The following is a 57,671-nucleotide window of genomic DNA, read 5'->3' as shown; positions in this document are numbered from 1 at the left end:
TAGTGACGGTGCTGCTCTGCTTAATCGCTTACGTATCGAAGGCAATACTACCAAGGCTGACATTGTACTCGGTATGGATACTAACTTGATGAAAGAAGCTGAGCGTAGCGGCATTGTCGCCGAGCACGCGGTGAATACGGAGCGCCTGCAGGTACCCGGCGGTTGGAATAATCCCTACTTTATCCCCTACGATTACGGCTACTTTGCCTTTGTGTATGACACCACGCGTTTGCTCGACCCACCCAAAAGCTTGAAGGCTTTGATTGAGGAGCGTGACGATATCAGTGTGATTTACCAAGATCCACGCGTGTCAACCGTTGGCCAAGGCTTGATGCTGTGGATCCAAAAAGTATACGGCGATCAAAGCCAGCAGGCATGGCGCGATCTTGCCGACAACACTATTACCGTGACCAAAGGCTGGACCGAAGCGTACAACATGTTCCTCAACAAAGAGGCAGATATGGTGCTTTCATACACCTCTTCGCCCGCCTATCACCTGGTCGCTGACGATGATGACCGCTTTGCCGCCGCCATGTTTGAAGAAGGCCACTATATGCAAATTGAAGTGGCGGCGAAGTCTGCTTATACCGACCAACCAGAACGCGCCGATGCGTTTCTACAATTTATGCTCAGTGACGCAGCACAGTCTGTGATCCCAACCACGCAGTGGATGTACCCGGTCACCGATGTTAGCTTGCCTGACGCCTTCTATACGCTGAGCAAACCAGAAGAGAGCCTGTTTTACCAGCCCGATGACGTGATGGGTAACCGTCAGCAATGGGTGCGCGATTGGCAAACCGCTTTGGTTGAATAACGTCGATGCTTAACCCTTCTCGAACCTGGCCGGGCAGTCTCGCGGCCAGCTTGGTCGTATTATTAATTGGCAGCGCACTCTGGGCGCTGTTCTTACACAGTCAAGACTTGAAGCTGGCCGCCCTGTGGCAAGATGCCTATCTGCGCCATGTCACGCTGTTTAGCTTTAAGCAGGCTACCTTATCTGTGGTGCTCAGCGTTGGGCTCGCCATTCCTGTGGCCCATGCGCTGGCTCGGCGACAATTTCCAGGGAAAGCTTGGCTACTCAAACTGTTTGCCATGACCCTGGTGCTGCCGGTATTGGTGGGCGTGTTTGGATTGGTTGCCATCTACGGCCGTAGCGGTTGGATTGCACAAGCCTTCGCGTACTTTGATGCGGCGCTGCCATTTTCTCTCTATGGCTTAAGCGGCATTTTGCTTGCGCATGTTTTCTTTAACCTGCCTTTTTCGGCCCAATTGATGGTGCAGGCCTTGGAAGGGATCCCGGCGGATCAAAGGCGCCTGGCAACCCAGCTTGGTCTAAGAGGCTGGCAACGTTTTCGCCACCTTGAATGGCCTTATCTGCGGCAAAGTCTACCCCATGTCGTCGGACTGGTATTCATGCTGTGTTTCACCAGCTTCGCCACCGTGATGGCATTAGGCGGTGGCCCCAAAGCGACCACCATTGAATTGGCTATCTATCAAGCCATTCATTTTGATTTTGACTTACAAACCGGTGCCGCTCTGGCGCTGTGGCAAATGCTCTTGTGCGGCACCTTTGCTTTTATTGTGCAAACACTGACTCGGCCGATTGCCAACACCCCCAGCGAAGTGCAACCGCTTCCATCGGCACTCGATAGTCGCACGGCGAAGTGTTGGGACAGTCTCTGGATTGCGCTGACTTTATTGTTGGTTCTACCACCTCTCGGGGTTGTGATCGCGCGTGGCCTTAACCCTAGCGCGTTAATTGTGCTGAGCGACACGGCATTATGGCAAGCCACCATGCATTCACTGCTTATCGCTACCGGCGCAACCGTCTTGGCCTTCGTGTTGGCCACCTCTGTCATCTTAGCCAGTCGTCATTGGCGCTTGAACGGGCGAAAGAAACAAGCGAATGGCATTGAAACGTTAGGGGCGATGATTTTGGTGGTACCCAGTATTGTCCTCAGTACCGGGCTTTTTTTACTGTTTCGCCAGTTTAGCGATGTATTCAGCTTGGCGCTGTGGTTGGTGATGGCCGTGAACGCCCTGATGGCGTTGCCCTATTTAATAAAAGTACTGAGCGCGCCCGCCTATCAACTTGCCCAGTCCTATCACAATCTTTGCGCTACCTTGGGGCTAAAAGGTGTCAACCGTCTACGTCTTATCGAATGGCAGTGTTTACGCGCCCCGATCGCGCGCGGCGTGGCGGTAAGTTTTGTGTTATCGATGGGCGATCTTAGTGCGATCGCACTTTTTGGTAGCCAAAATTTTCAAACCCTGCCGCTCTATTTGTTTCGCTTGATGGGGAGCTACCAAATGGACGCAGGCGCTGCCGCTGCCATGCTATTACTGCTTACCAGTTTGGGTTGCTATGCCCTAATCACTCGTCTGATCCAATGGAGACACGCATGCTGACGCTTTCCAATGTCCACTATCGTTACCAGCAAGATTGGATGATCTTTGATGCACAAATAGCCCCTGGAGAGATTGTGGCTGTGCTCGGGCCCAGCGGAGCAGGCAAAAGCACCTTATTATCACTGATTGCTGGGCTGATCGCGCCAGATAGTGGCGAGATCACCATTGATGGCAAGCCTGTCACCACGACGCCCGCCCACCAGCGGCCACTGTCTATCTTGTTTCAAGAGCACAACGTATTTACCCATTTGTCAGTATTCGACAACATGGCAATTGGCTTGTCTCCCTCGCTTAAACTCACGGCCACACAGCAAGAGGCCGTGCGCCATGCTGCTCACGCGGTAGGGTTGACCGATTATTTATCTCGTCTACCCAGCCAACTATCGGGCGGCCAACGCCAACGCATCGCCTTGGGGAGAAGCATCGCACGCAACCAGCCTTTATTACTGCTCGATGAACCCTTTTCGGCACTTGATCCGGCGCTAAAACAAGACATGTTAGCCTTGGTCAAACGTACCGCTCAAGAACAAGGTACGACGGTGGTGATGGTCACTCACCACCCAGACGATGCACAAGCGATCGCCAATCAATTTATCTATCTCGATAATGGCCGAATCCAGCTTCACGATCCGGTTGATACGCTCAAGACACCGCCAGCCATCATGCGTGATTATATCGGTGTCACGGCGTAACCCTATCAGTGGCGGCATAGAGGCCGCCACCTTGATGGTTAAAGATTCTCTTCGGCAAACTCAGCTAGCCGGCTTCGCACCACACCATTGAGGTACACGCACGCACTGCCTTCAAAGTTTTTAAACCGCTCAACAATGTAAGTCAGTCCGGATGTTACAGGTGTCAAATAGGAAGAGTCGATTTGCGCTAAGTTCCCCGAGCACACTAACTTAGTCCCCTCCCCACAACGGGTGATAATGGTTTTAAGCTGAGAGGCGGTCAGGTTTTGGCACTCATCCAAAATCACAAACGCGTTTTGAATCGAGCGTCCGCGCATAAAGTTAATCGATTTAAACTGCAGATTCGCTTTTTCCATAATGTAGCGCATCGAACCGTCAGTGCATTCATCATTCATGTGTAACGCTTCGAGGGTATCGGTCACTGCGCCGAGCCATGGCAGCATTTTCTCTTCTTCTGTCCCGGGGAGAAAACCAATCGACTCGCCAATATCTGGCGTGTTACGGGTAACGATAATCTTATCGTACATGCCCTTTTCTACCACTAACTCTAATGCCGCAGCCATGGCTAAAATCGTTTTCCCACAGCCTGCAGGCCCTGTCAGAATGGTTAAATCAATCGTGGGATCAAGCAACGCATCCATTGCCATGCCTTGATAGATATTTTTCGGTTTAACATCCCAAGCAGCACGGTGCATTAATCGCTCTCGACTGAGATCTTTGATGATCGCTTTATCACCATCAATGGCTTGCACTCGTGCGGCGAAGTCGTCACTTTCATCCAATAAGTACTGGTTCACAAAAGGCGTTTCTAATAGCTCAGCCGGTAATGTGTGGCGTGTTTCGGAGCCATAGGCCTGGCTGTCGCATTGCCCCACTTTATCCCAAAAACTGCCCGCACATTGATGGAAGCCTTTGGTGAGCAACCGAACATCATCAATCAGTTGGTCGGTACGGTAATCCTCGACATACATCACCCCCGCCCCTTTGGCGCGCAGGCGCATATTGATATCTTTGGTCACCAGCACGACTTTGCGCGGTGAGCGTTTGGTTTGAAGGTATAACACCGCATTTAAAATGCGATTATCGCCCGCTTTATCGGCAAAGGCATGGACCGTTTCTTTAATCTCAAAATCAGCCAGAATGGAGACGGTACCCGTCGCATAGCCTTTACCAACCACAATACCCTCGCCAATTTCATCGGGTGTGGCTTCTTTAAAGATATCTTCCAAGGCACGAATCGCCACACGGGCATCCCGAGAGACATCACGCTTGCTATCTTTAATACGGTCAAGCTCTTCGAGGACGGTCATAGGAATCACGACATCGTGTTCTTGGAAGGAATAGATGGCGAAAGGTTCGTGGAGGAGAATGTTAGTGTCTAATACAAACAGCTTCCGGTCGGCGTCGCCCATAGGCACCTCCTGTGTCGGCAATTCACTGTCGATGACAGCGCTTAAAGTAAGCATAGACCTGGCCGTTGCGCATCGCCCAACTTGTTTGATTGTGCCAGTTCACGTTTTCATCTTTGCCGCGCGTTGATGACGTTTGTATGTCAAGACGATCTTTGCCGCGATTGATGGAGTTTCATCGTGACCCTCCTCACAAGTTCGAGTACTATTGGCGACCAATTTTTTCAGTGCCACACTGAATAACACACTATTTAATCGGGTTGCGTTTGCGCGGCACCGAGTCTTTCGACAATCGAGTTAATTCAGAGGTTTTCCCTTATGTCATTTGCGCTTGGACAACGTTGGATCAGTGATACGGAGCATGATCTTGGACTGGGCACTGTGGTGTCCGTTGATGGCCGTACCGTGACCCTAATGTTTCCTGCTAGTGATGAAACACGGCTGTACGCCAGCCATGATGCGCCCGTGACTCGGGTGATGTTCAACCCCGGCGATGAGGTAGAAAGTCACGAGGGCTGGACCATGACCGTCTCGCGCGTTGAAGAAAACGACGGGGTGTTGACCTATTACGGCTATCGCGAAGACACCGAGGAAGACGAAGTCTCGCTGCGTGAAATCTTACTCAGCCATCAGATCCGCTTTAACAAGCCGCAAGACAAACTCTTTGCCGGTCAACTTGACCGCATGGATCGTTTTGCGTTGCGTTATCGGGCGTTAACCAATCAGCATCAGCAGTTGCGTAGCCCTCTACGGGGGTTGACGGGGATGCGTGCTGGATTAATTCCTCATCAACTTTACATTGCCCATGAGGTGGGTCGTCGTCACGCACCGCGGGTTTTGCTCGCGGATGAAGTCGGCTTAGGGAAAACCATTGAAGCGGGCATGATCATTCACCAGCAAGTGCTTGCAGGCCAAGCCGAGCGGGTACTGATCGTGGTTCCAGAAACCTTGCAGCATCAGTGGTTGGTCGAGATGATGCGCCGCTTTAATCTGCACTTCTCTATTTTTGACGAAGAGCGCTGTGTCGAGGCCTTTGCTGACTCACCCAACCCATTTGATACCCAGCAACTGGTGTTATGTTCACTGGAGTTTTTACGCAAAAACCGGCGTCGCGTCGAGCAAGTCTGTGACACCCATTGGGACTTATTGGTGGTGGACGAAGCACACCATTTAACCTGGACACCAACGGCACCGAGCCGTGAATATCAGATTATCGAAAGCATTGCTGAGCATACCCCTGGGGTGTTGTTACTCACCGCGACCCCTGAGCAGTTAGGTCAGCAAAGTCATTTTGCGCGTTTACGCCTGCTCGACCCTGATCGTTTTTATGATTATGACGCCTTTGTTGAAGAAGCCGAACAATATGCCCCTGTCGCCGAGGCGGTTGAAGCGCTACTTGCCGATGCCCCGTTAAGTGATAATGCCCAACGTAGCATTCGGGCGCTATTGCAAAGTGACGAGCTTGATGAACGCTTCAGCGCCATTGATAGCGATGATGATGCAACCAAGCACACCGCTCGCCAACAGCTGATTGATGATTTAATGGATCGCCACGGTACCGGGCGCGTTTTGTTCCGTAACACGCGGGCTGCCATCAGTGGCTTCCCGAGCCGGCATCTGCACATGCACCCTATGGCGTTACCGAGCCAGTATCAAACTGCCATGCGGGTGGCGGGCATGATGGGACGCACAAGCTCGAGCGAACAAAAAGCGGTACAAAATCTTTATCCTGAAGATATTTATCAGCAGTTTGAGGGCGATAGTGCCAGCTGGTGGGGCTTTGACCCACGTATCGATTGGTTGCTGGATTATTTAAAAACCCACCGTCGCGACAAAGTACTGATCATTTGCTCACGCGCGCAAACCGCACTGACGCTTGAGCAGGCCTTGCGCGAGCGTGAGGGGATCCGTGGCACCGTGTTCCATGAAGGCATGTCGATTGTTGAGCGTGATAAAGCGGCAGCGTACTTTGCCCAAGAGGAAGGCGGGGCTCAAGTCTTGATTTGCTCTGAAATTGGCTCAGAGGGCCGGAACTTCCAGTTTGCCCATCAGCTGGTGATGTTCGACTTACCGATGAACCCCGACTTGCTCGAGCAGCGCATTGGTCGCCTTGATCGTATTGGTCAGCGTCAAGATATTGCCATTCACGTTCCTTACCTTGAAGGCACAGCGCAAACCATTTTAGCGCGTTGGTATCACGAAGGGCTTGATGCCTTTGAGGATACCTGCCCAACCGGCCGTGCGGTGTTTGAGCAGTATGGCGAGACATTGTTAACCCTGTTAGCCAATAATCAACATGATGATGCGCTAAATACGCTCATTCACGATAGCGCCGCCATGAATCAACGCCTTAAAGCAGAAATGGAGCAAGGCCGCGATAAACTGCTCGAGATGCACTCACACGGCGGGGAGGCTGCCAAGCAGCTGGCGCAAACCATCGCCGATCAAGATGGCGATACGAGCCTTGTCACCTTCACGCTCGGTCTGTTTGATACCATCGGCGTCAATCAAGATGACAAAGGTGAAAACGCCATCGTGGTCAAGCCGTCGGAGCAGATGATGGTGCCCAGTTACCCTGGCCTACCAACGGATGGGTGCACACTGACCTTCGACCGCGATACGGCACTCAGTCGCGAAGATGTGCAGTTTGTCTCTTGGGAGCACCCGATCGTGCGTGGCGGTATCGACTTATTGCTGAGCGAGAACATCGGCACCACCGCGGTCTCTTTGCTCAAAAACAAAGCGCTGCCTGTGGGAACCCTGTTTGTTGAACTGATTTACACCATTGATGCACAAGCCCCTAAATCGTCGGGTATTCATCGCTTTTTACCGCAAACGCCGGTGCGGTTGCTTTTGGATGCGAACGGCAATGATCTCTCAGCCAACGTTGAGTTCGAATCGTTTCATCGCCAGCTCAGCCCGGTGAATCGTCATTTAGGCAGCAAAATGGTCAACTCGGTTCAAGCCCAAGTCCACCAGCTGATTGAGAAAAGCGAACCGCTGGCCCAAAAAGCCTTGTCTGAGATTCAAACGGCCGCCCACCAAGAGATGGACAGCGAGCTGAATCAGGCCTTAGCACGGCTCGATGCACTGAAAACGGTTAACCCCAATATTCGTGATGATGAGCTCGACGCACTACGCGATCAGATCAGTACCTTGTCGCATCATATTCAACACGCACAAGTCGATTTAGACGCCCTGCGTTTGATTGTGGTCAGCCACCAATAATCACCCTTTGAACGAAGGCGGGGCCAACCGGCCCCGAACCCTTATATGGCAATCATTGAGTATCATCCTCCCACTACACCTTGGCTCGATATCTTGTATCAAGATGCCGATTTGGTGGTAATTAATAAACCCAGTGGATTATTGGCTAACCCTGGCCGTGATCCTGCGCATTACGACAGTGCGTGGTCACGGGTTAAAGCCGAATTCCCGGACGCAGAGCTGGTCCATCGTTTAGATATGTCGACCTCTGGCGTCATGGCGTTTGCCGCACACAAAGCTGCTGAACGACACCTTAAAGCGCAATTTCGCGAGCGCGTGCCTACCAAACTGTATTACGCCGAAGTGTGGGGGCACCCTATACACGACGAGGGAAATGTCGATCTGCCCTTGATTTGCGACTGGCCCAATCGCCCCAGACAGAAGGTCTGTTTTGAACACGGCAAGCCCTCGCAAACGCACTACCGCTGTTTGCATCAGCATGCACAGACAAGCTTAATGGCATTGTATCCTCTCACCGGCCGCTCTCATCAGCTCCGTGTGCATATGCAGGCCCTTGGGCATGGGATTGTCGGCGATGAGTTTTATGCGCTGCCAGAAGCCTTTGAGTATGCCTCTCGCCTTCATTTGCATGCCGCAGAATTAAGCATTTTGCATCCTGTCACTGAAACGCCGATGCACTTTCAAGCGCCCTGCGCATTTTATCCGCAGATGCCGGATAATCGACTAGCAAGTGAGTATCAGCTTGCGCCTGCTAACCTCACAGGCTGACCATTAAGGTTTGCAGAAAAACTACTAATCTCACATTCTAGGGCCATGCATTGAGACACGGAGATCAACATGGCTCATCACCCCCCCATCAAGGTGGTTTTTCTCGATAGAGACACCATTCCTGCACACATTACACTGCCAACGCTTCGTCACCCCCATCAATGGCAGTCCTACCCTGCCACCGCTCCCGGTGACGTGATCGATCGCCTGCAACATGCCGATGTGGCAATCACCAATAAAGTCGTGATCAATGAAGCAATACTGACTGCACTTCCCAAGCTAAAACTGATCGCGGTCGCGGCAACCGGGGTCAACAATGTCGATTTAGCGGCTTGTCAGGCACACGGCGTACAAGTCTGCAACGTACAAGGGTATGCCACCCAATCCGTGCCCGAGCATGTCATGGCTCTGATTTACGCCTTAAAACGTCAGCTGATGGGTTATCATGCCGATGTGCGTCAAGGTGAATGGCAAAAACGGGGCCAGTTTTGCTTTTTTACTCACCCGATAGGCAGTGTTGCTGGCAGTACCTTGGGGATTATTGGCAAAGGCGCACTAGGAGAAGCGGTCGGACAATTGGCCCAGGCCGTAGGCATGAAAGTCATGTTTGCCGAGCATCAAGGGGCGAGCCATTGCCGGCCAGGCTATCAGCCCTTTGAACAAGTGATTCAACAGGCTGATGTGCTGTCGCTGCATTGTCCGTTAACCGACAAAACCCGACACTTGATTAATCAAGACGTGTTGGCCAAGATGCCACAGCATGCCATTTTGATTAATACTGGGCGCGGCGATCTCGTGGATGAACAGGCCCTGTTATGCGCGTTGAAACGCGGCCAAATTGGTGGTGCTGGCTTGGATGTGCTCAGTCAAGAGCCCGCCCCCGACGCACATCCGTTAGTTGCAGCATCATTACCCAACCTTATTGYCACCCCGCATATTGCTTGGGGCGCTGACGAAGCCGTCCACACTCTGGCACAACAGCTGATCGCCAACATTGATGGGTTCTTTCGTGGTGCACCACAACACACGCTGATTGATGCGCTTGATTGATGATCGCGACGATTAATCAACCTAACGAGCCCGCTATATATCGCGGGCTTTTTTCACTACGTTGTACGCTTTTTGGATTTCTTGCGCTTTTTCTTTCGCCATTTCCATCATTTCTGGCGGTAAACCTTTCGCCATCAATTTATCGGGGTGATGCTCATTCATCAGTTTCCGATACGCTTTTTTCACCTCCTGAGAGGAAGCAGAAGCGTCAACACCTAATACATCATAGGCATCGTCGATTTCATTCTGCTGCGGCGGCGCACCGGGGCCATCGGATTGATGCTGCCAGCCGCCTTGATAGCCTTGGCTAAAGCGAAACGCGGCTTCTTGCATTCGCAGGCGCTGTTCCAGTTGCTGTGGCGAAAAGCCCAACTTTTCGGCAATCGCATACAAAAGTTCACGCTCTTTGGGATGGATCTCACCATCGGCAAACGCAGCTTGTATTTGCATTTCCAAAAAGACACGCGATAAATCACGTTGCCCCTGGCTTAAGGCACGAATACCGTTGAGGGTTTCATCCAGCGGAAAGTCACTGTCTTTTCCCTCGCGAAACGCCTGCTGGGCCAATTGCCTGGCTTCACCTTGCAACTGCATACGATCCATCAATAAGCTGGCGAGCTGAATTTCTTGTTGCGTCACCTGCCCTTTAGCTTTCGCCATATGTCCCATCACGGCAAAGGTGCCATGGAAAAAAACACGTTGTGCTTGTGGCCCTTGGCCACCCAAACCGCCGAAACGCGCGCGCTGTTTCGCTTTATCAAACTGATGACCTAAGAAAAGGCCAAGAAGAAAACCGATTGGGCCTCCCAACAATGTGCCGAGAATTGCCCCAATTACCTTGCCATTTAGTCGCATGCCATGGTCTCATTGCTAGTTTCACACCCTGCACATTTAGAGGTGATGCCGGGCGCAAATTGATTTATGATAATCGCATTTTGCAGCCAAAGCATACTGATGCGTTGCCTTCGTGTACACCACGCAATCAGATAAAACAGGAATGTCTTCTTCAATGTCATCGACTGCACGTAGCTTTTTAGCCACCATGATCAGCTTGGCGCTCTACGGCCCAGCCCTTGTGTTTGCCAACACAGACCCAGCGACTCAGCCTTGCTCTGACAAGGAGGCCCAGTGCGTTCCGGCCAGCGAGCAGACACAGGATGTGAATAACGCCCCCATTCGTGTGGTCGCAGATCGTGCTGAGGCGCAGACCAACGACAAAGCCATCTATAGTGGCAATGTCGAAGTCACGCAAGGCCACCGAAAGATGACGGCCGATACCGCAACCTTACGCGATCCAGAGCGGATCGTTACTGCACAAGGGGATGTGGTATTCAATGATGGCCAGATGATGGTGACATCAGATTATCTACAAGCTAACCTCGAAAGCGAAGACACCACGCTGAATAACGCCCAGTATAAGATGCTATGTACCCCAGGACGGGGCGAGGCTAAACGGGTGTTTAAAAACGGCACCACCTTCTACGAGCTTGAGGATGGCACCTATACCACGTGTCCAGATGAAGATAAAAGCTGGCGGTTTTCTGCCTCAAAAATTGAGAAAGAAGACAGCAGCTTATTTGCTGATCTTTACCACCCTAGATTTGAGGTCATGGACGTCCCGATCTTTTATCTGCCTTATTTGCGTGTACCGGTAGAAGAAGGTCGACTGACAGGCTTTTTGTATCCGTCGCTTTCCTGGAGTGATCGTGATGGCATCGAGATGGAAACGCCGTTTTATTGGAATATCCATCCGCAACTGGATGCCATACTCACGCCCAAATATATGTCTGAGCGAGGCGTTCAATTAAAAACCAACATTCGCTACCTTACACCAATAGGAAGCGGGTCGCTTTACTCTGAATACCTGCCTGACGATCAACTCAACCCCGAGCTCGATTCACGTTGGGGGTTCAACTGGCAACATAGCGGTATACAAGGTCACTGGCACTACGAAGCAGATTACAGCAAAGTCAGTGATATCGCTTACTTTCAGAGCCTAGACTCTAATGTGGGCAAACGAGAAGACAACACGCTACTCCAAACGGGCGAGATCAGTTATCGCGGTTTAGATTGGAGCAGTACAGTTCGTGTTCGCGACTTCCAAACGCTAACAGAAGGCATCAGTGTCTATCGCTTGATGCCACAAGTGGATCTTAACTACTACGCGCCACAAGTCACGGATTGGCTCGATATTAGTGTGCCTGCGCAATTTAGTGTATTTGCTAACGATGATCCTAATAAACCCGAAGCCACCCGGACACATTTAGCCCCGACCCTAACGCTGCCATATACCCGCCCCTGGTTTAATGCCACGGCGGAAGCCAGCATGCTGTATACGCACTATGATCAGCGCTTTGATAGCGCCATCCAGGATCCAGAATCTAATGCGGAGCTAAGTCATTCAGTCGATCGAAAAATCCCCACTCTGCGCCTGCACTCTGGCGTTGTCCTAGAGCGTAACTTCTGGGCCATGGGCGGTCATTTCAGCCAAACTATCGAGCCGCAAGTCCAATATTTGTATATTAAAGATGTGGATCAAGACGGTATCTATAATCCGGTCAACTTTAGTGGCGGCGGTTATGATACCGCACGCTTGCAAACCGACTACTACGGTCTATTTCGCGGTAATCAATTCAGTAGCATTGATTACATTAATCCGGCAAACCAACTCACCTACGGTGCGACGACCCGCTTTTACGATGGCGGATATAAAGAGCGTCTGAATTTGTCCTTTGGGCAAATTTACTACTTTGACCAACCGTCTAACCAAGATGCAGAAACCTTTGATTATTCGTCCTGGGCGTTAGAAGGGGAAGCCAACATTGATGACAACTTATTTGTCCGCGCATCGATGCAATATGACAGCAACTTACGCGAAATGCAGTTTGGTAACGCGATTGCTGAATATCACCGCGGCCAGTTTTATGCGCAAACCAGTTATCGCTACATCGCACAAGAATATATTATCTCGACGCTGCCAAACACAGACATCAGCCGGCTCACCGATGATGGCCTCTCACAAGCTGGCGTCGTCACCGGGTTTCCTCTCGGCGGCGGGCTAAGTTTTACAGGCCAATACTGGCGCGACCTGACCCAAGATGTCATGTTGGAAAACCAAGTTAGCCTCACCTATCGCTCAGACTGTTGGGTCGTCGGGTTAAGTTACAACGAGTACTTAATGTCGCGCGCTGATATTAACGCCGATCCGGTTTACGACAACAATGTTACCTTGTCATTCAGCTTACTCGGATTGGGAGCTGACAGTGGCTTTAACTTTAACACTGACTCAGGCAACGCTCTGGGTTATCGTGATCCCTTTGCATTAAAGAACTAACACGCCTTATTGTGGTCTGGACTGTTGAACCTATGAAAAAAAGTGGACAAAGCATGAACAAATGGAGTCACGCCCTCATCACTGGCGTTTTAGTGTTGCTGACCCCCTTAACCCAAGCAGCACCTCAAGAGCTAGATCGGGTCATTGCCGTTGTGAATGATGGTGTGGTGCTGAACAGTGAAATGACGGCCATGCGCCAAACGGTCACCCGTAATGCGGCCAACGGAGATCGTGAATTACCGCCTCAAGACGTTCTTGAAGAGCAGATGCGCGAGCGACTCATTGTTGAAGAACTACAGCTACAAGAAGCAAAGCGGCTAGGCATCCAAATTGACGACAGCCAGTTACAACAAGCGATCAAAAATATTGCTAAAGAGCAATCGGTCAGTGTGAATGCTCTGCGCGACAAAATGGCAGAGCAAGGGATCGCATGGGATCAATATCGCGAGCAAGTTCGCCGAGAGCTCACGATTTCAGAAGCGCGCAATGCACAGGTACGCCGCCGTATTAGCATTTTGCCGCAAGAAGTTGAGACATTAGCCAGTCAGCTTAACGAACAGCAGATGCAAAAAGTGCGTTATAAGCTCTCTCACATCCAACTCAAATTGGATGATGATGCGGACAAAGCTGAACGTGAAACGGTGAAAAAGCAAGCGTATCGCTTAGTCGATACATTACGTCATGGCGGCAACGTGGCGGAGCTGGCGATGGAATATTCTAAGGGACCCAAAGCACTTGATGGCGGTGATTGGGGCTGGTTGCGCCTAGAAGAAATGCCAACGATTTTCGCCGACCAAATCACCAACCAAGGGAAAGACGCTATTATCGGGCCATTTCGCAGTGGTGTGGGTTTTCATATTTTGAAAATCGATGATGTGCAAGGTTTGGAAACGGTCGCCGTTACCGAAGTCAAAGCCCGCCATATTTTGATCAAACCCTCGATCGTACTCAGTGATAAAGGGGCGAAAAAAGAGCTCAATCAGCTGATTACACAAATCGAGCGTGGCGAACAAACCTTTGCCGACCTCGCCAAACAATACAGTGATGACCCGGGCTCTGCCGTTAACGGGGGAGACTTAGGCTGGTCAACCACAGAAGCTTATGTGCCCGCGTTTAAAGCCAAAGTCGATAGTTTGCCAAAAGGTCAAATTAGTGAGCCTTTTAAAACCGTACATGGCTGGCATGTGGTTGAAGTGACCGATCGTCGCGATGTCGATAAAACCGATGCGGCAGTTAAAAACCGTGCTTACCGTATGCTGTTTAACCGCAAATTTAATGAAGAAGCGCAAGCCTGGCTGCAAGAGCTGCGCGCGGGTGCCTATGTTGAGGTGATCAATGATGACAGCTGAGCGTATCGCGATCACCCCTGGCGAGCCGGCGGGCATTGGTCCGGATTTGGTCTTAGCAATGGCCCTGCTCTCTTGGCCACATCAGCTGGTAGCTATCGCCAATAAACAGATGCTGGCAGCGCGAGCTAAGGCGCTCAATCTCGCCGTGAGTTTGCGGGACTATGACCCATCAGCACGGCCTCGCCCTCATCAAGCAGGGGAGCTGGTCGTTGCAGATATCCCGATGGGCGCAGATGTTGTGCCAGGCCAGTTAGATGAGGCCAATGGTCGCTATGTGCTCGACACGCTGACTCGTGCGGCAGAAGGCAATATGACCGGCGAATTTGCAGCGGTTGTCACCGGGCCTGTCCATAAAGGGATCATTAATCGCGCCGGCGTTTCCTTCAGCGGTCATACTGAGTTTTTTGCCCAATACGCCAACGTCAACCAAGTGGTGATGATGCTGGCCACCGAAGGCTTACGTGTCGCGCTGGTGACGACGCACATCCCACTCGCCTATGTGGCTAAAGCCATTACTCGTGAGCGCTTGCATGACGTCATTGCGATTTTGCATCAAGACTTACAACAAAAATTCGCCATTAAGCAACCGCGCATTTATATCTGCGGTCTCAATCCGCACGCGGGAGAGGACGGCTGCTTGGGTCGGGAAGAAATCGACATCATTGAGCCAGCGCTTGATGAGTTACGCCAACAAGGCATGGATATTATTGGCCCACTGCCCGCCGACACCCTTTTTCAGGATAAATATTTGCAAGACGCCGACGCTGTCTTAGCGATGTATCACGACCAGGGCTTACCTGTGTTAAAATTCAAAGGATTTGGACGCTCGGTGAATATCACCTTGGGCCTCCCATTTGTCAGAACATCAGTAGATCATGGTACCGCATTGGATTTAGCGGGTACCGGTACGGCGGATACAGGAAGCCTGCGGACGGCCATCTCCCACGCCATTGAATTAGTAGATAGCAAAGCATGAGCGATAAAGTCCATCAAGGCCACCGTGCCAGAAAACGTTTCGGACAAAACTTCCTAAACGATCCGTATGTCATCGACGGTATTGTCTCGGCAATTAATCCTTTATCTGGTGAAAACCTGGTAGAGATTGGCCCGGGTTTAGGCGCATTGACCGAACCGGTGACCGAACAAGTCGATCACCTCAACGTGGTCGAACTCGACCGCGATCTTGCCGCGCGCTTGCGAAGCCATCCATTTATGGGACCAAAGCTGACGGTTCATGAAGCCGATGCCATGGCGTTTGATTTCGCTGAGCTGGCAAAGCAGGGGCCTCTGCGCATTTTCGGTAACTTACCGTACAATGTCTCCACCCCATTGATGTTTCATCTCTTTTCCTTTGCTGACCACGTACAGGATATGCATTTCATGCTACAAAAAGAGGTGGTAAAACGTTTGGCCGCAGGCCCAGGCACTAAAGCCTATGGCCGCCTCACGGTCATGGCACAATACTACTGCAAAGTGGTGCCCGTGCTGGAAGTACCGCCAAGCGCCTTTAAGCCAGCGCCCAAGGTCGATTCTGCGGTCGTTCGCCTCGTCCCACATAAAACCTTACCGCATCCAGTCACTAATTTGTCGTGGTTGGAACGTGTTTGTCGTGAAGGCTTTAATCAACGCCGCAAAACTATCCGGAACGGTTTCAAATCGCTGGTCGATGTTGACACCTTAACCGAGCTCGGAATCGATCCCAGTTTACGTCCAGAGAACATGACACTGGCGCAATTCTCTAGCCTCGCAAATTGGTTAGATGCCAATCACTCATCATAAACAGGAGTCTTGACTTGCAAGCCACTGAACCCGCGCAATTCGAGGTCCACGTCGCCACTCAATACGTGGAAGACCAATCGGAACCAGACCATGAACGCTTTGTCTTTTCCTACACGGTCACGATTAAAAATGTAGGAGACGCCCCTGCACAGTTGATGCGAAGAAAGTGGCTGATCACTGACGCTAATGGCAAGGAGTTGGAAATTGAAGGTGAGGGGGTTGTCGGCGAGCAACCTAAGATTGCCGCAGGCGAAAAGTATACCTATACCAGTGGTACCATCATTGAAACGCCTGTTGGGGTGATGCAAGGGTTTTATACCATGCAAAATCAAGATGCGCAGTCTTTTAAGGTCAATATTGCACCTTTCCGTCTCGCGCTCCCCAACATTCTTCACTAACTCCTCCAAGGAGGCATATGGCTACCTATCTTGTCGGGGACATCCACGGCTGCGATAAAGCGCTACATGCTTTATTGGCTGAAGCTGACTTTTCGCCGGCCCGAGATACGCTTTACTCGGTCGGCGATCTCGTCGCACGCGGTCCCGATTCCCTCGCAGTTTTACGGTATTTTTATCAGCTTGGTGCATCCGCAAAGTTGGTATTGGGCAATCATGATCTCCATTTGCTGGCGGTCGCCAATGGGATTAAACCCGCCAAAGCAAAAGATAAAACGCAACCTATCTTTGATGCACCAGACGCAGACAGGCTATTAAACTGGCTGGCTCAACAACCGCTAATACGCGATATACCCGCATCAGACGGCGGGTTTCTGCTGACCCATGCCGGCATCAGTCCGCAATGGGATAAATCGACTGCCGTCGCCTGTGCCCGTGAGGTGGAAGCGATTCTGCGGAGTGAAGACCAAGTTTGGTTATTGGAGAATATGTACCATGACAGCCCTGATCAATGGGATGCTACGCTGACCGGGATAGCACGTTATCGCTATATTATTAATAGCTTCACGCGGATGCGTTTTTGTTCCCCTGACGGGCGTTTGGATATGCGGTGCAAACTCCCCCCAGATCAAGCCTTAGGCAGTGGCTTAGTACCATGGTTCGAGGTACCTAATCGCCAACCGCTTGAGCAAGCAGTAGTCTTTGGTCACTGGGCGGCATTGAATGGCACTATTCAGCCCAAACTTTATGGGCTAGATACCGGCTGTGTCTGGGGAGGAAAGTTGACGCTCCTGCGTTGGGAAGACAAAGCCTGCTTTACCGTTCCCGCCGAATAGACAAAAGGTTAAGCGCGGTCCCAAACCGTAAAGGTAAGAGGGTGCGCATTTTTCTCATCCACAGGATGCGTGCCGACCTCGGTTTTTGACCATCCGGTTCCCCATTCTGGAAAACGGGTATCACCGTCAACGTCTAAATCGATAAAGGTGAGATACAAACGATCAGCTTGAGGTAAAAACGCCTGATAAATAGTACCGCCGCCGATCACCATCACTTCTTCATAGCCAGCCACCACTTCAAGCGCTTGCTCGGGAGAGCGCACCACAGTCACGCCCTCGGGCGCAAAGTCCGCATCACCACTGATCACCACATTGACACGCTTAGGCAGCGGGCGTCCAATCGACTCAAAGGTTTTACGTCCCATCACCACAGGGTGGCCCAGTGTTGTACGCTTAAACCACGCTAAATCAGCGGGCAAGTGCCAAGGCATTCGATTGTCTTTTCCGATCACGCGGTCGTTTGCCATTGCGGCCACTAAACTAATTCGCATTGCGCTCGCCTTCCTCGATTAGATCACTGGTCGGCGACGATAAAACAATAGCCCAGGCATCGCAAGACCAATTGCCAACGCGGAGAGAATAAAGCCAGCGCTGAGTAAGTTTTCAATCAAACTGGCCCATAGCGCCGGGCTGTAACCTTGGTTATTAATCGTCACTAGCGCGATCATGGCCTTAAACGCGTACACCCCTGGAATCATGGGAATAATTGCAGCGACGGTAAAAACCTTCGGGTGAGCCAGGAAGCGCTGAGACCAATACACGCCCAGAAAACCAATCGTGGTCGCACCGGCCAGTGTCGCCCACTCAATTGCCACCCCCGACTCCATCAGAACAAAGCGTAAACCATGCCCAACCGCACCGCCATAAGCACAATACTTAAGCGCTTTCACCGGAACATTAAAGACTAACGCAAACCCCACGGCAGGGATCATCGCAAAGAACATATCTTGCAATAACGCCACGAGTAAGATCATAACCAGCCCCATGCATCTACCAAGTTCATCGCCCCCACAATACCTATTGCCGTGGCAAGGGTCAGTAATGACGCCATGGTCCAACGTGCGATCCCCATATCCACAAATCCTTTCATCATATCCGAGACGGCATTAATAAAGGGATACCCAGGGACCAGCATCAAGACAGATGATGCCATGATCAAAAAAGGCTCATTGCCCCATCCCATGATGGTCCCCGTGCTGGATAGGAGAGTGGTCACCATAGCGGTCACTGCAAAGGTCAAAAAAGGGTTAAAGTGACGATGGGCGATAAGTTGCCGAACCCGCATGCCGGTGGCAGAGGCGACAAAGGTCAGCGCAAACACCACGGCATCGCCGCCAGCTAACCGGCTAAAGGCGGCACATGACAAGCCTATCATCCCAACAACGAGCCAAGGAGGGTAACGGAATGGTTTGATACGGCTTAAGCGTTTGCGTACCGCTAACGCGTCGAGAAAGCCCTTCTCTGCTAAGATCACGGTCCGCTGTATATCTGTTACAACTTTCATGTTAATACCACGATCTGGGCTACGTCTTGCCGTGGTAATACAATGACCATGACTCAAGGTGGTCACCACCAACGAGCTGGCGGATAACGACAGCTCAACACTGTCTAACCCTAACGCACGACCGAGCCGGATACTTACATCACTGACAAGTTTGCTCTCCGCACCATGCTGTAATAGCCGTTGCCCAACTTCAATCACTAAACGTGATATCGCGCGTTGCTCTGGCTCAGTAAGTCGTTTTGTCACCCAAAATCCCTCTTCTCTCTCTGCGACGCCTTCAGTATTGGTGATTGGCTCATGCCAGTCTTTGATGCAAATAAAAGTCTCTTCAATTGTTCGCTAAATCACGGACAAAAAAAAGCCGCTGCAATCGGCAGCGGCGTGAGTCTGATTATGGCTTGTAGATGATCTCGACGTCGTAGTCGTCTTCGTTCCAATCATCCCAGTCATCATCGTTATCGTCGTCTTGCTTGAGCTGTTGTTCGTGATGATCATCCCATTTAAAGGCGACGGTTTCATCTTCAGGCTCAACCTCTGGCTTCGGCGCAGGCAGTGCCTCAATCGACGCCATCAGATCATAAATAAGCGGTTGCACATTCGCTTTATTGATCGCCGAAATCGCATAATGCTTATCGTCCCAAGCGAGCGCATCAAGCACACGCTCAATCTGAGCTTGGGCCTCATCTTCCGGCATCAGATCGACTTTATTGAACACCAACCAACGCGGTTTATCGGCAAGTTTCTCACTGTATTGGTTTAGCTCATCAATAATGGTAAACGCATTATCAACCGGATCGGTACCATCAACGGGTAGCAAATCAATCATGTGTAACAACACACGACAGCGCTCAAGGTGTTTTAAGAAGCGAATCCCTAGCCCTGCGCCGTCTGCCGCGCCTTCAATCAAGCCGGGAATATCAGCCACGACAAAGCTTTTGTCTGCGGCGACACGAACCACCCCAAGGCTTGGCACCAAGGTGGTAAATGGGTAGTCAGCCACTTTCGGTTTGGCAGCCGATACCGCACGAATAAAGGTCGATTTACCCGCATTCGGCAAGCCAAGCATACCAACATCGGCAAGCAGTAATAGCTCCAAACGCAGTGCACGTACTTCACCTTTCGTGCCCATGGTTTTTTGTCGAGGTGCACGATTGACCGAGGACTTAAAGCGTGTATTTCCGAGGCCATGGAAGCCCCCTTTCGCCACCATAACCTGCATACCATGTTCGGTAAGGTCTGCGATCACTTCACCCGTGTCTTCATCGATTGCGCGCGTCCCCACCGGCACGTTCAAGACGCGATCCTCGCCGCGTTTCCCGGTGCAGTTGCCGCCTCGACCATTCTCACCACGTGCCGCGGCATGAAAACGTTCAAATTGATAGTCAATCAGGGTATTCAGGTTTTCGTCGGCAAGCAGGTAAACGTCACCACCATCACCGCCGTCGCCGCCATCTGGGCCCCCTTTAGGCACATACTTTTCACGCCGGAAGCTGACGGTACCATTGCCCCCGTCACCGGCATCGACGCGAATAATCGCTTCATCTACAAACTTCATGCTAACTTCTCCGCACCAGTTATGAATGCCTATGGCGTCTCACAACCAGCCTTATCCCAGATTAGTGAATGGTGATCATATCGATCTTAGGATCATTTTTCAGCGTTGGCCGATTATCTGCGTACCGTGATGAGGCGGTGGCTTGATCGGTGATCCCCAGACACAATAAAAAGCCCCGCCATAAGGCAGGGCTTCAAAAATTCGCGTTGCGTTGAAGCTTATTCAGCTTCGATAGTAACGAATTTACGGTTATGACGACCTTTGGTCTCGAACTTCACTTTGCCGTCTGACAGAGCGAATAGAGTGTGGTCTTTACCGCAACCTACGTTGCTACCTGCGTGGAACTTAGTGCCACGTTGACGCACGATGATGTTACCTGCTAATACAGACTCACCACCGAAGCGCTTAACACCTAGGCGTTTACTTTCTGAATCGCGGCCGTTTTTAGTGGAACCGCCAGCTTTTTTGTGTGCCATCTCTTCTCTCTCCTACTCTTAAGCGCTGATGCCAGTGATTTTGACTTCAGTGAACCACTGACGGTGGCCCATGTGCTTGCGAGAATGTTTACGACGACGGAACTTAACGATATTCACTTTATCGCCGCGACCGTGAGTAACAACTTCTGCTGTTACGGTTGCACCGCTAACAAAAGGCGCGCCAACTTTAACGTCTTCGCCGTTTGCCACTAGCAATACTTTGTCAAGTTCTACACTTGCGCCAGTTTCAACGTCTAGCTTTTCCAAGCGAATAGTCTGGCCTTCGCTTACTCGGTGTTGCTTACCACCACTTTGGAAAACTGCGTACATGTTTTACTCCGCATTTCCGCACGGCCTGCTGCATTTATGAACAACAAGGGGTGCGCATATAATTCATCAATAGGGCGCGAATTCTACGGTAGAAATTAATTAGAGGCAAGAGGGTAACGCAAGAAAATTGGTGAAAAGCTGCTCAGCATTCATTCCCACACATTTTACCGGTGTGATCGCTATCTCGTCATACGTTATCTGGTGTACCATGTCAGTCTTAATACCCGCTCTAGTGCCGATACTGACGAAAGATCCATCACCGTCTGTACGTATTAGCGATCGTGACTCACACCTTACATGGGGTAAGTTGTATATCGTTAGCTCGGCAGGCAAGTAACTAGGACAACGCCCGGATATATACATGGATTTCAAATCAATCCAAGCCTTGATCAGTGATGACATGGCGCAGGTCGACCAAAAAATACTCGCTCAGCTCAATTCTGATGTCGCGCTGATTAATCAGCTTGGTTTTTACATCGTTAACAGCGGTGGCAAGCGTTTACGTCCCATGTTGGCCATTTTGGCCGCGCGTGCATTGGGTTACCAAGGTGATAAACACACCACCGCAGCCGCTTTCATTGAGTTTATCCACACTGCCACTTTGCTTCATGATGATGTGGTCGATGAATCCGACTTACGCCGTGGTAATGCCACCGCCAATGCTTTATTTGGTAATGCGGCAAGCGTCTTGGTGGGGGATTATATTTATACGCGTTCATTTCAGATGATGACCAGCTTACGCTCACTGAGAATTCTTGATTTGATGAGTGAAGCGACCAATGTTATTGCCGAAGGTGAGGTGTTGCAGTTAATGAACTGTAACGATCCCGACACCAGTGAAAGCAGTTACATGCAGGTGATCTATTCAAAAACGGCGCGTTTGTTTGAATCTGCGACACAGATAGGGGCAATTCTCAACCAAGCGGATACTGATACGGAAAAAGCCCTGCAAGATTATGGCCGTTACCTGGGGACTGCGTTCCAGCTGATTGATGATGTCATTGACTACACCAGTAAAGATGATGAGATGGGCAAGCAAACCGGTGATGATCTGGCTGAAGGCAAACCGACGCTGCCTTTGCTTCATGCAATGCAGCACGGCAGTGACGCTGAATCGGCGATGATTCGCGACGCGATCGAAAAAGGGAACGGACGCGACAAGCTCGACGCTATTTTAGCGTGTATGGACGCCTGTGGCTCGCTCGCTTATACCCGTGAACGCGCAGAGCAAGAAGCGGAAAAAGCGGTCCGTGCCCTCGATAGCCTTTCTGATTCGCCCTACAAACAAGCCTTGGTCGCGCTCGCCAAGTTGGCCGTTGATCGCAATACTTAAGTCAGCGCAGAGCTTAGTCAGCGCAGACTTCACCGCAGTGATGCCTCGCTATCACGCTTGTGCCTACATGTAAAAAGCGGCGCCCTAATTGGACGCCGCTTTTTTCGTTCTTGCGGTTTATTTTGCGGCGAACTCTTCACCCATTTGGATATCGTTATGCAGGATGTCTAACATCTTGTCCATCGCTTGCTGTTCAAAGGCGCTCAGCTCACCGATGTCTAAGATTGCCTCGACACCATTTTTACCTAAATGTACAGGCTGCGCGAAAAAGCGTGCGTGTTCACCGCTGCCTTCAACGTACGCACATTCAACCACATTAGCTTCACCTTGCAACGCTCGCACTAAAGACAGGCCAAAACGACATGCCGCCTGTCCCATGGATAGGGTTGCTGAGCCTCCCCCTGCTTTCGCTTCAACCACTTCCGTCCCTGCGTTTTGAATACGTGGCGTCAGTGACTCCACTTCTTCTTGACTGAAGGTAACGCCTTTAACTTGCGATAATAGAGGCAAGATCGTCACACCTGAGTGGCCACCGATCACGGGAATGGAGACGTCACGAGGATCCATTCCTTTCAGCTCGCCGATGAAAGCTTCAGAACGAATCACATCCAGCGTCGTCACACCAAACAGTTTGTTTTTGTCATAGACGCCTTTCGCTTTTAAGACATCCGCAGCAATCGCTACCGTGGTGTTGACTGGATTAGTAATAATACCAACACAAGCCTTTGGACACACATCGGCGATTTTTTCCGCCAATGACTTAACAATACCTGCATTGACATTGAACAAGTCAGAGCGATCCATGCCCGGCTTACGTGCTACCCCTGCAGAGATCAGCACAACATCGGCCCCTTCTAGCGCCGGGGTTGGATCTTCACCGCTAAACCCTTTAATGCTGACGGGGGTCGGAATATGGCTCAAATCGACGGCCACACCGGGCGTCACCGGTGCGATATCATATAACGCCAAGTCGGAACCGGCTGGCAGGTTATTTTTAAGTAGTAGGGCTAAGGCTTGACCAATGCCTCCCGCAGCGCCAATCACAGCAACTTTCATGTCGTTCTCCTTTCGATATTTCTTATTGTCCGGATCCGGTCCGGCTTCTGTTCGGGCACAAATCGCCCATCAATGGTGCGAGCTGTTGCTTCATCATATGCCCGGGTATACCCCCACTCAAGCTTCGGGCAATGATGATCAGCCTAAGCTCTCATTTTTTCGCTCACCCTCGAAACCGGTGTGCGTTCAAGGCTTAGCCGAGACGTAACAACAGTGATATTGTCGCCATTTTAGGCGCGCAATGATTGCTCCTGATTGCATGTATATGCAAAATAGCAACTCGTTTGTCATTACGAGTCTGCCGTCATGCGTAACTCAGAAAAACAAGACCAATTAGTTCGAGCGTTTAAAGCGATCCTCAAAGAAGAAAAATTCAGTTCTCAAGGCGAAATAGTCGAAGCCCTACGTGCTCAAGGATTTGAGGGCATCAATCAATCGAAAGTCTCGCGCATGTTGACCAAATTCGGCGCTGTACGTACCCGTAACGCCAAAATGGAGATGGTCTATTGCTTGCCGATTGAGCTCGGTGTTCCGACCACTGGCAGCGCGTTGCGAGAGCTGGTGATGGAAATCGACTATAACGAGGCCGTGGTCGTGATTCATACCGGTCCAGGTGCCGCCCAATTAATTGCGCGTCTACTCGACTCACTCGGTAAGGCCGAAGGCATTTTAGGCGCTGTCGCCGGGGACGATACGATCTTTATCACCCCCACCCGAGGTACCAGCACAGAAGCGCTATTTGAAGCGATTTGTGACTTGTTCGAATACCATTATTGATTTTTTTATCAGGCAGCGTGACACCGCTGCCTGTCTGCCTTGTCTCATATTTGAAGCGCCCTCCCTAAGACAAAAGCCATAACATCTTTTTAATTTTTCTGTACCGCTCTGTTACTATCTGTTTTCAGTACTATCTATTTTTAGCTGCTAACACACTGTCCACGCTTTCGTTGAGGGTCAATGAAAACGCGCGGAGCAGTGAGCTGCAGACTGGCCAATCACCACACCAGTGAAATAGGCCAAGTAGGCTTTTCTCGGGACACTGCCGCCGCATCAGCGGTGCATATGATAATAAGGACAAACTGCATGACGAAGACACATCAACCGTCTCCTGATGTGCAAGACATGGTGGCGCAAGCAGATACGGGTGCGCGCTCACCACATGGACTATCAGGACGTATTCTTTGGCTGGTACCACTTATCTGGTCCCTTTTTCAGCTTTGGTATGCGTCGCCACTTCCCTTTGCACTCGATTTTGGCGTCCTCAATAATACACAAGCACGCTCACTCCACTTAGCGTTCGCGATGTTTTTGGCCTTCACTGCCTACCCCGCGCGTAAAACATCACCTCGCGACCGTGTACCTTTTCTAGATTGGATTTTTGCCCTTATCGGCAGCCTAGCCGCCGGGTATTTATTCTTATTTTACAATCAACTGGCCGATCGTGCCGGTGCCTATACTGCCTTCGATATTAGTGTTGCCGCGATCGGCATGGTATTGATGCTCGAGGCAACACGACGCGCTTTAGGGCCACCATTAATGGTGGTAGCCGCCGTTTTCTTGCTTTACACCTTTGCTGGCCCCCACATGCCCGATGTCATTGCCCACAAAGGCGCCAGCCTTAATAAGGCGATGTCGCATCTGTGGCTAACCACTGAAGGGGTGTTCGGGGTCGCATTGGGCGTCTCTACCTCATTCGTTTTCCTGTTTGTACTCTTTGGTGCCTTACTCGATCGCGCGGGCGCTGGGGGCTATTTCATCAAAGTGGCGTTCTCTTTACTGGGCCACATGCGCGGCGGTCCCGCGAAAGCCGCAGTGGTCGCCTCGGGCCTGTCCGGGTTAGTCTCAGGCTCCTCGATTGCTAACGTGGTGACCACCGGCACCTTTACCATTCCACTGATGAAGCGGGTTGGTTTCCCAAGCCACAAAGCGGGGGCAGTAGAAGTGGCCGCGTCCACCAACGGTCAGCTTACACCGCCGATAATGGGGGCCGCCGCCTTCTTGATGGTGGAGTACGTAGGGATTTCTTATGTCGAAGTGATCAAAGCTGCCCTGCTCCCGGCGTTGATTTCCTACATTGCGCTGATTTACATCGTTCATTTGGAAGCTTGTAAAGCGGGTATGGAAGGCTTGCCGCGCCGCCACTCTAGTACGGTATTGCAAAAGCTCTTTTCCTTTATGACGGTATTTGTTGGGCTATTAGTGCTCAGCGCAGCAGTCTATTACGGCATTGGCTGGACCAAGGACGTATTTGGCGTCATGGCCACCGTGGTGATCGGCATACTGACCCTAATTGCGTATGTTCTTCTGGTGCGCTATTCCGCCCGCTACAAGTCTGAAGCCGCCGAAGATCCAGCGGCCACGGATTTATCAGAGGTGCCAGAGCCAGGCCCTACCGTTCGCTCCGGGTTGTATTACTTGCTGCCAATTGGCGTGCTGGTTTGGTGTTTGACCGTCGAGCGTTTTTCACCCGGCCTATCGGCGTTCTGGGCAACTATCTTTATGATTTTTATCATAGTGACCCAGCGTCCACTGATCGCCTACTTTAATCAACGCACCAACTTCAAAGAAGAAATTCGAGAAGGGGGCGTTGATCTACTCGAAGCCTTTGTCACTGGCGCGCGCAACATGATTGGCATCGGTGTCGCCACGGCGGCTGCCGGGATCGTTGTCGGCACCGTGACTCTAACCGGCATTGGTTTGGTCATGACTGATTTTGTCGAGCTCATTTCTGGCGGTAATATCTTCTTGATGTTGCTCTTTACGGCAGTGATCAGCTTACTGTTAGGCATGGGGCTACCGACCACGGCAAACTATATTGTGGTTTCTACACTGATGGCCCCTGTCATTGTGACCTTGGGGGCACAACAAGGGCTGATTATTCCGCTTATTGCCGTGCACCTTTTTGTGTTCTACTTCGGTATTCTCGCCGATGACACGCCACCGGTCGGTCTCGCCGCTTTCGCGGCCGCGGCCATTGCTAAATCGGATCCGATTCGTACCGGTGTACAAGGCTTTACCTACGATATTCGTACCGCCATTTTACCTTTCATGTTTATCTTCAACACTCAGTTGTTGTTGCTCGACCTCGACGGTCCTTTCCACCTGATATTGACCATTATTTCCGCGACCATTGCGATGCTGGCTTTCTCTGCCGCAACCCAAGGGTGGTGGATGACCAAAAATAAATGGTGGGAAACCGTATTGCTGTTGCTTATCACCTTCTCTCTATTTCGACCTGGTTTTTGGTGGGATGAAGTCTATCCTCCCACCACCAGCTACCCAGGAACAGAAATTATGCGCGTAGCCGAGCAACTGCCTGACGGAAAACCGCTGCAACTGGTCGTGGAAGGGGAAGACTTCTTTGGCGATCAGATTTCCAAACATGTGGTTTTGTCGGTAGATAGTCGCCTCGAAAGCGGCGATGCACGGGTACGTGATACCGGTTTGATACTGCGCGAAGAAGATAACTCATTACTGGTTGATAGGGTCCAATTTGGAAGCGATGCCGATAAGGCAGGGATCGACTTTGATTGGCAAATTAAAACCGTCACGGTGGATAACATCCGCCCGTGGAAAGAATGGGTTTTTGTGCCGACACTATTACTCTTGGCATTGCTGGGCTGGAATCAACGCCGTCGCATCCGCCAAGCCTAATGACAGGGGGCACGTGCGCGGCGCGTGCCCTTTTCTTTTTTGATAGCAAAGGATATCGCTATGTATAAACACATTCTGGTTCCGGTCGATTTAAATGATGAGAGCTTCGCGGATAAGGCGGTTGATCACGCTGCATGGCTGGCCAGTCAGTCCGGCGCTAAGCTCCACCTTCTGACAGTCCTGCCGGGGATTCATAATTCCATGGTCGCCTCTTACTTCCCTGAAGAAGCTGCCAATAAAATGAAACGTGACATGAAGCGAAACCTGCAAGGATTTGCGGATAAATATGTCCCGAAAAACGTGGCCTGCCAGGTGTCTGTTGAAGAAGGCAAGCCTTACAAAGGGATTATCAAAACCGCCGAGCGCTTGGAGTGCGACTTGATCGTCATGCCAAGTCATAAGCGTTCTCGCGTCAACAAGATGATGTTAGGATCGGTGGCCGCGAAAGTGCTTGAAGGCGCTACCATGCATGTGATGGTACTCAAACCTTAGCCGATATCTGGCTGCTCATTTAGGGCCACCCTCGTAAAGTGAAGGTTCAGGCCTTGCCTGAACCTGATTGATTATGCTTTATCGCGAGGGCGTTGATCATACCCCCAGCGCGGCACCAAGGTTTGCGCCGCCCCTAAGTGGTCGAGAATGCGCGCCACCATAAAATCGACCAAGTCGTCAATAGACTGGGGTTGGTGATAAAAACCCGGCGCAGCAGGCATAATGGTGACGCCCATCTGCGATAGCTTGTGCATGTTTTCTAAATGCAGCGTTGAAAACGGCGTCTCGCGAACGACCAGTAACAATTGCCCCCGTTCTTTGAGCACCACATCCGCCGCCCGTTCAATCAAGTTATCGGATAGACCATGGGCAATCGAAGACAAGGATCCGGCCGAGCAGGGACAGACAACCATTTTCTTCGGCGCTGCCGAGCCCGAGGCGACCGGCGAAAACCAATCTTCTTTACCGCAAACGATCAGTTTATTGCTATCACATTGCAGATGTTCGGCTAATATTTTCTGTGCCGCTTGCGGGCCTGACGGGAGTTTCAACCCGTGTTCGGTCGCCAGCACCACGCGAGCGGCCGAGGATATCAGTAAAAAGACCTGATAATCTTGCGCAAGCAGGCACTCCAGTAACCGTAGGCCGTATGGCGCGCCCGACGCTCCTGTCCATGCCAGCGTGATACGCTTATCCGTCATGCTTTTCTCCTTTGTGACTCAACGCACTGAGCAACTTATCGTGAATACCACCAAAACCCCCATTACTCATGATCAACACGGTATCGCCCGGCAAGGCTTGCTCACTCAGCGCGACAACCAGTGTGTCTATATCAGTGTGAATTTGCGTAGGTTGAGGACAATGATCCGCCACCGCATCGAGCGACCAATCGAGCCCTTGAGGCTGATATAAAAACACACTGTCCGCACTCGCCAGCGACGCGGCTAGCGTGTCTTTATGGACCCCTTGTTTCATGGTGTTCGAGCGCGGTTCTAATACGGCGAGAATACGCCCTGCGCCGACCTTGGCTCGCAAGCCCTCCAAGGTCAGTCGAATAGCGGTCGGATGATGGGCAAAATCGTCATATACCGTGACGCCAGCCCGCTCGCCACGCCACTCAAGCCGACGCTTAGTATTGATAAATCTCTCGAGCGATTGACAAGCCAGACCCGGGGTCACTCCCACATGACGCGCCGCTGATAACGCCATCAAAGCATTACGCACGTTATGATCACCGACCAAATCCCAGCTAACCGATCCCACGAGATCACCGGCAAAGTACACATCAAATTGGCTGCCAGCTGCGTCTTTTTTCACGCTTTGCCACTGGCCATCAGGCCCCGCATACACACACTCACTCCAACACCCCATTGCGAGTGTTTCAGCTACGTTGGGATCATCGGACGGCGCAATAATCTGGCCAATCCCAGGTACGGTGCGTATCACATGATGGAATTGCTTTTGGATCGCGGCCAGATCATCAAAAATGTCGGCATGATCGAACTCAAGGTTGTTAATAACCAAGGTTTTCGGTTGGTAGTGAATAAACTTGGAGCGCTTATCAAAAAATGCACTGTCGTATTCATCGGCCTCGACCACAAAAAACGGGCTATCGCCCAAACGGGCTGACGCATTAAAATTGCTGGCCACGCCACCGATCAAAAACCCAGGCTGATAACCACAGTCTTCTAAAATCCACGCCAACATGCTGGCGGTGGTGGTTTTTCCGTGTGTACCTGAAACCGCTAACACCCAGCAGTCTTGGAGTAAAAAATCATGCAGCCATTGCGGACCAGACGTGTAAGGCAAACCTTGATTGAGTACGGCTTCAACACAGGCGTTCCCGCGGCTCATAGCATTACCAATCACCACTAAATCCGGCTTAGGTGTAAGCTGCGCAGGATCATAGCCTTCAATGATAGCGATCCCTTGGGATTCGAGTAAGGTACTCATTGGGGGATAAACCTGGCTATCTGAGCCTGTCACTTTGTGCCCCAATTGTTTTGCCAGCATGGCGGCTCCACCCATAAAGGTGCCGCAAATGCCTAAAATATGAATATGCATGGCCTTCACTGTATTGTTGGTTACCCAGCCGTTGGACGCGGGCCATTATTATGCCTTGGATTAACGCTTGGGTCTTATCGCTTGCGCGCATATGACATGGTTTTTTATGTCGCGATCACACTTCCCTGGCCTCATCCATTTCTTCAGTACGATTAAAAAGTCACGAGCGCTAGAATGACAACGATTTCAAGAGGCAGAGCACTGCCCACTTAAATGCCATTGAATTAGAAAGACAGTTCATCATCACTAAGGATTGAGAATGCCCGACATTAAGACCCTCGGCGAATATATTGTTGAGAAGCAACACGCGTTCCCGCATGCCAGCGGCGACTTATCCTCTTTGCTTGCCTCGATTCGTCTCGCCGCCAAAATTGTCAACCGTGAAATCAACAAAGCCGGTCTGGTCGATATTGCAGGCGCGATTGGTACGGAAAACGCGCAAGGCGAAGAGCAGCAAAAACTCGACGTCTATGCCAACGAAAAGTTTAAAGCTGCGATGGAGGCGCGCGATCAGGTTTGCGGTGTCGCGAGTGAAGAAGAAGATGATGCGGTTATTTTTAACAAACAGCTCAACCGCAATGCCAAGTACGTGGTCCTCATCGACCCACTCGATGGTTCTTCCAACATTGATGTTAATGTGTCTGTTGGCACCATTTTCTCCATTTACCACCGCGTATCGCCAGTCGGTACTCCCCCCACCGAGGAAGACTTCCTACAGCCCGGCCACCGCCAAGTGGCTGCCGGTTACATCATTTACGGCTCATCCACCATGTTGGTTTACACCACAGGTGATGGTGTGCATGGCTTTACCTATGACCCATCGCTGGGTCTGTTTTGCCTCTCTCACGAGAATATGACCGTTCCTAAAGAGGGAACGATTTACTCGATTAACGAAGGCAACTACATCAAGTTCCCGCAGGGCGTCAAAAAATATATCAAATACTGTCAAGAAAACGTCCCTGACGAGAAACGGCCGTATACGTCACGCTATATTGGCTCTTTGGTGGCCGATTTTCACCGTAATCTGCTAAAAGGTGGCATTTACTTGTACCCGAGTACCCTGGCTTATCCAAACGGTAAATTGCGGTTGCTGTATGAATGCAACCCCATGGCGTTTATTATCGAGCAGGCCGGCGGCAAAGCTACGGATGGGATGCAGCGGGTGATGGACATTGAACCCAAAGAACTTCATCAGCGCGTTCCCTTCTTCGTTGGCTCTCGTAATATGGTGGATAAAGTCGGCGAATACTTGGAAACCTATCCTGATCATGAAGACAATTAACGCGTATTAGCAAAAAGAATCCCGCGCTTTTTTATGATGACGAGGCGACCTGGTAGGTCGCCTCTGTTATTTTCACGCTTGGCGGTTATAATTGGCACACACTGTTTAATTTAACAAAAGGACATTCCATGAGCCTGAACCAGGTCCCTGCGGGCAAAGATCTGCCTGAAGATATTTATGTGGTGATTGAGATCCCAGCGAATGCTGATCCAATCAAGTACGAAGTGGACAAAGATAGCGGTGCGGTATTTGTCGATCGCTTTATGTCTACCCCAATGTTTTACCCATGTAACTATGGTTATGTAAACCATACCTTGTCACTTGACGGTGACCCGGTAGACGTACTGGTTCCAACCCCATTCCCTCTCGTACCCGGTTCAGTAATCCGCTGCCGTCCAGTGGGTGTGCTAAAAATGACCGACGAGTCTGGTGAAGATGCCAAAGTTGTCGCAGTGCCTCATAGCAAGCTGACCAAAGAGTACGATCACGTGAAAGACGTGAACGATCTGCCTGAGCTACTCAAAGCACAAATCACGCATTTCTTCGAGCGTTACAAAGAGCTTGAAGCCGGCAAGTGGGTCAAAGTCGATGGCTGGGCCGATGCACAAGCTGCAAAAGACGAAATCCTGTCTTCTTTTGAGCGCGCACAGAAATAATCGAGCGTGTAACTGAGACAGTAAAGGCCCGCTCTATCAGCGGGCTTTTTTATTTAATCTCAAACTGATAAAGCACATCGACCGCTTGGTCAACACCCGACACCGCTTCTAGGTAAAGGTCTTTCATTAAACGATAGCGCACAGTAAATACCCCAATCGCATCGAAGATCCCGACCCCATATTTCACTTCCAAATCCGGTAAAATATAGCCTGACACTTCGACCTTTTGTTCGTCGCCGGCACCCGCGGTATCTAAGGTGAGATCCTCAACACCAAAGGCTTGGCCGATCTCTCCTACCAATTTTCCGCTTTGCGCTAACCCAATACCAATCAGCATCGAGGTCATATTGGCATCGCCGGCGCCAGCATCCAGCGCTCGGCCACGCAATAGATAAGATAAGGCATTCGCCTGCGAGCCAGCCGGATCCATAAATATATCCGCAACCGGATCATCGGCCGGGCCACTCAAGCGAATACCTGCGATCACATCCCCCTCTATTCGCTCTGGGTTACGAATCGCTTCCACTTGCAGGTAGGGTTGGTCGGCAGGGCCATTAAACAAGATTTCCCCTTTGCGGATAATCAAGTCTTGCCCGAACGAGCGATACGTTCCGTCCAGTAAGCTGACATTCCCGACAATTAATACACCTTGCGGGTTGTTTTTGATATTCAGTTCACCGGATAAGCGCGACTTTAAACCAAAGGCTGCGAGACTAACGTCATCCCCCAGCGCTAACTTTACATCGGTGACTAGGTTAAACGGCATCGGCTCGTCTTGTTCTGTACTTTTTGGCGTATAGTCTTGGTTTAACAGCACCGTATCGTCTGACACCGTCACCGCTGACGCAGGTAAGTTTTCGACTTCTATCCGTCCCCAAGGCACATGAATATCACCACGAATCGCGACCTGGTCAGGCGTCGCAGAGACGGTAAGATCTGGCGCGACATCGAGCTTTACCATTGGGGGAAGGTTAACACGTAACGTATCACCCGATACATTCAAGCCAAATTGCCAATCATCAATGCGGGGCCATTGGCCATCGCCTTTTAGTGTTAGCGGACCCTCAGGCGTGATTAACTGCCCATCCAGTTGCCCTTGTTGCCCATCAACCGTCAGAGCCAATTGCCCGTTATCTACATCCACCGGTGACGATAAGCCTTTCATCCGCAGCCCACTGACCGTCATGCCGCCATACACTTGCGGTAACGTTAGTGGGCCTTCAAGACGTAAATTCGCATTCACTTCACCATTCATATCCGCTTGTTTATCGTTTCCGAGCAAGGGCTCAAGCTTGGCCAATTGCACAGCAGTCACGGTAAGGTCGCCAGTAATCGTAGGTGTAGGGGCCAATAAATCGGTTAGGGTAAAGCCAGACGCAAGGGTGCCACCATCATCCAACGTCAGAGCAAGCGCCCCTTGTAATTGGTCATTGTGCCAGCGTGCATCCATGTTCGCGTGTTGCCAGTCAATGACTAGTGGCCTTTCTGCTTGCTGACGCAGTGCACCGTCGGTGATATCAATCGAGGCGCGTACATCTGGCGAGGCGTCAGGCTGCCATCGAGCGTGAACGGCTGCATTGGCACGTGTATTGAGCTGCCATTCCGGCGGTAAGAAGGCGGAGATTTGCGCCGCTTCAAAGCCTTCAATCTTGGCGGCCACGTCCCCTTGCGCGCCGACGGTTGCCGGTTGCGATAAGCACAAGGAAGTGGCTTGCCACTGCCAGCAATGCTCGCCGATCTGGGTTTGCGTATCGGCGAAAGTAAACGCAATGGGCGCCGCGGTTTGCTGCACGATGTCGCCAATGTCTTCTACATTCACCCGCGTATCGAGCAGTTGCCCTTGCCAACCGGACTCGCGCGCCAGCGCACCTTGAATACTCAGCACGCCAGAGGTAGGAACGCCTTGCCAGCGTAAATCCAGCTGATGCTCGGCTTCATCACCGCGGACGGTAAGATCTAAGTTCTCTAAACGCAGCGTTTGATAGCGCCCTCCCAGTACAGACACATTCAGGTTGCCACCTAAGGTATCCTTGAAGGCCAGCGCGCCGTCTAAGGTAAGCTGATTGATGCGAAGATCTTGCCAGCGCAACTGCTTGGCATCGACGGCCAGTTTGGCATTGGGATGGGCAAAGGGCCCGCTCAGACGCGCATCGCCACGAATCACACCAGTTAACATCGGTAATGATTGAGACAGGTCAGCAATATCCACCGATAGCCCCATTTGCCACTCGTCACGCACTTGTCCTTGTGCAGTAATACGGTTAGGGCCGTGGGAAAACGTCAGACCGGAGGTAGAAACGCTAGGTTGTCCATCGCCATCACGATCATGGGCATTGAGCGCGCCAGATACCGAAAGGGGGAGTTGCTCAAGCTCACCATGAACAACCAAGGTTGGCATAGATACATCCCAGCCACCCTGTGGCGTTAAGCGCCCACGATGACTCACGGCGCCGGTGAGATCACCATTCACCTCAGGCCATTGCCGCTGAGGCTGAATATGGGCAAAGCCTAACTCGGCTTGCCAAAAAGGCACGCTGGACCAATCCACGCTGGCGCGCCCAGCAACAGTACCACCGAGTGTTTGTGCCTCAAATTGCGAGAGCTTGAGCGCCGAGAGGCTACCTTGCCCGGCAAGGTTTAGTTGTGTTTTCGGCACCTCAGGACCGTCGACGTCACTTTGTAGCCCCAGCTGATAGTCAGATAAGTCACCATCGGCGTGAAAGTGTAGCTCGCGTAATGCCGCGATCGCTTTCCCCGTCAGCGGCCACGCCAATGCCTCGCTATCCAATTGCACGGCAAAAGGTAAGTTCGGTGCCAGGACATTCGCCTCACCATCAAGTTTGGCATTCACCGGTCCTGTTGCCTCAGCGCGCAGCGCTAAAGCCGCTAAACTCCCCGTCGCCGACAGTGACAATGCTTGCCCTTGGAGCGGTGCCAATTTCGTGGTCAACTGTGTTTCTAAGGTCAGTGGGTACTCACCTTCCAACAAGATATCGCCAGAAAGCTTAGCCGTGCCCTGAGGGGCAGCCACCGAAAAATGGTCAATCGTCACCGCACTGCCCTTGACGGCGCCGACGAGATCTAACGAAGAAAAGGTATGTACTGTACCGGCGTCAATACGAGTATCGCGTAGGCTAAATTGCTCAACATTGATATTTAGCGGCACATGAATGGACGGCAAGCGGAGCCCTGGATAATGAAAAGGGGCACTCGAGGCGTCGCTATCAGGTTTACCAACCGCACGGTCGGTATTTTCTTGATCACTGTCGTTGGTGGGCAGGGTAACCACCAGCTGCTGCCACTTTGTGGGCGATAAGGTTAATGTGCCTCCCTCGACATGCACACCGCCTTGAAGCTGCTGCCAGTCAATCGCCTGTCCAGCCACCTGAATCGCCACATCATTGAATGCAAACGCGTTAATATGTATCGGTAGCGGCGATTGGATCCTCGCGGTAGACGGCTCGGCGGCGGTGTTGTCATCGCTTGGCGGGAAATTAAGCGCAAGCGTTACCCCTTCAGCCGCCAGTTGTTCGACACAGATTGATGGGGTAAGTAAGCACTTACCTTTTATCTCAATCCCCAGCTTATTAGCGGCCAATTGGATTTGCTCATCCTGATATTGCAGACCACGAAGTTCAAAGCCGGTCAGCAAAGTACCCTCGGCTTGTTCAAGCGATAATGCAGGTATAGCTTTCTGTGCCCCCCACACTCCAACTTGTAACCCGATCGGCGTAAATAAGGTGGTGGACACCAAACCTACCAGCGCAAATATCGTGATTAATAGAATCAAAGTTAATCTAACCAACCACCGGCTCATAATTCAGGCCCCAACGTCAGGTGCACACGAAAGTCGTCATCGTCATTATCAAAACCATGGGCGACATCAAGGCGAATCGGGCCCACCGGTGATGACCAACGAATGCCTGTCCCGGCCGCGCGCTTCCATGACAAATGGTTGGTCCACGCATCGCCGCCGTCAGCAAACACCGCCCACCACCAATTGCCACCAAGACGATACTGATATTCTAAAGTCCCGGTTAACATATAGCGTGCACCACTTAACTGACCGCTGTCATCGACAGGCGAGACGGTTTCATAGCCATAACCACGAATGCTGTTATCCCCCCCAGCGAAAAAGCGTAATGATGGTGGTGCTTCACGAAACTCCTCGGAAATCAGGGCGCCACCATCGACCCGAAGTAAGCCACGATGATTCTTATTTAAACTGCGAATCCAAGCACTACGACCTTGAAGTCGCAGCAAGCTAATATCCGACAGCCACGCGGGATCGGCTGCCTCCAGCGTCAGTGATTGCTTGTCTCCCCAATGCGGCATCAGACCACCACGCACGCGCGTTCGGGTAACGTTGACGCCCGGCAGCACCACGCTGACGATATCTTCATCTTGCCCTTGGCTATAGTTTTCGTACAGCCAGCGCAGCGATACACTGCGCTGCCAGCCGGTATCATAAAGCCAGTGTCGGGAGACAGAGGTCGTCGCTTCAAAACTGGTGGTATCGCGTTGGTCTGTATTTTTTAACCCCAGCTGAACTTGATAGTATTGCCGTGAAACATCGTCAAGCGGCACTTTATAGGTAGAAGTAAGGGTTTGCTCTGGCTGAGAAACCGCCAGTGATGTGCTCAGGCTATGCCCCCTTGAATTATACCAAGGCTTACGCCAATTAAGCTTAAGACGCGGACCAATGTCGGTGGAATACCCCACCCCAGTTTCAAACTTATTGCGCGCTTCCGGGGTCAACGTCACCTTGATCGGCACTTCATTGTCCTCGGCGTCTTCCATATCCGCTTGGACTAATGCACTGGCAAACCAGCCCGTATTTGCTAACGCTTGGTTAAACTCGCCTAAGTCAGTAACTTGATAGAGATCACCTGGTGAAAAATCTCGCAGTGTATCAAGTCGCTTATGCTGGATTTGCGAGCCTTGATAATCGATCGCACCAAAATGATAACGCTTGCCACTGGCAAAATGCAGACGAATAAAGGCTTGCTGGCGGTCAGGCGCAACTTCGAGCCGGGCTTGCGTAAAACGACCATCAAAATAGCCCTTTTTCACGGCTAAGCTCTGGATCTGACTTTTGAGTGACTCATAATCACTGTGATTGAGCCGATGACCAGGTTGCGGTCCTTTCGCTTTAAGCGAATGAAAGTCATCATCCATCGCAGCTTCACCGGAAAAGACGACATCGACTTGCGCCACGTTGACCGGGGGGCCAGGATTAACGGAGACAACCAGGGTATCGCCCTCTGGCTCGTTCAGCGTGATTTTTGGCTGATAGTAGCCTACTGCCTGGAGTGCTTGTCGGACATCGCGCTCGACACGCGCCTTAAACCGATACGACCCATCGCGTTCTTCGGGCGCGATCGCCGCCAAATAGGTTGCTACATTTTGTTGCGCTTCACCCTCGAGTCCTTGGAGCTCAACGTCGAGGCTCGCGCGTACCCAGCTAGGTAGCAGTAAAAAGGCGATCGCAATAAGGGAGAGTTTACGTATCTTCATGCAATGAGAACCATTACTAGGGTGCCGCTCAACAAAATTGATGATATCTTGCCATATTACGCGTTGAGCTGGGCTTGATGCTAGCGCCATTCACATCAGTCCACACCCAAAGCGGTTTCATACAACACATAACGCTTTTCATCACAGCAGTAAAAGGATGCCTATGTCGATGCAATCTTCGTTCAGCCAACCCGATAATGCGATTGCGGATCGTGCTGATGCCATCACGCCCACCGAGCCACATGCCGTATTTGGGCAACCTATCACAACGGCCCCAGCGAACGGTCAGAAACAGGTCATTTTAGGGATGGGCTGTTTTTGGGGAGCGGAACGCAAATTCTGGCAACAACCAGGTGTAGTCATGACCTCTGTTGGCTACTGCGGTGGGGTAACACAACACCCGCGCTATCAAGATGTCTGTACGGGTCAAACAGGCCACGCCGAAGTGGTTAATGTCATTTTTGACCCGAGTGTCACCAGTCTGGACGCTTTATTGACGATCTTTTGGGAAAACCACGATCCAACTCAAGGGTTGCGCCAAGGTAATGACGTGGGCCCACAGTACCGTTCAGCCATTTATTACTGTGATCCTGCCGATCGCGCGACGGTAGAAGCCAGCTTTGCCGCCTATCAAGCCGCTTTAAAAGCAGCGGGCAAGTCAGATGCCGTCACCACAGAGATCGCCCCCGCAGGTACTTATTTCTTAGCAGAAACAGACCATCAGCAGTATCTGCACAAAAACCCCCAAGGCTACTGCGGCTTGGGTGGCACCGGCGTTTGCTTCCCGCCACAATAGTCTGAAGGCACGCAAACTCAGAGATAAAAAAAACACGTCATTAGACGTGTTTTTTCTGCATCGCACGTTTTTTATGCGGTGATGGCCATCGATTTAATTTCTTTATTTACTTCGGTCATGACCGAGAGTGCACGTTTATCACTGTGTCCTGGAGGTAGCAAACGCCCTCTATCAAACTCAAACGCGCCGACACCTTCAATATAAAGTCGGCCCTTAAAAAATCGTTTCACATATCGCGCAATCTGGGTTGGTCGATATTGACGAAAGATGCGAAGCATAGGGATCCCTTTATTTCTCAACCAAGTCTGATGAACAGACCGAAACAGTAACAACGCTCTTTCACCGTTTCTTGGTAAATTATGTGTTACCACCTTGGAGCACCGAATATTATCTGGCAATCTCCACGTATAAAGCTAAGCAAGCAAAGTGCCATCTTATTCTGATGACAAGCACAGAATTAGAGCCTACTGGGCGCGAAAAGTTCCTACCTTAGATCAATACGCGCGCTTTGAAGTGACGATTACTGGATAAAACTCCGATCTCGCGCACGGATTAACCCTTGGCACTTGGCACAACGCACTGTCTGGCGTAACCATAGATAACTTGGCACCGAATGCCAAATAATGACCACAGACATGGATGATAAAGCATGAATAAAACCCTACTTGCTCTCACTTTTGCGTTATTCACAGGCACCAGTTGGGCGCACACGATCCAAAACGGTGCACCTTTACCGTCAGCCAAGGTCGCCGAGCACGGCGAACTAACCTTGAATGGCGACGATATCGTTTATCAAACTTGGCAAACCGAACAGTTGCAGGAAAAAGTACGCGTGATCCAAGCCATTGCTGGACGCAGTAGCGCCAAAGAAATGAACGCCCCCCTCATGGCGGCAATTACCGCCGCGGATTTTGACGATGCACGCTATCAAACCACCACCATCATCAATCAAGATGATGCCATGTGGGGAACTGGCGGCTTTGTAAAATCGTCAGCCGAAGACAGTAAACGCGAATTTAGCTGGTCATCGATTGTGCTCGACGAAAATGGCAGTGTCGCAGAGGCATGGCGCTTAAAAGAAGAGAGCTCGTTGATTGCCGTACTGGATGATAAAGGCATGGTGCGTTTTGTTAAAGAAGGTAAGCTAAACGAGGATGAAGTGAATCAAGTTGTCAGCTTGGTGACAGAGCTGGTAAACCAATAATCATATCGCGGGCAAGGCCCGCGCTTTCATTTCAGACTTGGCGTTCAAGGCTACAATTGTTATGTTATCACATCACTTAATAACCTCATGGACGTCTGGATGACTCGGCGAGTGCTCGTCAACCTGCTATTTGTATTGGTGCTTAGCCAAGCCGGACTGTGGGCGCACCATCAAGTCGACACCTTAGCTCCGAGCCATCACAGTGAGCATTGTGGTGTCTGTCATCTCATCCCACCAGCAATACTGGCTTCCAGTATCGTGACACCGACGCCCACCTATGCTGCCAATACCCTCATCGTTTGGTCAAAACCTCAGCGAGCTTATCGTACCGCTATAGCCTTTTCGGCGCGCGCCCCACCGAGTGAAATAAATGCCTTCATTATCTAATTCATTTATTCACGAGGAGAAACCACATGAAAGCTCGTTTATTACCCAGCGTTATCACTATGGCCATCGCGACCACCTCTGCAGCAACATTATCCGATGAAGCCAGCTATCAGTCGTTCGATGCCCACGTCCACGGGGAGGTAGCACTGAGCCTCGCCCAAGACGGTGAGCGCGTATTCATTGAGTTAACGGCCCCCGGCAATGATGTGGTCGGCTTTGAACACCAGCCTAAAAACGCCGCTGACCAGCAAGCGGTCGAAGATGCCTATGCGCTTCTGCGTGATGGTGGAAAACGCTTCCAACTTGCTGAAGCAGCGAGTTGCCAGCTTGCCGAGACCAAAGTCACTAGCAGTTTTGACGACTACGATGAGCATCACGGCCACGACGAACACCATAACCACGACGAGCACTACGGCCATGACGAGCACCATAACCACGACGAGCACTACGGCCACGACGAGCATGATCAGGGTAACCACAACACTTTATCCGTGAACTATCAATTCGTTTGCCAAACCCCACAAGCCTTCACCGAATTGAAAACGGATTGGTTTAGCCTGTTCCCCAACACAGAAGCCATCAAAATTCAGGCCGTTACCGATGATAAGGTCTGGGTTGATACCTTGATTCGTGCTAAGTCGCACATCCAGTGGTAGTGAAAAAAGGAGGCGGGGCGCATCCAGTGCCCCTGTCAGGCATGATAACCATCAAACAACTAGGTTTTACGTGGCCGGGCCAGCCGCAACCGATCCTTGATATCGACAGTTTTGCGGTCAATGCTGGCGAGCATATATTTTTACAAGGTCCCAGCGGCAGTGGTAAATCCACCCTGCTAAGCCTGATTGCGGGTATTCATATCCCCCAGACGGGTACGCTGACGGTCAATCATCAAGCGCTAACGACACTGAATGATCGCGAGCGTGATCAATTCCGTGCTAACCACATTGGTTATATTTTTCAGCAATTTAATCTGCTGCCTTATTTATCGGTGATCGATAATGTCACCGTGCCGCTGCGCTTTTCTCATTTGCGTCGTCAGGCGTTGACACGATCGCCTCGTCAAGAGGCCGCCACCTTGCTCGACCAATTGGGCTTACCCACAAACTGCCACCACCAGCCGGTCACCGCGCTGAGTATCGGCCAGCAACAACGGGTCGCGGCGGCGCGGGCGCTGATTGGTGCGCCGGCGTTAATTATCGCTGACGAGCCAACTTCTGCGCTCGACGCTGACACCCGCAACACCTTTATTCAGTTGCTTCAAGACCGATGTCGTGACGCTAATAGCAGCTTATTGTTTGTCAGCCATGACAGTCAATTAGCGCCCTTGTTTGACCGCGATGTTTCGCTTCCCGCGCTTAATCGCACCATGCTGAATCGCGCCATGCATCGCAAGGAGGATCAGCAATGATTTCGCTATTGGGACTTGCGGGGAAAAGCCTGAAAAATCGCCGCGCCACCGCATTGCTTTCTTTGCTGACCGTCACCATCGCCGTGGTGCTGTTACTCGGCGTCGAAAAGGTGCGCACGCAAGCGAAGGCCAGCTTTGCCAACACCATTTCCAACACCGATTTAATTGTGGGCGCCCGTTCCGGCTCCATTAATTTGCTGCTCTATTCCGTGTTTCGAATTGGTAATGCCACCAACAATATCGGCTGGGAAAGTTATCAACGCCTTCGCGAGCACTCAGATGTGAGTTGGAGCATCCCCATTTCACTCGGGGATTCTCACCGTGGCTTTCGCGTGCTCGGCACCAGCAATGATTACTTTTCCCATTATCAATATGGTCAAAAACAACCACTCGCCTTTCGCCAAGGCGGCCCATTTTCCGGTCTATTTGATACCGTGATTGGCGCCCAAGTGGCGAAAGATCTGGGATACAAAATGGGCGATAACCTAGTGATTGCTCATGGACTGGCCGATAAAAGCTTTAATCAACACGACAATTTGCCGTTTACTGTCACCGGTATTTTGGCGCCCACCGGCACGCCCGTCGACCGCAGTGTGCATGTGTCGCTCGAAGCCATAGAAGCGATTCATGTCGGCTGGGAAAGTGGCGCACGACTCGGCCAAGGCCTCACTCAAGCCCAAGCACAGCAGCGTGAATTACAGCCCGAGCAACTCACTGCGGTCATGGTGGGTCTGAACAGTAAAATCAAAACGTTTGCCGTCCAGCGTTGGGTCAATACTTATCCACGCGAGCCATTGACTGCCATCATGCCCGGTATTGCCTTACATGAGCTATGGGACATGATGCGCGTGGGCGAGCAAGCGCTATTAGTGATCGCTGGATTTGTCGTCGTTGCTGGATTATTAGGCATGCTCTCCAGCCTGCTCACCAGCCTGAACGAGCGTCGACGAGAAATGGCCATTTTACGGGCAATGGGCGCACGTCCGGTACATATTATTCTGCTGTTGGTCAGTGAGGCGGTTGCCATCACCCTGGCGGGTATCATCTTAGGTGTGCTACTGCTTTATGGCGGTCTTGCGCTCACCCAGCCCTATAATATCAGTGAATTTGGCCTGTTCTTACCGCTCGACTGGCCCTCTTATTATGAATGTTTGTTAATGGTCGGCGTGTTTATCGCTGGTCTCGTGGTCGGCTTAATTCCCGCTTGGCGCGCGTACCGACAAACACTGTCCGACGGCATGACAATGAAGGTATAACCCATGAAAAAACGGACAACGCTCCATCTTATCGCCTGGCTTAGCGGCCTTTTGAGTTCGCTTGCTTGGGCAAGCAGTGAACCACTCATGCTCGATTGGATAGACTTGGTTCCTGAGCACGAACGGGCACAGTTTGATAGCCGCGGCATGCCAGACATTAGCCACGACGGTGATAACCCGCAAAGCTTGGTCGGCTCGGTTCGCCCTGAACTCAATAACAGCCAAGTTAAAATCCCCGGCTTTGTGATCCCGTTAGAAGGTGACGATCAACGGGTGACCGAATTCTTGCTGGTCCCTTTTCTTGGCGCCTGCATCCATGTACCACCCCCACCGCCCAATCAAATTATTTACGTAAAGTTTGCCGATGGCGCGCCGATTCAAGAACTATGGGATGTGGTTTATGTCGAAGGGACACTCAATACTGAGCATGTCAGTCATGACTTGGCAGAGGTGGGATATGTACTACAAGGTACAACGCTAAGCGCCTACGACGACGGATAGATTTCTATCAATCAGTGAGCTTGATCGGCGCCGACACCATTGTCAGACAATATAATGAGACAATATCGCCAGTGCGCCGATATAAATGGCGATCAACAGTAAATTGATGGAGTTAGGTTTTTGCCTTCGCACACGCATCCCTACGCTTAATAGATAACACCACAATGTTAACAAATTTAATCATTAATTAACATATTTGCCAGCATAAAATTTTGCTGACAATCAGTGTGAGAACCGCATGGCAGAGCAAGACAAACCCGTGGTCGTCGACGCCCACCCAGAGAAACGGCAACACCAAGATCACAGCTATAAAGAAGATGCCGATTTACGCGGCAGTAAAGGGCGACTAAAAGCGATTGCGAGCGAGTATCAGGTTGATGCTCGCTTACAAGACGTGGAGCAAGAGGATCTCGCCCATCGCAGCGCAAACCGCCAACGCCAGGTGATGCAAAAGCAACAAGCCAACCTCGAAGCGATCATTGCTCGTACCTACGAAAGTTGTCACAGTGAAACGGCACAAACCCCCGATCCGGATTGGCTGGTGCGCTTTTTCGACTTAGCCCGCAATATTCACGGCTATGCGATGCAACAGCTTTGGGCCAAGATCCTTAAACAGGAAATATTGCGTCCGGGAAGCACCTCGATCAAAGCACTCACTCTTTTAGAAACCATGACCCAGCGCGAAGCGCAAGCACTGCAACGCGCCTGTGCATTGTCCAGCACCTTTGGCCAAGACAGCACCAAAAAGCTAGTCACCGGTTTTCGTCGTCGTCAAGGCTTGGTGCAACTGCTGCGCCCAGAGCCGCCACACAAACTCTCGCTAGGGCATTACCAGCTTTCTTATACCGACTTGATGTTACTGATGGATTTAGGGCTGATCCTGCGCACCGAGCTTGAATCTGGGATCATTGAGATGCATCCTGCCATGCCATTTACACTGCAAGACACCCAGTACATGCTCACTCCGCTCCACAAAGGGATGCGCCTGTATTATTACCGCTTTAGTCCCACCGGCCACGAGCTGGCTAAACTGGTCGGCAAACGTGTGCATCCCGACTACCACCACGCGATTTGTACCTTGCTCGCTGAAGGCTTTGAGATGCGCAGCGACATTGGCGATACCGTCAACACCCATGCGTGATACCTTTAGGTGCGCAGCACTCCCCGATCGCGCAACACATCAAGGCAGACCGCCACATGCTCAGCAACACGCTGATCGCCAGTTAAATGAATCGCCGGTGCGTGCGGTGGTTCATAATCTGACGATATGCCGGTAAACGCTGGGATCTCGCCAGCACGCGCTTTTTTGTACAGCCCTTTTGGATCGCGCTGCTCGCACACCGCCAGCGGCGTATCGACAAAGACTTCGATAAACTGCCCCTCAGGCAAACGCTCACTCACCCTCTCTCGCTCCGCGCGGAATGGTGAGATAAAAGCACTGAGGACAATCAGACCAGCATCGGTCATCAACTTAGCCACCTCGCCAATTCGGCGAATGTTCTCGGCTCTGTCCTGATCGGAAAAACCCAGATCGCGACACAATCCATGGCGAATATTATCGCCATCCAGCAAATAGGTATGGTGCCCTTCGGCCACCAAGGCGGCCTCCAACGCACCAGCAATGGTCGATTTGCCCGAGCCAGACAAGCCAGTAAACCAAAGCACGACCGGCTGCTGCTGCTTTTGTTCACTGCGCGTTGCTTGATCAACACTATGTGTATGCCAGATCACGTTAGGATCGGAAGACGATCTAAAAGATTGCGTCATAAATAGTCTCTCCGTCCGCCATGCCAAAATACGTGTGTTATCACGATTCACCTATTCTATTATCATTGCCTTAATGAGACCTCGTATCGGGCTAGCGAATGATGTGGCTAGCCCGATATAGGGCTTATTAACACTCAGGTATTATCTATCCCAGCTGACCAAGATCCCGCGCTTGCCAATGCGGAAAGTGCTTGCGGATAAGCTGGTTTAATTCAAGCTCAAACGCTGAAAACGACGAGGTGGTTAGTGGCTGCGTCTCAGCGACATGACGAATCATGCCCGCGCCGACCGTCACATTGGTGAGGCGGTCAATCAGGATAAAGCCACCGGTATTCGGGCTATCGTGATAGGTATCTAGCGGCACCGCTTCGCTCAGAGTCAAGGTGCAACGACCTATGCCATTGAGCGGCAAGGTGTCTGCGTCATGAGTATTAAGCGTATTAACATCGACCCCATACGACAGTGCCTCAACCTGCGCTGAGGTTTTCTTGCTGGCCAACTGAATATCGTATTCGCGCCCCGGTGCCAGTGGGGTTTGCGTCATCCACACCACGTCGGCGTCAAATCGTTGACCCACCGCCACGTCATCATCCGCTCGCACCAAGAGATCGCCACGCGAGATATCAATTTCTCTATCTAAAGTGAGGGTGACCGCTTGACCGCTAAAGGCAAATTCACGATCACCGTCAAAGGTGACGATGCGCGCGATCTTCGCGGTAAGCCCAGAAGGGAGTACCTTAACCTCATCGCCCACATGCAACTCGCCACTGGCAAGGGTGCCTGCATAGCCACGGAAGTTCAGATCCGGTCGATTGACATACTGCACCGGAAAACGGAACGCGCCCGTCCCGCGTGATTTTTCAATGTCGATGGCTTCTAGCTGGCTGAGTAGCGGCTCGCCTTGATACCACGCCATCGCGTCACTGGCATTGACCACATTGTCGCCTTCCAGCGCCGACAAGGGCACCATAGACACTGACAAGCCGGGATTGAGCTGATCGGCAAAGGCCAGATATTGCTGTTGAATTTCATCAAACCGAGCTTGACTATATGCCACCAAATCCATCTTGTTCACCGCTACCACAAAATGCTGAATACCCAGCAAGTTAGCAATGTACGAATGACGGCGGGTCTGATCCAAGATGCCGTGACGGGCGTCGATTAAGATCACCGCTACATCACAGGTCGACGCGCCGGTGGCCATATTACGGGTGTACTGCTCATGGCCTGGGGTATCGGCGATAATAAACTTACGCTTGGCGGTGGAGAAATACCGGTACGCCACATCAATGGTGATCCCCTGCTCGCGCTCGGCTTGCAGGCCGTCTACCAGTAGCGCCAGATCCGGTTTCTCCCCCGTGGTACCGACACGCTGGCTATCGGCATGGACAGCAGCCAGCTGATCTTCATAGATCTGTTGCGAGTCGTGCAGCAAGCGGCCAATCAAGGTCGATTTACCGTCATCGACCGAGCCACAGGTCAAAAAGCGCAATAAACTTTTGTGTTGGTGCTGTTGCAGATAACCCTCAATACCCAGATCGGCCACCTGTTGTTGAATTGCTGGATTCATGACTGCTCCTTAGAAATAACCCTGACGCTTTTTGCGCTCCATGGATCCGGACTGATCGTGGTCGATCGCCCGCCCTTGGCGTTCACTTGAGGTAGCGACCAACATCTCTTCGATGATCTCTGGCAAAGTGGTCGCGGTGGATTCAATCGCCCCCGTGAGCGGGTAGCAGCCCAGGGTGCGGAAACGTACCGATTTATGGGTCACGGTTTCTTCGGGTCCAATCGGCATCCGCGCATCATCGACCATGTACAAGGTGCCCTCACGCTCCACCACCGGGTGTTCAGCCGCCAAGTAAAGCGGGACAATATCGATATTTTCCAGATAGATGTATTGCCAGATATCGAGCTCAGTCCAGTTAGAGAGCGGAAACACACGAATGCTCTCGCCCGGGTTCACTTGACCGTTATAGTTGCGCCACAGCTCTGGCCGTTGATTTTTCGGATCCCAACGGTGGTTCTTATCGCGGAACGAATAGACACGCTCCTTGGCACGGGACTTTTCTTCATCCCGACGTGCGCCGCCAAACGCCGCATCAAATTTATATTGATCCAGCGCCTGCTTCAGCGCTTGGGTTTTCATGATGTCGGTGTGCTTGTCGGAGCCGTGATCAAAAGGATTAATCCCCTGTGCTATTCCTTCTGGATTTTTGTGCACAATCAGATCTAGCCCCAGCTCTTTAGCGGTGCGATCGCGAAAGGTAATCATGTCGCGAAACTTCCAATCGGTATCGACATGCAACAGCGGAAACGGGATCTTACCGGGGTAAAAGGCTTTGCGTGCTAAATGCAGCATCACCGACGAATCTTTACCAATTGAATACAGCATCACGGGGTTATCAAACTCCGCTGCGACTTCCCGCAGTATATGAATGCTCTCGGCTTCCAACTGCTGGAGGTGAGTCAGTGTTTTTGCGTCCATCTTCATTATCCTTTAAGCGAAGTTAACCACGGCGGTTGGCGCTTGCGTGGGATCAGCATCGGTTGCCACATTATTATCACCAAACCAAGTCAACTGACCGGCGAGGGCCGCGACTTCGCCTATCACGATTAGGGCTGGCGACGCCGCTTGCTCAGCCAGCGACGGTAAGTTGTTGAGTTGACCGGTAAAGACTTTTTGCTCTGGGCGGGTGCCGTTTTCAATCACCGCCACCGGCGTCTCCGGTGAACGGCCATGAGCCAAAAGCTGGCTTTGAATGTGGGCCGACTTCATTAGCCCCATGTAGATCACCAAGGTTTGCTGCGCGCGTGCCAAGGTGGCCCATTCCAGCGTGTCTTGTTCTTTTTTCAAATGGCCGGTAATGAACAGTGCGGTCTGGGCATGATCGCGATGGGTGAGCGGAATACCGGCATAGGCCGTCGCCCCCGCCGCCGCAGTGATCCCAGGCACCACTTGAAACGAGACTCCGGCGTTGGCCAGTGTTTGTAACTCCTCGCCACCACGGCCAAACATAAACGGATCGCCTCCTTTTAAGCGCACCACCCGTTTTCCCGCTTGGGCATGCTCCACCAATAGACGATTAATGTCGTCTTGGCTCACACTGTGGTAGCTCGCCCGTTTGCCCACGCAAACCAGCTCTGCATCTCGGCGACACAACTCCATAATCGGCTCAGCGACTAAATAGTCGTATAACACCACATCGGCTTGCTGCATCAATTGCAACGCGCGCAAGGTCAATAGCCCAGGATCCCCTGGCCCGGCGCCAATCAAGGCCACTTCGCCTTGGGTGGTGATTTGTCCACTGAGCTGTTCAAGCGCCTGCTCGGCTTGCTGGTGTTTGCCCGCCGCGACTAAATCAGCAAACCGGCCACTAAAAGCGGCTTCCCAGAATTTACGCCGCCCCGTTAAGGTCGGAATGCGTGCTTTCAGTTTGTCGCGAAATGCGCCCGCCATCGCTGCCATTTTACCGATATGTTGGGGGACCAAGGTTTCAATTTTTTCACGGAGCATCCGCGCCAATACCGGCGCTTTACCGCCCGACGAGATAGCAATGATAATGGGGGAGCGATCCACTAAAGAAGGGACAATAAAGCTACATTTAGGGGTGTCATCGACGACATTGACCAAAATATTGCGGCTGTCAGCGGCAGTGGAGACCAACTCGTTGACTAAGGCATTATCAGTCGCCGCAATTGCCAGCATGTTTCCAYCCAGATGTTCGGGACGAAACGCCTCGCGTAACACCGTCAACTTGCCTTGCGCTTGCGCCTCTTCAATTTCACGGTCGATCTCTGGGGCCACTAAGGTGACTGCCGCCCCGACTTTGAGTAACATGCGGGTTTTTCGCCATGCCACTTCGCCACCGCCCACCACGAGGCAAGGACGACGTTTGAGCTGAGCAAAAAGAGGAAGATAATCCATGATCGCGCATTTCCTTGATGACAATACCACCACTATATCGCCCCACAAATATTACCTGAAATTCTATAAATTCATTTTTTATTCTTTTTTGTGCTTTAGGAGGGAGTGGAATGGGTAAGGCATCGGGTCAATAAAACAATGACTGCGATCGCAAAGCGCTCAATTGCCACCTCAGAGCCTTGAAACGGTTCGATAAAGCCGATCAAGCGCACAGCTTCATATGAATGATAAACGGCATAATTCAATTGCTTGATAATTAACGCACACTTTTCACTTGGAGATCCTGTTATGCGTTTGCTCCCTTCTGCTGTCGCCACCGCGGTGGTTGCTGGTCTGTTTGCCGTATCTGGCAGTGCCTTTGCCGATACCATCAACCTGCGTGTGATTGAAACCACCGACATTCATACTAATGTGATGGATTACGACTACTACAAAAACAAGCCGTCACAAAAAATCGGCTTGGTCCGCGCTGCGACCGTGGTCAAACAAGCTCGCGATGAAGCACAAAACGCGCTATTGGTCGATAACGGTGACCTGATCCAAGGCAGCCCAATGGGCGATTACATGGCGAGCAAAGGCATCAAACCTGGCGAAGTGCACCCAGTGTACAAAGCGATGAACTTGCTCAATTATGAAGTGGGAAACATCGGTAACCATGAATTCAACTATGGCTTGGCCTTTTTAAAAGAGTCAATCAACGACGCTAACTTCCCGTATATCAACGCCAACGTGTTTGATGCCGATAGCGGCGAGCACTACTTTGACCCGTATTTAATTAAAGAATACCAACTCAAAGATGAAGACGGTGATAGCCACACCATCAAAGTCGGTTACATCGGCTTTGTCCCGCCACAGATAATGACTTGGGATAAAGCCAATCTCGAAGGAAAGGTGATCGCCAAAGACATTAAACAAACCGCAGAAAAGTTAGTGCCGGAAATGAAAGCCAAAGGGGCCGATGTGGTCGTGGCTATTCCTCACTCAGGTATTTCACAAGCGCCTTATAAAGCGATGGCAGAAGATTCTGTGTATTACCTCACGGAGGTCGACGGCATTGATGCCATTGCCTTTGGTCATTCACATGCCGTCTTCCCTGGAGAAGACTTCGCCAACATTCCCGGTGCGGATATCGATAAAGGCACGATCAATGGTGTGGCCAGTGTGATGGCCGGCCGCTGGGGCAGCCATGTCGGAGTGATAGATCTGGCGCTCGAGCAAGTCGATGGTCAATGGCAAGTCACTGACAGTCAGGCTCAGGCGCGTCCGATTTTTGATCAGGCGAATAACAAGGCCTTAGTCGAGGCCGATGAAGCTTTGCTTAAGGCTGTGGAGTCAGACCATAAAGCCACACAAGATTTCGTCAATCAGCCAATTGGTCAAGCTAATGATGTGATGTATTCCTACTTGGCCCTGCTTCAAGACGATCCGACCGTACAAATCGTTAACCTCGCACAGCAAGACTATGTCGAGCGCATGATTCAAGGGGACCCTGACTTAGCCGATCTGCCGGTGCTGTCTGCCGCCGCGCCTTTTAAAGCCGGTGGTCGCAAAAACGATCCGAGCAACTTTACCGAAGTGGAGGCGGGCCAACTGACGTTCCGTAACGCCGCCGATCTTTATCTGTACCCGAATACCTTGGTGGCACTGAAAGTCTCTGGTGCCGAGCTTACCCAATGGCTAGAGTGCAGTGCCGGCCAGTTTAACCAAATCGATCCCAACACAGAGCAGCCCCAGTCACTGGTGAACTGGGATGGATTCCGCACCTATAACTTTGATGTCATTGACGGTGTCGAGTATCAGATTGATATCACCAAGCCTGCCCGCTACGACGGTGATTGCAATGAGGTCAATTCAGACGCGTCGCGAATCATCAATCTGACCTATCAAGGTGAGCCGGTTGACCCTGAGCAAACCTTCCTGATAGCGACCAACAATTACCGTGCCTATAGTGGTAAGTTCCCAGGCACCGGCAGTGACCATATCGCCTTTGCCGCGCCGGATGAAAACCGTACCGTGGTCGCCAACTACATCAGCCGTGTGAGTCAAGAAGAAGGCCAAGTCACAGTGAGTGCAGATAACAACTGGTCTATCGCGCCTATCGAAGGTGACGCTGTGGTCAGCTTTGAAACCTCACCAAGCGAGAAAGCGGCGCAATTTATCGAGCAAAAAGGCCAATGGTCAATGCGCCGCCAAGGCACTGATGAAGTGGGATTTGGCGTTTATCATGTTGATTTAAGCCAGCCTCGTCAGTAGCTGGTTAACGACACCCAATAAATAGCTTTTGAATACCGCAGCCTGTCTGCGGTATTTTTTTACTTTCCCCTTTGGAGTTTTGGTATGGATTGGCAAATCGTGACATTTGACGCGCTTGATACGCGCACCTTATTCACACTGATGAAATTACGGGTAGATGTGTTTGTAGTGGAACAAGCCTGTGCCTACCCAGAGCTTGATGCGCTCGACACCGCGCCAGAGACGCTGCATTTAATGGGCTGGCTGAATGGCGAGCTGGCGGCTTATGCCCGTGTGCTGGCACCAGGTGCAAGTTACTCAGGCGCCAGCATTGGCCGTGTGATCGTTGCGCCCGTTCACCGAAACGGTCAATGGGGGCATCAATTGGTTCGCCACGCGATTCAGGCTTGCCAGCAACATTGGCCACATGATGATATTGAGATTGGCGCACAAACACATTTACAGCGGTTTTATCAAACCCATGGCTTTTCGGCGTTTTCAGAGGCCTACTTAGAAGATGGGATCCCCCATATTGATATGCGTTTATCGGTGAGTGACGCATCCGCCGTTTAAAGCAAAAAATCCCGCTGAATCAACGGGATTTTGTTTTCATCTATTGGCAGTACGACCTATTTGGTTAGACGGAAGCGCTGCATGGTCGTTTGCAGTGATTGCGCCAACTGGCTGAGCTCGCTACAGGCTTGTGCGGTTTGGTCAGCACCGCCAGCGCCTTCTTGTGACGAATCATTGATGCGCTCAATGTTACGGCTTAGCTCATCCGCTACCGAGTCTTGCTCCCCACAGGCACTGGCAATTTGCATTCCCATATCAGCGATGTTTTCAACCGAGGTTTCAATCCCACGCACCAGCTGTTGAGCCTGGTCGCCCTGCTCTACGCATTGCTCAATGCTCTCACAGCTTTGCGTGGTAGCATTGCGCGCTTGCGTGGCGTGTTGCTGCAGTTTTTCGATGATGGTGGTGATTTCGCCCGTTGAGTCTTGGGTACGGCCCGCTAAGGTACGCACTTCATCGGCCACCACCGCAAAGCCACGGCCCGATTCACCGGCACGCGCTGCTTCAATCGCCGCGTTCAACGCCAGTAAGTTGGTTTGCTCGGCAATATCACGAATAACATCCACCACCATGTTGATTTGTTTCGACTGCTGATCGAGCTCACTCACGGTATTGCCCGTTTGACGCATGTCCTCTGCTACTTTGCGAATCGATGCCACCATCCCATCAATATCTTGCGCCCCCATACGAGACTGCTCGCTCGCTTCGTTGGCGGCGGTGGATGCGCTTTCGGTATTCTGCGCCACATCCGCCACGGTGGCTTTCATTTGTGCCATCGCGGTCGCCACTTGTGATACTTCATGTTGCTCGAGGTTTGGCTCGATACGGCACTGACCTCTTCGACTGCACTGCTCAATTGGGTTACCGCGGCAATTACTTCTTCAATCAACGTGCGCAGACTATCTTGCATGGCGATGCTTGAGTCTGCCAATTAACCCATTTCATCATTTTCCGCCTCAATAATGTAATATATCCAGCCGTATTGACTGATTTATAAAAAGTAGCTTAAAAATCGTTCTGCAGCGACTTTAATCACAAAATTGCGCAAAAAACAGACAAAGCAAGAACTAAAGAAGACAAGGAAGAAACCGAAAGCACTTCCTATCAATGCCTTCGGTTAGAATGACGGTTTCAAGAAACTAACGTTGACGGGCAAAACCGCCATCAGAGAGGCGAAAATACAGTGCGGATTGACCTTTCTCCGTTTCGATCTGCAATATATCTAGCGCGCCACTGGATGTCCGTTTAAAACGAATCCATTGGCCAGGCTGAATGCGACTGATAGGTTTGCCTTCACCTTCAATATTGGCAATCGAATACAAGTCCGTTAAGGCGAGATCGTAGCGTCGGAACACTTTGGCCAAGGTATCACCAGACTCAATTTGATGACGTGTCCAAGCGCTCTCTTCTGCGGTTGAGGCCTTCTGTGACGTCGCAGAGTCAGCCACTGGCGATGCGTTTTGTGACGCTGTTGACGATGGAGCTGTTGACGATGATAACGAACGGCTCGCATCTGGATTGATCGCAACCGGCTGTCGCGCCTGGCGCACAGGTTTATCCGATGACGACTCAGGCGGCGTGGGACTAGGAAGTAAGGCCAATACCACAACGACGGGAACCAGGATCATCAGCAGCCGCCGGTGGAGACGAGGCAGGTGGCGCCACGCGTGTTGTATTCGCGTTAGCATCGCACTGTGACGACTTAACGTCGCCGCTTGCTCTAAAACAGTGGTGAGTTTGTGTCCACCTTTCGCACGCAGTTTATCCCAGAGCGCTCGTATTGCTATTAACTTCATTGCCACTCCGCGCATATATTGTTGTTTTGTCCTCACATTGGACGCCTTTTTGGCACAAAAGTTTACCCACGAATCCATCACCTGTTATCCTTTCACACTTTATTGACCCACAAAAGAGAGACGTTATGTCTGACGTACAACTGGAAACCGTCGAACAGAAGGCCAGCTATGGCATCGGCCTACAAATGGGCCAACAACTTGCGGGCAGTGGCCTTGAAGGTCTAAACGTCGATGCGATTGCCAAAGGCATCAGCACGGCCTTAGCTGGCGAAATGCCAGAGATCGAAATTGATGACATTAATAACGCATTGCGTGAGCTTCACACAAAAGCAGAAGAAGTTCGTCAAGAAGCTGCAAAAGCACAAGCCGCAGAAGGCGATACTTTCTTGGCTGATAATGCCAAACGTGATGAAGTGACGGTAACCGAATCAGGCCTACAGTACGAAGTGCTGGTACAAGGCGACGGTGACATCCCAACCAGCGATAAGCAGGTACGTGTGCACTATCATGGCCAACTGATCGATGGCAGCGTTTTTGATAGCTCAGTTACGCGTGGCGAACCGGTCGAGTTCCCAGTGACTGGCGTGATTAAAGGTTGGGTGGAAGCCCTGCAAATGATGCCGGTTGGCTCTAAGTGGAAACTGTATGTACCACAAGATCTAGCCTACGGCGAGCGTGGTGCTGGCGCAGCAATCCCGCCATTTGCTGCATTAGTATTTGAAGTAGAGTTGCTTGATATCCTGTAAAACGGATCAGCGCTTGAATAACAAGCAAAGCGATGCCAATCGGCATCGCTTTTTTTGTACGGATTACTGCACGTATTCACGTGGGTTGACCGCGTCCCACCAGCTGTATATCTCAGGGAAGATCACATCCGCACTCGATTCATACTCTTCAGCGCCAATGGTCTCCTCCCCTTGCTGACCAAAGAGCATCACTTGATCCGCAATCTCGGTAATATCGACCATAATGGTGTTCATGGATGACACACCGACCACGGGGGCTCGGTGACCTTGAATCAAGACATCAGCGTTGTTGCCCATTTTACGTGGCACACCATCCGAATACCCCACCGGCAGGTTCGCCAACACCGAATCACGCTTTAGCGTATAGGTACTGTCATAGCCCACGGTGCTGCCTTCAGGCAAGTGATGCACAGAGGCCACTTTAGTTTTAAAGCTCATGATCGGTGGCAGTTCACGGTTAGTGGGCTGATCGCCATACAAGGCGCCACTCGGACGAACCATATCAAGATGGCCTTCAGGAACATTCAGTGTCACAAAAGAGTTCGCCGCGTGCAGCAATACATCTTCACGTTGAAGCCCAGCTTCCTCTATTAGCCATTCGCTGTTCGCAGTAAACTGTCCTAACTTGCTACGAACATACTCCGCTTCATCGTTAGGAAAGTGAGTCATGATACCGACGACGTTAAAGCGTGGGTCGGTAGCGATATCCACCGCAACTTGTTTGCCAAATTCCTCGTTCATCTCAATACCATTACGCCCCATACCACCGGCATTAAAGGCCATATGGACCGGAATGGTCATATCATGCTTGTCGGCTAACTCACGCATTTGCTCGGCAGGGCTATTCTCGACGAGGCTATTCCCGACGGGACTATATCCCCGAACCATCATTTAAGTCGTCCTCATGCAAGCCGCACTCGCGTTTGAGACCAAAAAACCGAGTTTGCTCTTCACGCATGCCCGGTTCTAACCGCTGGGTGGTATGAACATCCCCCACCGACACATAGCCTTTTTCGCGCAATGGATGATAAGGCAAGTCGTGCTCGCGCAGATAATCATCGACCTGTTGGTTCGACCAATCAATCACAGGCAAGAACTTAAACACCCCATGCTGGACACTGAGTATCGGCAAATTGGCACGCGAGTCAGATTGACCTCGGCGGAGCCCAGAAAACCAGGTCCCGGCTTTTAGCTCTCGCAGCGCACGCTTCATCGGCTCAACTTTGTTGATTTGATTATATCGGCTGATCCCCTCCACGCCTTGCTCCCAGAGTTGGCCGTAACGCGCTTCTTGCCACGCGGGGGAAAGCTCAGCACGATAGACGCGCAAATCCAAGTTAAGCCGTGCAGTTAAGGTATCGATAAACCGGTAAGTCTCGGCAAATAAGTAGCCCGTGTCGGTTAAGATCACCGGAATGTCCGATTTAACCTGACTCACTAAATGAAGCATAAGCGCTGCCTGTACACCAAAGCTGGACGACAGAACACATTGTCCTTCGAGATGCTCAAGTGCCCAGGCCACACGCTCAGGCGCCGAAAGTGACTCCAAGGTGGCATTGACCTCCGCCAATGCCAAGGCTTGCTGGCTTTTATTCATCGCGGCAATGTCAGCCAAGGCTAACGTCGCATTAGGTTGAACGGTTTCAAGCATAAAAATCCCTCTTAGACACATGCACGGGGGCAATCACCTCGCGGCGGATCAAGAAATCACCAAAGTGCTCACCCGCTTCACGCTCCGTTGCCCAGCGACCAATCAGTTGATCCAACTCCTCGAGGATTTGGCGATCGGTGATATTCTCTTTATACATTTTCGGTATCCGGGTGCCTTCCCAGTTTCCGCCTAAATGCAAGTTGTAACGACCCGGCGCTTTGCCGACCAAACCCACTTCTGCCAGCATCGCGCGGCCGCAACCATTGGGACAGCCGGTTACCCGTAAAACAATCGGATCGTTTTCTACTTGGTGTTTTTTCTGAATCGCTTCCACTTCGGTGACAAAATCGGGAAGAAAGCGCTCCGCTTCTGCCATGGCAAGTGGACAGGTTGGGAAGGAAACACACGCCATCGAATTCGTGCGCTGTACACTGTGCGCATCATCAATTAACCGATAACGACGCGCTAACGCCTCAATCTCGTCTTTTTGCGCTTCAGGGATCCCGGCAATGATCAGGTTTTGGTTGGCGGTCATTCGAAAATCGCCTTGGTGTACCTTGGCGATCTCTGCCATGCCGGTTTTGAGCGGCTTTTCTGGTGTATCACGCAAGCGGCCATTTTCGATAAATAAGGCGAGGTGGTATTTACCGTCAATCCCTTTGGTCCAGCCCAAGCGATCACCGCGACCTGTAAAGCTATAAGGCCGGCTTGGCGCAAATATTACACCAGCACGCTTTTCCACTTCCGCTTTGAATACATCCGCGCCAACACGATCAAGGGTGTACTTGGTTTTCGCATTTTTACGGTTCGAACGGTTTCCCCAATCACGTTGGGTGGTGACCACGGCCTCAGCAATCTTCAACGTATGTTCAAGCGGAATAAAACCAAAATCATCTGCGCGGCGCGGGTAGGTGTTGGTGTCACCATGGGTCATCGCTAGCCCCCCCCCGACTAAGACGTTAAAGCCGATCAGCTGTCCTTGTTCGGCGATGGCGACAAAGTTAAGGTCGTTGGCGTGCACATCCACGTCGTTTTGTGGCGGGATCACCACCGTGGTTTTGAACTTACGCGGCAAGTAACGCTCACCCAAAATCGGCTCTTTATCTTGGCTGCCTTCGACTTTTTCACCATCGAGCCAAATCTCTGCGTAAGCGCGAGTTTTAGGCAGCAAGTGCTCGCTGATGCGTTTTGCCCAATCATAGGCTTGCTGATGGAGCTCGGACTCCACTGGGTTGGAGGTACACAGCACATTACGGTTCACATCCCCAGCAGTAGCAATCGAGTCAATACCAGATTCATGCAAGGTCTGATGCATGAGCTTGATGTTAGGCTTTAGGACACCATGAAACTGAAAAGTTTGTCGCGTGGTCAGGCGAATGCTGCCATAGAGCGAGCTTTCGCGGGCAAACTTGTCAATCGCTAACCATTGCTCAGGAGTAATGATCCCGCCCGGCATCCTCGCGCGTAGCATCACGTTATGCAGTGGCTCCAATTTTTGTTTTTGCCGCTCCGCGCGAATATCGCGATCATCTTGCTGATACATGCCGTGAAAACGGATCAGCTGGAAATTATCATCGGTAAAACCACCCGTAATAGGATCCTGCAAGTCGTGATCAATGGTGCCACGCAAATAATCACTGTCTTTTTTTAGCCGTTCATTATCGGCCAGTGGGCCCAGTGTATCGCCCGCAAATTTCTGCTCACTCATTAGTACACATCCCTTTGATAGCGCTTATCTTTGCGCAATTCGTTAATAAAGGCTTCGGCTTGCTCACGGCTTTGCTGACCCTGTGTTTGGGCAATCTCGATTAACGCTTCATGGACATCTTTCGCCATTTGGTTAGCATCGCCACACACATAGAGGTAGGCACCGTTTGATAGCCATTGCCATACCGCTTCAGCGTGTTCGCGTAACCGATGCTGGACATACACTTTCTCTGCCTGATCACGGCTAAAGGCCACATCCATCCGCGTGAGTAGGCCAGATTTAAGGTATTGCTGCCATTCAACCTGATAGAGAAAATCATCAGTAAAGGTGCGATCACCAAAGAACAACCAGTTGTCACCTTGTGCTTCCCGTTGCTCTCGCTCTTGCAAGAAGGCGCGGAATGGCGCAATACCGGTGCCTGGACCAATCATAATGATCGGGGTGGCATCGTTATCAGGAAGCTTAAAGTTATCGTTATGCTCAACAAACACTTTTACTGTCTCCGCTTTCGCCGCGCGGTGGGCGAGAAAGCTCGATGCGCCGCCTTGGC

General features: G+C 51.4%; 51 protein-coding genes and 2 pseudogenes (2 of these 53 cut by a window edge). 29 read left to right on the top strand and 24 right to left on the bottom strand.

The features are described 5' to 3' along the window. The 3 genes in view from thiB to thiQ are tightly spaced (at most 5 nt apart) and all read left to right on the top strand, a layout consistent with a single transcriptional unit that may run on beyond the window. Positions 1–814 carry the 3' portion of a thiamine ABC transporter substrate binding subunit gene (gene thiB / locus BZG77_RS02205; RefSeq protein ID WP_077646026.1) on the top strand. It extends 182 nt beyond the left edge of the window, so only the last 814 of its 996 coding nucleotides appear in the window; its start codon lies beyond the left edge, outside the window; its stop codon occupies positions 812–814. 5 nt (positions 815–819) lie between these two features. Further along, positions 820–2,409, top strand: coding sequence for a thiamine/thiamine pyrophosphate ABC transporter permease (gene thiP / locus BZG77_RS02200; protein WP_077646025.1), 1,590 nt, complete (start codon positions 820–822; stop codon positions 2,407–2,409). Further along, positions 2,403–3,101 carry a thiamine ABC transporter ATP-binding protein gene (thiQ, locus tag BZG77_RS02195; protein ID WP_021023364.1) on the top strand — a complete coding sequence of 233 codons (699 nt, stop codon included), beginning with the start codon at positions 2,403–2,405 and terminating at the stop codon, positions 3,099–3,101. Before thiP ends, thiQ begins: the two co-directional genes overlap by 7 nt. Before the next feature lie 38 nt (positions 3,102–3,139). Here the strand turns inward: thiQ and BZG77_RS02190 are convergent, their stop codons facing one another. Beyond that, entirely contained in the window at positions 3,140–4,513 is a 1,374-nt protein-coding gene (locus BZG77_RS02190; RefSeq protein ID WP_077646024.1) for a PhoH family protein, read from the bottom strand. A 315-nt stretch (positions 4,514–4,828) separates the two neighbouring features. Between BZG77_RS02190 and rapA the strand changes: the two genes are divergently transcribed. The 3 genes from rapA to BZG77_RS02175 all read left to right on the top strand — a co-directional run bounded on the left by rapA (position 4,829) and on the right by BZG77_RS02175 (position 9,556). Next, on the top strand, positions 4,829–7,738 hold the full coding sequence (gene rapA, locus BZG77_RS02185) for an RNA polymerase-associated protein RapA (protein ID WP_077646023.1): 2,910 nt from the start codon (positions 4,829–4,831) through the stop codon (positions 7,736–7,738). A gap of 45 nt (positions 7,739–7,783) precedes the next feature. Continuing rightward, the gene (gene rluA, locus BZG77_RS02180; protein WP_021023361.1) at positions 7,784–8,506 is read left to right on the top strand and encodes a bifunctional tRNA pseudouridine(32) synthase/23S rRNA pseudouridine(746) synthase RluA; all 723 of its coding nucleotides are present in this window, start codon (positions 7,784–7,786) and stop codon (positions 8,504–8,506) included. A gap of 69 nt (positions 8,507–8,575) precedes the next feature. Continuing rightward, positions 8,576–9,556, top strand: a complete 981-nt coding sequence (locus tag BZG77_RS02175) for a D-2-hydroxyacid dehydrogenase (RefSeq protein WP_077646022.1) — start codon at positions 8,576–8,578, stop codon at positions 9,554–9,556. Positions 9,557–9,589: 33 nt separating this feature from the next. Here BZG77_RS02175 and djlA read toward each other — a convergent pair whose 3' ends face one another. Continuing rightward, the gene (djlA, locus tag BZG77_RS02170) at positions 9,590–10,411 is read right to left on the bottom strand and encodes a co-chaperone DjlA (RefSeq protein WP_077646021.1); all 822 of its coding nucleotides are present in this window, start codon (positions 10,409–10,411) and stop codon (positions 9,590–9,592) included. Positions 10,412–10,565: 154 nt separating this feature from the next. Between djlA and lptD the strand changes: the two genes are divergently transcribed. Genes lptD through apaH form a run of 6 tightly spaced genes read left to right on the top strand, consistent with a single transcriptional unit; the run spans position 10,566 to position 17,249 of the window. Further along, positions 10,566–12,890 (top strand): LPS assembly protein LptD, encoded by a 2,325-nt coding sequence (lptD, locus tag BZG77_RS02165; RefSeq protein WP_077646020.1) that lies wholly within the window; start codon positions 10,566–10,568, stop codon positions 12,888–12,890. Between the two features lie 53 nt (positions 12,891–12,943). Next, positions 12,944–14,239, top strand: a complete 1,296-nt coding sequence (gene surA, locus BZG77_RS02160) for a peptidylprolyl isomerase SurA (RefSeq protein WP_077646063.1) — start codon at positions 12,944–12,946, stop codon at positions 14,237–14,239. Next, positions 14,226–15,215, top strand: coding sequence for a 4-hydroxythreonine-4-phosphate dehydrogenase PdxA (gene pdxA / locus BZG77_RS02155; protein ID WP_077646019.1), 990 nt, complete (start codon positions 14,226–14,228; stop codon positions 15,213–15,215). The genes surA and pdxA overlap by 14 nt, the downstream gene beginning before the upstream one ends. Continuing rightward, entirely contained in the window at positions 15,212–16,018 is an 807-nt protein-coding gene (gene rsmA, locus BZG77_RS02150; protein WP_077646018.1) for a 16S rRNA (adenine(1518)-N(6)/adenine(1519)-N(6))-dimethyltransferase RsmA, read from the top strand. The genes pdxA and rsmA overlap by 4 nt, the downstream gene beginning before the upstream one ends. A gap of 14 nt (positions 16,019–16,032) precedes the next feature. After that, positions 16,033–16,416: a Co2+/Mg2+ efflux protein ApaG gene (apaG, locus tag BZG77_RS02145; protein WP_077576484.1), complete on the top strand. Its 384-nt coding sequence runs from the start codon at positions 16,033–16,035 to the stop codon at positions 16,414–16,416. A gap of 17 nt (positions 16,417–16,433) precedes the next feature. Then, positions 16,434–17,249: a bis(5'-nucleosyl)-tetraphosphatase (symmetrical) ApaH gene (apaH, locus tag BZG77_RS02140; protein WP_077646017.1), complete on the top strand. Its 816-nt coding sequence runs from the start codon at positions 16,434–16,436 to the stop codon at positions 17,247–17,249. A gap of 8 nt (positions 17,250–17,257) precedes the next feature. Here apaH and folA read toward each other — a convergent pair whose 3' ends face one another. The 6 genes from folA to rplU all read right to left on the bottom strand — a co-directional run bounded on the left by folA (position 17,258) and on the right by rplU (position 21,114). Further along, a complete protein-coding gene (folA, locus tag BZG77_RS02135; protein ID WP_077646016.1) occupies positions 17,258–17,740 on the bottom strand; it encodes a type 3 dihydrofolate reductase in 483 nt (160 codons plus the stop codon). A gap of 18 nt (positions 17,741–17,758) precedes the next feature. Next, the gene (locus BZG77_RS02130) at positions 17,759–18,223 is read right to left on the bottom strand and encodes a threonine/serine exporter family protein (RefSeq protein WP_077646015.1); all 465 of its coding nucleotides are present in this window, start codon (positions 18,221–18,223) and stop codon (positions 17,759–17,761) included. Next, complete coding sequence (locus BZG77_RS02125; RefSeq protein ID WP_077646014.1) at positions 18,220–18,999, bottom strand: threonine/serine ThrE exporter family protein; 780 nt, start codon at positions 18,997–18,999, stop codon at positions 18,220–18,222. The genes BZG77_RS02130 and BZG77_RS02125 overlap by 4 nt, the downstream gene beginning before the upstream one ends. Before the next feature lie 145 nt (positions 19,000–19,144). Then, positions 19,145–20,308: an Obg family GTPase CgtA gene (gene cgtA, locus BZG77_RS02120; RefSeq protein WP_077459967.1), complete on the bottom strand. Its 1,164-nt coding sequence runs from the start codon at positions 20,306–20,308 to the stop codon at positions 19,145–19,147. A 218-nt stretch (positions 20,309–20,526) separates the two neighbouring features. Then, complete coding sequence (rpmA, locus tag BZG77_RS02115; protein WP_025675203.1) at positions 20,527–20,784, bottom strand: 50S ribosomal protein L27; 258 nt, start codon at positions 20,782–20,784, stop codon at positions 20,527–20,529. A gap of 18 nt (positions 20,785–20,802) precedes the next feature. Further along, on the bottom strand, positions 20,803–21,114 hold the full coding sequence (gene rplU, locus BZG77_RS02110; protein ID WP_021023346.1) for a 50S ribosomal protein L21: 312 nt from the start codon (positions 21,112–21,114) through the stop codon (positions 20,803–20,805). A 361-nt stretch (positions 21,115–21,475) separates the two neighbouring features. Between rplU and ispB the strand changes: the two genes are divergently transcribed. Then, entirely contained in the window at positions 21,476–22,447 is a 972-nt protein-coding gene (gene ispB, locus BZG77_RS02105) for an octaprenyl diphosphate synthase (RefSeq protein ID WP_021023345.1), read from the top strand. 117 nt (positions 22,448–22,564) lie between these two features. Here the strand turns inward: ispB and mdh are convergent, their stop codons facing one another. Continuing rightward, complete coding sequence (gene mdh / locus BZG77_RS02100; RefSeq protein WP_077646013.1) at positions 22,565–23,503, bottom strand: malate dehydrogenase; 939 nt, start codon at positions 23,501–23,503, stop codon at positions 22,565–22,567. Between the two features lie 306 nt (positions 23,504–23,809). Between mdh and argR the strand changes: the two genes are divergently transcribed. From argR to BZG77_RS02085, 3 genes are all read left to right on the top strand, one after another. Beyond that, positions 23,810–24,280, top strand: a complete 471-nt coding sequence (argR, locus tag BZG77_RS02095) for a transcriptional regulator ArgR (RefSeq protein WP_077459970.1) — start codon at positions 23,810–23,812, stop codon at positions 24,278–24,280. 306 nt (positions 24,281–24,586) lie between these two features. Further along, positions 24,587–27,157 carry a TRAP transporter permease gene (locus tag BZG77_RS02090; protein WP_077646012.1) on the top strand — a complete coding sequence of 857 codons (2,571 nt, stop codon included), beginning with the start codon at positions 24,587–24,589 and terminating at the stop codon, positions 27,155–27,157. Positions 27,158–27,217: 60 nt separating this feature from the next. Continuing rightward, complete coding sequence (locus BZG77_RS02085; protein WP_077646011.1) at positions 27,218–27,649, top strand: universal stress protein; 432 nt, start codon at positions 27,218–27,220, stop codon at positions 27,647–27,649. A gap of 71 nt (positions 27,650–27,720) precedes the next feature. Here BZG77_RS02085 and BZG77_RS02080 read toward each other — a convergent pair whose 3' ends face one another. Continuing rightward, the gene (locus BZG77_RS02080) at positions 27,721–28,350 is read right to left on the bottom strand and encodes a flavin prenyltransferase UbiX (protein WP_077459972.1); all 630 of its coding nucleotides are present in this window, start codon (positions 28,348–28,350) and stop codon (positions 27,721–27,723) included. Beyond that, on the bottom strand, positions 28,340–29,713 hold the full coding sequence (gene mpl / locus BZG77_RS02075; RefSeq protein ID WP_077646010.1) for a UDP-N-acetylmuramate:L-alanyl-gamma-D-glutamyl-meso-diaminopimelate ligase: 1,374 nt from the start codon (positions 29,711–29,713) through the stop codon (positions 28,340–28,342). Before mpl ends, BZG77_RS02080 begins: the two co-directional genes overlap by 11 nt. Positions 29,714–29,972: 259 nt before the next feature. Here mpl and fbp point away from each other — a divergent pair, with 259 nt between their 5' ends. Together fbp and ppa are read left to right on the top strand one after the other, a co-directional pair. Next, positions 29,973–30,995: a class 1 fructose-bisphosphatase gene (fbp, locus tag BZG77_RS02070; protein ID WP_077646009.1), complete on the top strand. Its 1,023-nt coding sequence runs from the start codon at positions 29,973–29,975 to the stop codon at positions 30,993–30,995. A 128-nt stretch (positions 30,996–31,123) separates the two neighbouring features. Beyond that, the gene (ppa, locus tag BZG77_RS02065) at positions 31,124–31,651 is read left to right on the top strand and encodes an inorganic diphosphatase (protein WP_077459975.1); all 528 of its coding nucleotides are present in this window, start codon (positions 31,124–31,126) and stop codon (positions 31,649–31,651) included. A gap of 49 nt (positions 31,652–31,700) precedes the next feature. On the opposite strand, the gene tamB is transcribed toward ppa, so the two are convergent. Together tamB and tamA are read right to left on the bottom strand one after the other, a co-directional pair. Beyond that, positions 31,701–35,456 (bottom strand): autotransporter assembly complex protein TamB, encoded by a 3,756-nt coding sequence (tamB, locus tag BZG77_RS02060; RefSeq protein WP_158011404.1) that lies wholly within the window; start codon positions 35,454–35,456, stop codon positions 31,701–31,703. Positions 35,457–35,464: 8 nt separating this feature from the next. Further along, entirely contained in the window at positions 35,465–37,168 is a 1,704-nt protein-coding gene (tamA, locus tag BZG77_RS02055) for an autotransporter assembly complex protein TamA (RefSeq protein WP_077646007.1), read from the bottom strand. 169 nt (positions 37,169–37,337) lie between these two features. Here tamA and msrA point away from each other — a divergent pair, with 169 nt between their 5' ends. Next, positions 37,338–37,964 (top strand): peptide-methionine (S)-S-oxide reductase MsrA, encoded by a 627-nt coding sequence (gene msrA / locus BZG77_RS02050; protein WP_443216229.1) that lies wholly within the window; start codon positions 37,338–37,340, stop codon positions 37,962–37,964. A gap of 71 nt (positions 37,965–38,035) precedes the next feature. Here the strand turns inward: msrA and BZG77_RS02045 are convergent, their stop codons facing one another. Continuing rightward, entirely contained in the window at positions 38,036–38,242 is a 207-nt protein-coding gene (locus BZG77_RS02045) for a DUF1107 domain-containing protein (RefSeq protein WP_077646005.1), read from the bottom strand. Between the two features lie 371 nt (positions 38,243–38,613). Between BZG77_RS02045 and BZG77_RS02040 the strand changes: the two genes are divergently transcribed. The 7 genes from BZG77_RS02040 (at position 38,614) to BZG77_RS02010 (ending at position 43,861) form a co-directional block, all read left to right on the top strand. After that, positions 38,614–39,168: a YtfJ family protein gene (locus tag BZG77_RS02040; protein WP_077646004.1), complete on the top strand. Its 555-nt coding sequence runs from the start codon at positions 38,614–38,616 to the stop codon at positions 39,166–39,168. Positions 39,169–39,267: 99 nt separating this feature from the next. After that, on the top strand, positions 39,268–39,555 hold the full coding sequence (locus tag BZG77_RS02035) for a DUF2607 family protein (RefSeq protein ID WP_077459981.1): 288 nt from the start codon (positions 39,268–39,270) through the stop codon (positions 39,553–39,555). A gap of 26 nt (positions 39,556–39,581) precedes the next feature. Continuing rightward, complete coding sequence (zrgA, locus tag BZG77_RS02030; RefSeq protein ID WP_077646003.1) at positions 39,582–40,211, top strand: zinc uptake protein ZrgA; 630 nt, start codon at positions 39,582–39,584, stop codon at positions 40,209–40,211. A gap of 41 nt (positions 40,212–40,252) precedes the next feature. Beyond that, entirely contained in the window at positions 40,253–40,963 is a 711-nt protein-coding gene (locus tag BZG77_RS02025; RefSeq protein ID WP_077646002.1) for an ABC transporter ATP-binding protein, read from the top strand. Next, entirely contained in the window at positions 40,960–42,219 is a 1,260-nt protein-coding gene (locus tag BZG77_RS02020; RefSeq protein ID WP_077646001.1) for an ABC transporter permease, read from the top strand. The genes BZG77_RS02025 and BZG77_RS02020 overlap by 4 nt, the downstream gene beginning before the upstream one ends. Positions 42,220–42,222: 3 nt before the next feature. Next, a complete protein-coding gene (locus BZG77_RS02015) occupies positions 42,223–42,720 on the top strand; it encodes a DUF3299 domain-containing protein (protein WP_077646000.1) in 498 nt (165 codons plus the stop codon). 238 nt (positions 42,721–42,958) lie between these two features. After that, entirely contained in the window at positions 42,959–43,861 is a 903-nt protein-coding gene (locus BZG77_RS02010) for a TIGR03899 family protein (RefSeq protein ID WP_077645999.1), read from the top strand. A 5-nt stretch (positions 43,862–43,866) separates the two neighbouring features. On the opposite strand, the gene cysC is transcribed toward BZG77_RS02010, so the two are convergent. The 4 genes from cysC to cysG form a co-directional block, all read right to left on the bottom strand. Continuing rightward, on the bottom strand, positions 43,867–44,487 hold the full coding sequence (gene cysC / locus BZG77_RS02005) for an adenylyl-sulfate kinase (RefSeq protein ID WP_077645998.1): 621 nt from the start codon (positions 44,485–44,487) through the stop codon (positions 43,867–43,869). Between the two features lie 145 nt (positions 44,488–44,632). Further along, the gene (gene cysN / locus BZG77_RS02000; protein WP_077645997.1) at positions 44,633–46,057 is read right to left on the bottom strand and encodes a sulfate adenylyltransferase subunit CysN; all 1,425 of its coding nucleotides are present in this window, start codon (positions 46,055–46,057) and stop codon (positions 44,633–44,635) included. A 9-nt stretch (positions 46,058–46,066) separates the two neighbouring features. Next, positions 46,067–46,975, bottom strand: a complete 909-nt coding sequence (cysD, locus tag BZG77_RS01995; RefSeq protein ID WP_077645996.1) for a sulfate adenylyltransferase subunit CysD — start codon at positions 46,973–46,975, stop codon at positions 46,067–46,069. Positions 46,976–46,987: 12 nt separating this feature from the next. Further along, positions 46,988–48,415 (bottom strand): siroheme synthase CysG, encoded by a 1,428-nt coding sequence (gene cysG / locus BZG77_RS01990; RefSeq protein ID WP_077645995.1) that lies wholly within the window; start codon positions 48,413–48,415, stop codon positions 46,988–46,990. 288 nt (positions 48,416–48,703) lie between these two features. Between cysG and cpdB the strand changes: the two genes are divergently transcribed. Both cpdB and BZG77_RS01980 read left to right on the top strand, forming a co-directional pair. Further along, positions 48,704–50,668 (top strand): 2',3'-cyclic-nucleotide 2'-phosphodiesterase, encoded by a 1,965-nt coding sequence (gene cpdB, locus BZG77_RS01985; protein WP_077645994.1) that lies wholly within the window; start codon positions 48,704–48,706, stop codon positions 50,666–50,668. A gap of 84 nt (positions 50,669–50,752) precedes the next feature. Then, positions 50,753–51,220, top strand: coding sequence for a GNAT family N-acetyltransferase (locus BZG77_RS01980; protein ID WP_077645993.1), 468 nt, complete (start codon positions 50,753–50,755; stop codon positions 51,218–51,220). A gap of 56 nt (positions 51,221–51,276) precedes the next feature. On the opposite strand, the pseudogene BZG77_RS01975 reads toward BZG77_RS01980, so the two are convergent. Then, positions 51,277–52,169 (bottom strand): annotated as a pseudogene (locus BZG77_RS01975) (methyl-accepting chemotaxis protein); the annotation flags it as partial. A 190-nt stretch (positions 52,170–52,359) separates the two neighbouring features. Further along, entirely contained in the window at positions 52,360–53,016 is a 657-nt protein-coding gene (locus tag BZG77_RS01970; protein ID WP_198532371.1) for a LysM-like peptidoglycan-binding domain-containing protein, read from the bottom strand. 125 nt (positions 53,017–53,141) lie between these two features. Between BZG77_RS01970 and BZG77_RS01965 the strand changes: the two genes are divergently transcribed. Further along, positions 53,142–53,762 carry an FKBP-type peptidyl-prolyl cis-trans isomerase gene (locus BZG77_RS01965; RefSeq protein ID WP_021023517.1) on the top strand — a complete coding sequence of 207 codons (621 nt, stop codon included), beginning with the start codon at positions 53,142–53,144 and terminating at the stop codon, positions 53,760–53,762. 63 nt (positions 53,763–53,825) lie between these two features. Here the strand turns inward: BZG77_RS01965 and BZG77_RS01960 are convergent. The 4 genes and pseudogenes from BZG77_RS01960 to BZG77_RS01945 form a co-directional block, all read right to left on the bottom strand. Next, a pseudogene (locus BZG77_RS01960) lies at positions 53,826–54,599 on the bottom strand (alanine racemase C-terminal domain-containing protein); the annotation flags it as partial. Between the two features lie 34 nt (positions 54,600–54,633). Beyond that, positions 54,634–55,413, bottom strand: coding sequence for a phosphoadenylyl-sulfate reductase (locus BZG77_RS01955; RefSeq protein WP_077645990.1), 780 nt, complete (start codon positions 55,411–55,413; stop codon positions 54,634–54,636). Continuing rightward, positions 55,406–57,121 (bottom strand): assimilatory sulfite reductase (NADPH) hemoprotein subunit, encoded by a 1,716-nt coding sequence (gene cysI, locus BZG77_RS01950; RefSeq protein ID WP_077645989.1) that lies wholly within the window; start codon positions 57,119–57,121, stop codon positions 55,406–55,408. Before cysI ends, BZG77_RS01955 begins: the two co-directional genes overlap by 8 nt. After that, on the bottom strand, positions 57,121–57,671 hold the 3' portion of the coding sequence (locus tag BZG77_RS01945; RefSeq protein WP_077645988.1) for an assimilatory sulfite reductase (NADPH) flavoprotein subunit. The gene runs 1,258 nt beyond the window's last position; only the last 551 of its 1,809 coding nucleotides appear in the window; its start codon lies off the right edge, out of view; the stop codon is at positions 57,121–57,123. Before BZG77_RS01945 ends, cysI begins: the two co-directional genes overlap by 1 nt.

It is taken from the genome of Salinivibrio sp. IB643 (assembly GCF_001996105.1).
Taxonomy (GTDB): domain Bacteria; phylum Pseudomonadota; class Gammaproteobacteria; order Enterobacterales; family Vibrionaceae; genus Salinivibrio; species Salinivibrio costicola.
Note: the sequence above shows the minus strand (reverse complement) of the source record. Positions and strands in the feature narration are given on the sequence as shown.

Coding starts and splice junctions, on each gene's coding strand:
- argR (WP_077459970.1), top strand. CDS start 23,810: ATGCGTAACTCAGAAAAACAAGACCAATTAGTTCGAGCGTTTAAAGCG.
- cysD (WP_077645996.1), bottom strand. CDS start 46,975: ATGGACGCAAAAACACTGACTCACCTCCAGCAGTTGGAAGCCGAGAGC.
- cpdB (WP_077645994.1), top strand. CDS start 48,704: ATGCGTTTGCTCCCTTCTGCTGTCGCCACCGCGGTGGTTGCTGGTCTG.
- BZG77_RS02020 (WP_077646001.1), top strand. CDS start 40,960: ATGATTTCGCTATTGGGACTTGCGGGGAAAAGCCTGAAAAATCGCCGC.
- rpmA (WP_025675203.1), bottom strand. CDS start 20,784: ATGGCACACAAAAAAGCTGGCGGTTCCACTAAAAACGGCCGCGATTCA.
- ppa (WP_077459975.1), top strand. CDS start 31,124: ATGAGCCTGAACCAGGTCCCTGCGGGCAAAGATCTGCCTGAAGATATT.
- BZG77_RS02010 (WP_077645999.1), top strand. CDS start 42,959: ATGGCAGAGCAAGACAAACCCGTGGTCGTCGACGCCCACCCAGAGAAA.
- BZG77_RS01965 (WP_021023517.1), top strand. CDS start 53,142: ATGTCTGACGTACAACTGGAAACCGTCGAACAGAAGGCCAGCTATGGC.
- folA (WP_077646016.1), bottom strand. CDS start 17,740: ATGCGAATTAGTTTAGTGGCCGCAATGGCAAACGACCGCGTGATCGGA.
- cysI (WP_077645989.1), bottom strand. CDS start 57,121: ATGAGTGAGCAGAAATTTGCGGGCGATACACTGGGCCCACTGGCCGAT.
- tamA (WP_077646007.1), bottom strand. CDS start 37,168: ATGAAGATACGTAAACTCTCCCTTATTGCGATCGCCTTTTTACTGCTA.
- BZG77_RS02025 (WP_077646002.1), top strand. CDS start 40,253: ATGATAACCATCAAACAACTAGGTTTTACGTGGCCGGGCCAGCCGCAA.
- surA (WP_077646063.1), top strand. CDS start 12,944: ATGAACAAATGGAGTCACGCCCTCATCACTGGCGTTTTAGTGTTGCTG.
- BZG77_RS02090 (WP_077646012.1), top strand. CDS start 24,587: ATGACGAAGACACATCAACCGTCTCCTGATGTGCAAGACATGGTGGCG.
- rsmA (WP_077646018.1), top strand. CDS start 15,212: ATGAGCGATAAAGTCCATCAAGGCCACCGTGCCAGAAAACGTTTCGGA.
- rapA (WP_077646023.1), top strand. CDS start 4,829: ATGTCATTTGCGCTTGGACAACGTTGGATCAGTGATACGGAGCATGAT.
- BZG77_RS02130 (WP_077646015.1), bottom strand. CDS start 18,223: ATGATCTTACTCGTGGCGTTATTGCAAGATATGTTCTTTGCGATGATC.
- BZG77_RS02035 (WP_077459981.1), top strand. CDS start 39,268: ATGACTCGGCGAGTGCTCGTCAACCTGCTATTTGTATTGGTGCTTAGC.
- apaH (WP_077646017.1), top strand. CDS start 16,434: ATGGCTACCTATCTTGTCGGGGACATCCACGGCTGCGATAAAGCGCTA.
- thiP (WP_077646025.1), top strand. CDS start 820: ATGCTTAACCCTTCTCGAACCTGGCCGGGCAGTCTCGCGGCCAGCTTG.
- cgtA (WP_077459967.1), bottom strand. CDS start 20,308: ATGAAGTTTGTAGATGAAGCGATTATTCGCGTCGATGCCGGTGACGGG.
- cysC (WP_077645998.1), bottom strand. CDS start 44,487: ATGACGCAATCTTTTAGATCGTCTTCCGATCCTAACGTGATCTGGCAT.
- BZG77_RS01980 (WP_077645993.1), top strand. CDS start 50,753: ATGGATTGGCAAATCGTGACATTTGACGCGCTTGATACGCGCACCTTA.
- msrA (WP_443216229.1), top strand. CDS start 37,338: ATGCAATCTTCGTTCAGCCAACCCGATAATGCGATTGCGGATCGTGCT.
- pdxA (WP_077646019.1), top strand. CDS start 14,226: ATGATGACAGCTGAGCGTATCGCGATCACCCCTGGCGAGCCGGCGGGC.
- rplU (WP_021023346.1), bottom strand. CDS start 21,114: ATGTACGCAGTTTTCCAAAGTGGTGGTAAGCAACACCGAGTAAGCGAA.
- thiQ (WP_021023364.1), top strand. CDS start 2,403: ATGCTGACGCTTTCCAATGTCCACTATCGTTACCAGCAAGATTGGATG.
- ispB (WP_021023345.1), top strand. CDS start 21,476: ATGGATTTCAAATCAATCCAAGCCTTGATCAGTGATGACATGGCGCAG.
- BZG77_RS02015 (WP_077646000.1), top strand. CDS start 42,223: ATGAAAAAACGGACAACGCTCCATCTTATCGCCTGGCTTAGCGGCCTT.
- djlA (WP_077646021.1), bottom strand. CDS start 10,411: ATGCGACTAAATGGCAAGGTAATTGGGGCAATTCTCGGCACATTGTTG.
- BZG77_RS02085 (WP_077646011.1), top strand. CDS start 27,218: ATGTATAAACACATTCTGGTTCCGGTCGATTTAAATGATGAGAGCTTC.
- cysN (WP_077645997.1), bottom strand. CDS start 46,057: ATGAATCCAGCAATTCAACAACAGGTGGCCGATCTGGGTATTGAGGGT.
- zrgA (WP_077646003.1), top strand. CDS start 39,582: ATGAAAGCTCGTTTATTACCCAGCGTTATCACTATGGCCATCGCGACC.
- BZG77_RS02040 (WP_077646004.1), top strand. CDS start 38,614: ATGAATAAAACCCTACTTGCTCTCACTTTTGCGTTATTCACAGGCACC.
- mdh (WP_077646013.1), bottom strand. CDS start 23,503: ATGAAAGTTGCTGTGATTGGCGCTGCGGGAGGCATTGGTCAAGCCTTA.
- BZG77_RS01955 (WP_077645990.1), bottom strand. CDS start 55,413: ATGCTTGAAACCGTTCAACCTAATGCGACGTTAGCCTTGGCTGACATT.
- BZG77_RS01970 (WP_198532371.1), bottom strand. CDS start 53,016: ATGAAGTTAATAGCAATACGAGCGCTCTGGGATAAACTGCGTGCGAAA.
- BZG77_RS02045 (WP_077646005.1), bottom strand. CDS start 38,242: ATGCTTCGCATCTTTCGTCAATATCGACCAACCCAGATTGCGCGATAT.
- mpl (WP_077646010.1), bottom strand. CDS start 29,713: ATGCATATTCATATTTTAGGCATTTGCGGCACCTTTATGGGTGGAGCC.
- BZG77_RS02190 (WP_077646024.1), bottom strand. CDS start 4,513: ATGGGCGACGCCGACCGGAAGCTGTTTGTATTAGACACTAACATTCTC.
- rluA (WP_021023361.1), top strand. CDS start 7,784: ATGGCAATCATTGAGTATCATCCTCCCACTACACCTTGGCTCGATATC.
- BZG77_RS02080 (WP_077459972.1), bottom strand. CDS start 28,350: ATGACGGATAAGCGTATCACGCTGGCATGGACAGGAGCGTCGGGCGCG.
- lptD (WP_077646020.1), top strand. CDS start 10,566: ATGTCATCGACTGCACGTAGCTTTTTAGCCACCATGATCAGCTTGGCG.
- fbp (WP_077646009.1), top strand. CDS start 29,973: ATGCCCGACATTAAGACCCTCGGCGAATATATTGTTGAGAAGCAACAC.